The sequence below is a fragment of the Aliiglaciecola sp. NS0011-25 genome (assembly GCF_040370605.1).
GTDB classification, from domain to species: Bacteria; Pseudomonadota; Gammaproteobacteria; order Enterobacterales; family Alteromonadaceae; genus Aliiglaciecola; species Aliiglaciecola lipolytica_A.
Genome location: NZ_BAABWR010000001.1, coordinates 173014 through 230684, shown reverse-complemented (window position 1 = coordinate 230684; position 57671 = coordinate 173014). Strand labels below are relative to the sequence as shown.

Here is a 57671-nt window from a genome sequence, read left to right as displayed (position 1 = left end):
TAGGGCTTTAGTATTGATAGCGTCATGTAATACATCTGCAATTAGAATACTCCCTAGTTTACCAAGCCTTTCTCCGTTTTGAGTGGTAGCGGCTTCTTGCAGGATATATGTCCAAAGTGGTAAGTTCTGGATATTGAGCTTTTCAATGCCATCAAATTGCGGTGACAATTTTTCCAGAGGAGTCATTTGAAAAATGTCGTTTAGCTCGGCTTGAGCATTGATTTTTTTAACAATGTTGTATCCAGATGGAATTTGTTTGTTTAGCCCAGCCAATATATTTTTAAAGATAATACGGATCATTTCTGAATTGTCAGAAGGAAAACGTATTTTTGACATGGCATCTGATAAAGACAGATCAATTTTATTGGCTTTTTGATTGTCTCCAAAAAAACGACGCCATTGAATTACGTGTTTATCTTGTACTTTTTGTGAAGATGCAAACAACGAGGTCAACGGTACTTCAGGTTGAAAGCGCCTTAGTGCGTAACTATTTCTCACCATACTGTGACCAAAACGAAATGCACTATTGTGAAAATAATCTAAGCGCTGCTCGGTTTTGAAGGGTAATTCAGGCTTTGCCTGTTGATTAAAATACACCTCAAAAATGTGCGGATCTAAAAGATTTTTTAGATAATATTCAATGGTCACAAACTGAAAGGTTAGTATGGTGTGGCATTTAGCATTTTCAAAATCGAAATGATATGGCGCTTCTATTAATTGGTTGTGAAAATTCTGCCAGAATGCATGTAGCTGACAAATAATATCGTTGATGTCATTGCGGTGTTCGGGAATTCGCGCTTTACCATTGTCGTCTCTTGCAACGTCGAAACCTTTTACCCCTTGCCATTGTATTGGGCGCAACTCAAATCTGTCATTCACAATACTATTGTTTTGACCATATAGACTTTCCAGTAACAATTCATTGCTTACCGTTCTGACTGGGTGATCTGGTGGGGTGGTATGTGGTGCAATATCGTGAGCAATCATTTGCCCAAAATAAGTCATTCCCGCATCAAGATTACTTGATGGTACTGTATTGTTATTTTCCAATAATTTTTCTGCAATTTGCAGTAATACAGGATCACTCAAATAATCGGGATTCCACATCTTTTTAAGTTTGTGGGTAAAACTAAAATCCAACATAACTAATCTCTTACTGCTACTACCAACGATTTCTTATTTCTATTGTTTGATTCATCAAGGGAATATTGAATTTCTATCAAACCAACTTGCAACATCTCTTTATCTACCGATATGACTACTTCCCCTTCGGTGTTAGGGGTGTAGGACGCGGTATAGATTGGACTCGATGAGGAGTTAATAAACATGTTGATTTGATATGTTTTAGTAACATCAAACTCGTCTTGAAGGACTAGAGAAACAGATGATGAGACATCATTAAGAGAAAATGTCTGATCAACATTGGAGGTGTTGCCTCTTGCTGAAGACACGTAAACCATGGAAGGCGAAGAGAACGTACTATTCGACGTGACCAAATGTTCAAAATTGACAACTAACGAAAACAGCAGAGCACCGGCACAAAGAGTACCTATGCTAGCGCGCGCAGGTGTCGCAAACAACAATTGCCAAAACGTTGGTTTTTGTTTCGGGCTTTGAGCTAAAAACGGTAACGCTTTAATAAACATCGAGTCGAGCTGCAATTGGTCTACAACGTCAGGATTTTCCATTAGGTAAATTTCAAATTCTTCACATTCTTCTGCACAGAGCTTGCCTTGCATATAGCGATTGGCGATATCACGTCTTTCGATATATGCTTGATCCATTGGTGTCATTAGAACCTCTTATTTTCTCCAGCCAACAAACCATAATTATATAGTTTTCCCAAATGGCCGTTCTATTCTTCCGTGTCGGTGTTAATAACCAAGTGTTGCGGGATTTGGATTTCTCTCACCTGATTGTGAAAAAAATTATCAATTGAAGAAGACTGGGCAGAAACTGAAACTTGACAGGCTAAGGCAAGGCTCAAAAGTGATGTTAATGTTGTTTTATTTAGATCTATACCTAATTTAAGTTGAATGACATCTTTAAGTCTTTCGCGCGCTCTGTATAACACTCTGTCGAAGTGCGCTGGGCTCAATTCAAACTCGTCGCAAATTAGTTGTTTGGATTGGCCATAGACAAAATAACGATACAATAAATCTCGATCTCGTTGGGCAGGTAATTCATCAATAACCTGTTGTACAATTTGTACTAATTTTTCAGAATTGAGTGAATTAAAAATGGATTTCGACGTGTCTGGGTATTCCAAGTCGATTGAATCTGAATATTCGGTTTTACGCCGCGACTCCTTGCGGAAATGGGCTATCAACAAATTAAGCCCGGTCCGACGAATATAGGCGCCGACTGCTGAGCTATTTTCAATTTTACCATTGCGAATGTTGTCGATAACTATGAGGAAAGTATCTTGGGCTATGTCATTGGCTAATTCGTCATCGTCAGCCTGTTTTTTCAAAATAAAAAATAGACTTTTCCAATATTTATTAACCAATTGTTGCTCAGCTTGAGTCTCGCCAGAGGCAATTCTGTCCACCAGATACTCCGACGTAATCATCTCCAACGTTCACTCCTACTGCATAAAGAACAATCGAATTATTGATCTACTATCGATTGATTCACTGAGCAGACCTGAATGCTAAAACTTAGTGGAATTTTAAACATGATGCAACCGCTAGAGGACTGATATTTCAATTTATTCGGCTGTATTCAAAAGGTTTAATGAGTTTTGATTAATTAATAGGCTTCTATATTGTGGGTAATTCATTTTCCCTTTGATTTAACCCAAGCCGCTTTTTAGAAATCAAAAACAAGCACCTAGTTGTTATATCAGCACGACGCATTGCTTTATTACTTCTTTCCTATTCATTTTTAACAATTGTCAGAAGCATTCACCTTGGTCCGATGTATTGTGAGTAAAATCTGCTCTATCGTTAATTTGTCTTGGTAATGAGGGGGTTAGGTTCTTGAAATTGTTAATTATTTATCAGACATTAGTTTGTTCTTTCGGCTATTTATCAGCTCCTTATTGAGGACGATTAAAGACATTTCAAAATGGAGAAAAATCAAAGGAATTTAATCTATTTTTTGATATCATCAGAAAGTCGAAATTTTTGTTGTAACTCCGTCCTTTCATGACTCTGATGGCTAGCTGAATAATCGTCTACCGATTGATTGGTGGAAAAGTAATTTTTACTTTTTTTATGCCAGTAAATGAGTCCGAAAGAAGACGAAAAAAAGCAAAAAATAAACCTTCATAAATAACTAAAAAGGTAAAAGTAGTTGGTTGGGAAACATTATGTACAGCAAGGTACCTTGCAAGAGGCTCTTGTTTTAATTGTCGATGATGAACCCATCAATGCTATGGTTATCGCTGACTTATTGGCGAACTTGTATAAAACCAAAATTGTCTATTCTGGCGAAGAGGCGTTAGAGTTTTGCCAGCACCAGACACCGGATTTGATTCTATTGGATGTAGTGATGCCTGGGATTTCGGGGTTAGAAACATGTCGGACAATTAAGAATAATCAAAATCTACAACACATCCCAGTTATTTTTATCACCTCGGTTAAAAGTCAAAACGATGAAAATAAATGTTGGGAGGCTGGAGGAGTCGATTTTGTTTCCAAGCCGGTTAATGGTATTACACTGTTAAACCGCGTGAAAGCTCACCTTACTTTAAAAGCACAATCTGACTTTCTGCGAAAAATGTCATTTACCGACGGTTTAACCGGGCTATACAACCGACATTTACTCGAAGATGTATTGAATAAGTATATGCTTCAGTCTAGTCGCACCGAGTCTCCATTATCACTCCTTATGCTGGATATCGACTGGTTTAAACGCTTTAACGACAGTTATGGGCATATTAGTGGAGACAAATGCCTAATTTCGGTCAGTAATGTTTTAAAAGACGTTTTACATCGTCCAAATGACATGTCATTTCGCTATGGCGGAGAAGAGTTTCTATGCCTTTTGCCCGATACCGATAGGGCTGGAGCTGAGCATATCGCGAAAACTATTTTACAAAAAATAGCGGATTTAAAGGTGCCTCACGAAGCGTCACCATTTGGAATCGTTACCGCAAGTATTGGTTTGTATAGCACAAGCAATAATGAATCTTACAAAGTCAATGAAATTATCCGAAATGCCGATAAAGCACTTTATTTAGCAAAACAAAAAGGTCGGAATCAATTCACCGGTTAACTTGCGTTGTTTTTAGCGAACTACTAAAGTTTAAAGTCATTTACGCATAATCTTTTATATCATTAGTTACTATCTGGTTAACTTTCAATTTATTGAAAAGCACAGAGGGTTTTGGGTGCAGTTTTTTCTACGGAGTATTTAATGTCAATAAAGCCACGTTTGCCCAAGATAAAATCTTGGTATGGCGGGAAAAACTTATTTATACCTACCTTTTTTCTATTTGTATCAATAATTTCTATCGCTATTATCATTTTCGAAACTCAACTTAATACTACTATTATGGCTTTAGTTGAAGAGAATCAGCGGGTAACAAATAGTCGAATTGACACTCAGGTACAACAATCCCTTTCCAAATATCGAAATGACTTACGCTTTTTGTTTGGTACACCTCCTATTGAAGGTTTTGCCAATACTATGGTGCAAGATTCTGAAGTAGATGGTTCTACTCATGAACAATGGAAACAAAGGTTAGAAACTATCTTTGTAGCTTTTGTTGAAAATAATTCCGAGTACGAACAAATGCGCTTTATCGGCATTGGCAATGAAGGCAAAGAGTTAGTGCGCGTTGAACGAAGTGGCGGTGGCATAAAAGTGGTAGGCGATGCTCACTTGCAAAAAAAGAGCGATAGAGACTACTACCAGCAAAGTATAAAACTGTCTGCGGGACAAATTTATCTGTCCGAAATTTCACTAAATCGTGAGTTTGGCGAAATAGAATTTCCTTATCGTCCTATGCTCAGATTATCCATACCAGTATTCAACAATCAAGTCGAACGTTTAGGTTTCTTAATCCTAAATATCAATGCCAGTGAACTGCTGAATTCGATTCAAGGCCTTGTTGATAAACCGAACCAACTAATTTTAACCGATAGCAAAGGCTTTTTTCTGGTGCATCCTAATCCAGAACTAATGTACAGCAAGGACCTAAACCCAGAAGCAAATTGGGATCGTTATTACAATCAGAAACTAGACTTGGGCAGTCAAATCGATATTACTAGAGTGAAACACTACCCAACAGGAGAGTTCTATTCTTCTGCTAAAAAATTAATTATCAGTGGTGATTTTAATGATGGTTTTCTGCTCTCTCATATTCTAACCCCAGAGGCAGTAATAAGTGATTTAGCGATGCAAAGACGAACCAATGTCTATGCCATTTTATTTGTTGTATTTATTGTAATAGTAATCGTTTTGGCGGTTTTTCAGAGAGGGTTGCGTAGAAGTCAGGAATTAGCTGAAGCAAGGGCGGAATCCGAGGCGATCGTTAACGGCTCGCAAGATGCTATTTTCGGGTTAACAACCGATGGGCGAATATCAAGCTGGAATCGCGCCGCAAAGGCGTTATTTGGTTTAGATTTCGAGCAAGTAGAAGGTCGGCGTGTTGTGGAGCTATCGTTATTTCCTGAGGTCAATTTTGATGAACTTATTCATAAATTGGCAAGTGGCTCGAGTCAGCAGTCTTTAGAAACCTGTTTACAGCAGAATCAAAACATTAAGCTGTTGGTTTCACTGTCTGCAATTCTTCAAGATGGCGTTACTTTCAGTGGAGTTGCGGTGATTACACGGGATATTACTAGCTTAAAAAAGGCCGATGAAAAAATCCGCAAAATAAACGCTGAGTTAGAGGTGAAAGTCGCTCGGCGTACCGCCCAATTGGAAAAAGCGAGCGATGTTAAAAGCGCGTTTATTTCTAACATTAGCCATGAAATGCGTACCCCGCTAAACGGTATAATTGGCACTTTAAATCTCATTAAAAAAGAACCACTTAGTGAACAACAGTTACAGTACCTTGATATGACGGAAGTGAGTGTTAACTCGCTCTCGGTGTTGATTAACGACATTTTAGATTTATCAAAAATAGAAGCGGGTAAATTAGACCTGGATTACAAAGCATTTAAACCTGGTAAATTAATTGAAAGCTTGTGCGGAAGTATGGCAGTCAAAGCGCAAGAGAAAGGCCTAGAATTTATACTTGATAGCATTGATATAAAGTGTGAATCAATCATCAGTGATCCGCATCGCTATTCACAGATTCTTACTAACATTTTAAATAATGCAATTAAATTTACCAATCAGGGACATATTTTAGTCAACGCCTATTCAGAACAACTCGATGATAATCATTGCAGTCTGCATTTCGCGGTGACAGACACAGGAATAGGCATCGCAGAAGAAAATCAGAAACGATTATTCAGTGCATTTTCCCAAGAAGACAGTGCTATCGCTGCTAAGTACGGTGGAACAGGCCTTGGACTATCGATATGCAAACAATTGAGTAAATTACTCAATGGCCAAGTGACCTTCAAATCAGAAAAAGGCAAAGGCAGTACGTTTCATTTCCAAGTACATATCCCCAATGTTAACGTGACGTTCAAACGTCCAGAGAAACATCTCAGTGGCAAACTCGTTTCCATCTTAGTCGCGAATCAACAACTCCATCAAAGTCTATGTAATATGGTCGTCAAACTCGGCGCTAAGGTCATGCCAGATAATGAGATTACCGGCTATTTAGAATCAAATACTGAACTGCCGGCAAAATTGCCTGACATTTTTATTGTTGATCAGCTTGATCCTCGGGCCCAGTTACTTGAACATTGCTGGGACGCTATAGAATATGCCAACAACAGCTCTGCGAAAGTGGTCATGTTGTATAATACCCGCGATGCAAAAACCATGTTTAAACGTCTTAAGCCTATCTATATTTCCAAACCCGTGTCTATTTCAGAGTTTTTATTGAAATATACCGACAAAAAGCAAACGTTAGCCGACGCCAATTCAGAGCAGAAAAAGCCTAAAATAGCTGAAGTGGATCTTCCCGTAGACAGTAAATTAACCGGTGCTAGAGTATTGGTTGTGGATGACAATGATATAAATGTCGAGGTGGCAATAGGCATTTTAAAACCTACTTCAGTAGAAACAGTGAGAGCTGCCAACGGACAACAAGCAATCGATAAATTGCTCGCATCTGCTGCCAGTGGGGAAATTATTCACTGTGTACTAATGGATTGCCAGATGCCAATTTTGAATGGTTATGAAGCAACTGCGCAAATACGTAACGGTGAAGCTGGTCAGTTATATATTGATGTTCCAATCATAGCTATGACCGCAAATGCTATGCTGGGAGAAAGGCAAAAATGCTTAGAGGCTGGCATGAATGATTATGTCACTAAGCCAATTTCTGCTGAAAAATTGATAACTAAACTGACTAAGTGGGTGTTATCTGTGTTTAAACCCAAGGTTAAAATTATTAATGACAGTGGAGATACGGAACAATCTATTGCCCAAGCTATTACCTCTTGCGTGGTTTGGGATAAACAGGGAGCACTTACCCGGTTGATGAATAATCAAAACCTGTTGAACAAAATATGTAATATATTTTTGCAAAGCACTGGAGAAAAAATTGCAAAGTTGCGAGGCAGCGTCCAGAGTCAATCTTTAGAAGAAATTTGCCAATTGAGTCATTCACTTAAAGGTGTTTGTGGAGATATTGGTGCAATGCAGCTACATGAAACCTTTGGTAATATAGAGATTGAAGCTCATAAACCGAATATTGCCGCGATTGAAAGTTTGCTTGTGACCATGGAACAGCAATATGACACTCTAGTTAACCTGCTTGAAAAACATATCGAAGCTGCAGATTAGATTATTAGCCCAAGGTATTGGCTTAGTAAACCCCTCTAGTTTCGACTGTATTGACAGCCAAAACTAGGGAGAAACGGTTCGCTTTGTTAGTCGGCTAGGGTCACATAGTGACGTATTCTTCTCCAGAAGTAGGATGAATGGCTACGCAAGCATCAAAATCAGCTTTAGTGGCGCCCATCTTCATAGCCACGCCAAATCCTTGCAGAATCTCGTCCATACCGGCACCTATGCCATGTAAGCCGACGACTTTTTCTTCCTCACCTGCACAAACTAGTTTCATTCGAGTCATTTGACGATGTTTCGTCACTGCTGTGTACATAGCCGCGAAGCTAGAGCTATATACTTTAACGTTGTCAGCACCGTATTCTTTGATCGCCTCATCTTCACTTAAACCTATAGTGCCGATTGGAGGATGACTAAATACCACTGTTGGGATAAGAGAATAATCCATGTGTGCATTAGTCTGACCGTTAAACAAACGCTCAGACAATAAACGTCCTGATTTAACCGCAACAGGTGTGAGTTCAACATAACCAATGTTATCGCCTACCGCATAGATCCCATCTACGTTGGTATTTTGGAATTTGTCGACTTTGATGTATCCACGTTCATTGAGTTCAACGCCAGTATTTTCGATGCCAATTTTATCATTAGCGGGTTCACGTCCTATGGCCCAAACAACACAGTCTGTTTCAATACTGGTACCGTTTTCAAATTCAATGGTTAACGAACCATCTGTATTTTTAATTACCTGTGTGGGGGTAGCATGGGTGTGCAGAGTCGGGCCATCTTGAGCCATAAGCTCTACTAAGGTTTCGGATAGCATAGTATCAAAACTTCTTAATGGCGCGTGTTTACGCACGACTAAATCGGTTTTTGTACCTAAAGCGTGCATTACACCTGCTAGCTCTACCGCGATATATCCGGCACCAACCACAACCGCACGTTTAGGTTGTTGGTTTAATTCAAAAAAGCCGTTAGAGTCGATTCCCAATTCTGCACCTGGGATCTTTGGTATGGTAGGGCGACCGCCAGTAGCAATAAGAATGTGCTCTGCGGTATATTGTTTGCCATTCACTTCAACGGTATTTTTGTCTACAAAAGTAGCAAAACCTGAAATTAAAGTAACGCCATTTTTCTCAAAGCCGCTGCTGTAGCTACCATGAATGCGCTTGATATAGGCTTCTCTGCTTGCAACCAAGGTTTTCCAATCGAATTTATTGATTGTGACATCGAATCCGTAGTCTGGTGCATATAGGTTTATGGCTTCAGCGACATGGGCGCCGAACCACATCACTTTTTTAGGAACACAGCCCACATTTACACAAGTGCCGCCAACCGCTGTTGCCTCAATTATTGCCACCTTTTTGCCATACTTTGCTGCGCGGTTTGCTGAAGCAATTCCACCACTGCCCCCGCCGATACATATGTAATCAAAATCTGCCATGTTTTATCCTGAAGTTAGTTGTATTAATTAGGTTATTGTAGATGAATAAGAAGCACAAATCCTGTGGATTCAATTTTCAGACAAAAAGTTCATGAAGGTAATAAATATATTTGCCTATCTCTTGTAATTGCCTTTATAAGGCCTCACGTACAAAGTTCCAACCCTTAAAATATTAATGGATACATTTATGAATCAAGTCGCCACTCATCATTCTCAATCAGATATCAAGTCTTTGCCTCAGTTTACGCAAATCAAAATTAGCGAAATAAAAGACTCAATAGAAGAGGCGATTTCGAACTGTAAAAACACTATTAATAGGGTGTTAGAGCAAGAGACCGTGAATTGGGACACTATCATTCAACCAATTGACGAAATAGATGATATTTTGGGTAAGCTGTGGTCACCAGTATCACATATGAACTCTGTTGTGAGTAATGACGAGTTACGTGAAGCCCACGATGCATGTCTACCACTATTATCTTCCTATGGCACTTGGGTTGGGCAGCACAAAGGTCTTTATGATGCTTATACTCAGATTAAGCACTCTGAAGAATTTTCCACACTCTCGGTTGCGCAGCAGAAAGTTATTGATAATGGTATCCGCGACTTTACCTTGTCTGGGGTTGCGTTGGAAGATAGTAAAAAGCAACGTTATGGTGAGATTAAAAGTCGGCTGTCAGATTTATCCTCTACATTTAGCAATAATGTGATGGATGCGACATTGGCTTGGCAAAAACATATTACTGACAAATCTGAATTGGCCGGGTTACCAGATTCTGCCTTAGAAGCAGCTAAGCAATTGGCTGAAAGCAAAGATCTAGAGGGCTGGTTGTTCACCTTAGATATTCCAAGTTATTTGCCCGTTATGACCTATGCCGACAACCGTTCGTTGCGAGAAGAAATGTATCGCGCTTACACCACCCGTGCTTCAGAGCTAGGTCCTAATGCAGGCGAGTTCGACAATACCCAGATTATTGAAGAAACCTTAGCTTTGCGTCATGAGTTAGCCAATCTTATGGGGTTTGCAAGTTACGCTGAACGCTCGCTAGCAACTAAAATGGCCGAGTCTACTGAGCAGGTTACTGGATTCCTAGAAGACTTAGCAAAACGCTCAAAACCGCAAGCTTTAAAAGATCTTCAAGAAGTCACCCAATTCGCCAAGGCTGAACATCAGGTAACAGAATTACAAGCATGGGATTTAGCCTACTACAGTGAAAAACTAAAGCAGCAACAATATTCCATTTCAGACGAACAATTGCGCCGCTATTTCCCAGAAAAGCAGGTGGTCTCTGGCTTATTTGAAGTGGTTAAACGTTTATACAAAGTTAATATTGTGCAGCGTCAAAACGTTGATGTGTGGCATAAAGATGTTAAGTTTTACGATATTATCGACAATGACGGTGAATTGCGTGGTAGTTTCTATTTAGATTTGTATGCTCGGCCTCGCAAGCGTGGTGGAGCGTGGATGGACGAATGTCAGGTTCGTAGAACGCGAATCGACGGGCAATTACAATATCCTGTGGCTTACTTAACATGCAACTTTAATGGACCCGTGGGCGACAAACCTGCGCTGTTTACCCATGACGAAGTCATTACTTTGTTCCATGAGTTTGGACATGGTATTCATCATATGCTAACTAAGGTAGATGTGGCCGGCGTTTCAGGAATCAATGGTGTGCCATGGGATGCAGTGGAGTTACCTAGTCAGTTTTTAGAAAATTGGTGTTGGCAACCCGAAGCGCTAGCATTCATATCGGGGCACTATGAAACAGGCGAAGCCTTGCCCAAAGACCTGTTAGACAAGATGTTAGCAGCGCGTAATTTCCAATCGGCGATGCAAATGATGCGACAATTAGAATTCAGTTTGTTCGACTTCACCTTACATGAACAATACCAGCAAGAAAATCCGGTTAATGTGCAAGAATTTATTCAAAAAGTGCGTGAAAAAGTGTCGGTACTTAAAGCTCCAGAATTTAATCGTTTTCAAAATAGCTTTGGGCATATTTTCGCCGGCGGTTACGCGGCTGGTTATTACAGCTATAAATGGGCAGAAGTATTAAGTTCTGACGCCTTTAGTCGGTTTGAAGAAGAAGGGATTTTCAATCCGCAAGTGGGTTCAGACTTTTTACACAATGTTCTGGAAATGGGCGGCAGTAAAGAGCCGATGACGTTATTTGTGGCATTCCGCGGAAGAGAGCCCAGCGTTGATGCATTATTACGCCATTCGGGTATTGCCGCTTAATCAAATTAAAAAAGGATAGTGTGCTTTTGGCAACTTTAGAAACATTTGAACACCTTTACCAACGAGCCTGTGAGCGTAAAGGAGGTCCTAAAAAATTAGCTTTATTGTTGTCGAAGCCACTGACACCTAAGAAGATAGAAGCTATTGGTGATGATCGTTTTTTAGCAGAATTCAGTAAAAAGGTTTTCCAATCAGGTTTTGTTTGGAGAGTAGTGCGGGATAAGTGGCCTAATTTCGAGCGAGCATTTTTCAATTTTGATATTGAAAAGGTCGTTTTAATGCCAGATGAGATGCTCGAAAAAAAAGCCCAAGATCCCAGTATTATTCGTAATTACAACAAAGTAAAAACCATTCGTGAAAACGCATTAATGATTCAAACCGTTAAACAGGACAAAGGTAGCTTTGCCAAGTTTGTGGCCCAATGGCCCACTCACGATATTATTGGGTTATGGGCATATCTGAAAAAATATGGCGCACGTTTAGGTGGCAATACCGGACCTTACGCATTGCGCGCCTTGGGTAAAGATACGTTTATTCTTAGCCAAGATGTGGTGAGCTATTTTGCCAAAAGAGATGTAATCAGCGGCTCTGCTTCATCTAAACGCAGTTTAACGGCTATGCAAAACGCATTTAACGATTTTCATCAGCAGAGCAATCTTTCACTGCAAGAAATCAGTCAAATTATTTCTTATAGTGTAGGTGATAACCATATACAAGCTGAATAACTTAGTTGTAAACAACCTTGTTATTCAGCACAGACTAATAATGTTTAGGCGTTTTTTGTCTATCAACACTATTAAGATTCATACGCTAGTTTTGATGATAATCTAAGGTTTGTGATGAGTTTCATACTCGGTTATACGTGCACGGCATCTAACTTTGTTTTTTTTCGATCAGAAGTAAGTACGAACATCGATAATATAACAAACCCAGACACGACAAGGCCGATAATCTTGTAGGCTTCAGCGAAGCCAATTTCATCATATAACATACCAACTAAAACCGATAAGCCGCTTGCCGCCACCTGTCCCATAAATTGGAAACCAACAATATAAATAGTAGCTGAAAGCCGTGCATCAAATGTTGCAGCAATATATTTAAAAATTGCAATAAGCATAATAGGAAGTTCTGCAGCATGTAGCAGTTTCATTGCTGAAATTGAAAGCGGATCAGCCGCATAACCGGAACCAATGATCCGCAAGGCCATAATTGCGCCGCTCAACAGTAACCCGTTCTTCGCTCCGATTTTATTCACAATGAAGGGCGCAACAAACATGCCCCCTGCTTCTAGAAAAACTTGGAATGAATTTAAATATCCATACATAGCATTTCCTTCGGCTGGTGTTGCAAACTGGGCGGAAAAATACACCGCGAATTGTTGGTCGTACACCCCATAAACACATGAAACACCAATTACCCATATCGCAAAGGCCCAAAACTTGCGCTGACCAAACAAAGCAATTGCATCTTGTAAGCTCAAGGCATGTGCTTTTTTGTCTATTTCCATCTGCTTCGCAGACTGTTCGTTAATTTTTACAAAGAATAGACTCGATAAGAATATCAATGCGCATAAGCTCGCTAAAATGAAATTAAGTGAGACGGACACATTGAAAATTTGACCGGTGAAAAATGTAGCTATTGCCCAACCTACTGAACCCCACATGCGCGCTTTACCAAATTCAAAACCTGTCGTGCGGCCGACACGTTCAATATATGTCTCTACAGCGCCAACACCGGCAAAAAACGTGGCGGAACAAAAAAAACCGCCAACTAATGCGCCAAGATAGATGGAGTGCATGAGTAAGGGAGTGTATACATATATGAAGAATGGGCCGCTTAAAAAAAGCATTAACCCAACAAACCACAGTAAATTTTTTCGAAGTCCTAATTTATCTTGTAAAAAACCATAACAAGGCATTATAAATAACGCGGTTATGGCATTAATGCTAAACACAACACCTGTCTCAGACCCATCAAGTCCAATAGCTTGGTTCAACCAAATAGGGTAAATCGAAAAACAAAACGACCACGTTAAGAAAAAGCTTAGTATGCAGGCGCTAAGTAACCAGTAATTTCGTTTTGCTATGCTATCGGTCATAAAATTGTCACCATATTATGTTTTTGCGAAAGAGTGTGAACCTCTTAATTGCAGTTGGCCGCTGATTTCTTGGATTTTGGTATTAGATTGAAGTTCTTTGTTGATTGCGATTTTGGCAGCAATTTGTCCCATATCGAAATAAGGCAAACTTACCGTAGTCAGTTTTGGTAGTAAGTTTTCAGCGATAAGTTTGTAGTTGTCGTAGCCAACAATTGAAATTGTTTCGGGGATCTTGTATCCCATTTGGCGAATCAACATAAAAACACGCATCGCCATTTTGTCGTTACCGCAACAAATCGCTGTAGGTCTTTCTGACCGAGACATGATGTCTTTAAGGACTTGTGGGAGTTCGGCAAATTCATCGTCTTTATTATCACAAACACCCTCTCTAATTGCTGCTTCATCAACCATTAAACCTGCTTTGGCATGCGCATCTTGAAACCCTTTTATCCTGAGGGGGGTCGCTGCCATATTATTGAAAAGTGTTAAATACGCAATGTGCTTATGTCCATGCTTAATAAGCTCTTCTGTCAATTGAAGCGCACCTAAATAATCATCAGGTAGGATAGTCGGGTGCCTTAGGCTTTTTTCATAACAATTCACTAAAATTAAAGGACATTTGTTAAAAGATTCTTTTATTTTGACTTCTTTGTGAGACACGGTCGCAAATATGATAGCCTCAGCTCTCTGCCTTCTGAAATCATCGACCAAGCGAGAGAAACTGTCAGCGCTGCCCCCGGACTCCCCAATCATGAGCAGCTTTTTGTTTTTCTCGCATTCATGTTGAATGCCCGCAATGATGTCGAAAGAATCAGGAGTTGTAGTAAGGTTTTCAGTAATTAAACAAACGACTCCCTTTTCTTGTCCTCTTAGTGCTTGAGCGGCAGCAGAGGGGTAGAATTCGAGTTCCTCCATCGCTTTTTTCACTCTTTGACGTGTTTTTTCGCTCACGCCCTCAAAACCTCCAAGTATTCTGGAAACAGTTTTGACTGACACATTAGCCTTTATCGCGACATCTTTAATTGAAGACATAAATTCTCGTTTATTGAGTTAGAAATGATGTCGTATTGTTACACACTAAGTACATTTTGTTGACATTTAGTTAAATTATATGAGTATAATGACCATCGTTAGACATTTTATCAAGTAAAATCTTTTAGTTTTATTTACAGAGGCGCAGATGCAACATCAAATACAAGCGAATATTTCAAGTCCGCGTAAGACTTGGAAACCTAAGTACCATTTTTTTAAAGAGGGTCATTGGCTTAATGATCCTAATGGCTTGTTTTTCGCGGATAACAAATACCATCTGTTTTTCCAAATGAATCCCGATGACACTATTTGGGGAAATATGCATTGGGGACACGCAATATCAGAAGATTTTATTAGTTGGCAGCACTTACCAACGGCAATCCATGCAGAGCCTGATGGACTTGGCTATATCTTTTCTGGTGGAGCAATCGTAGATCATCAAAACTCTTCGGGGTTTGGAGATGAAAACCATGCGCCTATTGTTGCCACATTTACGCAGCATTCAAAATCTGAGGAACAAGTGCAAAGCATTGCTTATTCATTAGATGGTGGTGAGAGTTTCAACATGTTTGAACACAATCCCGTAATACCAAACCCAGGTATTAAAGATTTTAGAGATCCTAAGGTGGTTTGGTTCGAAGCTGAGGAGGTATGGATTAAATCTGTTGTTGCTGGCCAATGCGTGCACTTTTATCGATCTGATAATCTCCTAAGCTGGACTAAGCTTTCTGAATTTGGAGAGGATTATGGTGCGCACGGTGGGGTATGGGAATGTCCCGATCTCTTTCCGCTGGTCTGTGAAGAATCCGGTAAAGAAATCTGGGTACTGCTGATTAGTATTAATCCTGGGGGGCCTAACGGTGGATCTGCAACCCAATATTTTTTGGGTGATTTTGATGGCAGAAACTTTAAGCCATTCGATAAACAAATAAGATGGTTAGATTATGGAACAGACTGCTATGCAGGTATTACTTGGGACAATACCCCTAATATTAAACATGAACGCATTTTAATTGCTTGGATGAGTAATTGGCTATATGCCAATGATACGCCCGACAATTCATGGCGTGGTGCTATGACCCTTCCCCGTAAACTCAGTTTACTGAAAACTGACGAGAAATTCGTATTGCGTTGCTTTCCTGCCGTGTCTTTTACTTCAAAGCTTAAAAATGAAGTCAATATTTCAGATTTGAAAAAGCCTATCTCGGTGCCAGAAGCTTACTCTATTCATTTTACTCTTGGAAAAAATAAAGACGTTAGCACGCTAACTTGGACGAACGACTTAAATGAACAATTTACGTTGACGTTAGATCTTGCGTCTAACCAAATTTTAGCTGATAGGACGAAAGCTGGCTTTATTGAAAAAGGCTTTGCGTCTGTCGCAGCAATGCCGCTTGAATTAATTGAGGGTGAAAATGTAAAGATCGATATATTTGTCGATACCTGCTCTGTTGAACTATTCGTTAATAATGGCGCAAGTTGTTTGACTATGCTTTTGTTCCCAAGTCTTGATTTCAACCGTTTAACTGTTAATGGCTCAGTGAGCAATTCTAATTCTAATATTGATGGCTTGAATCTCAGAATAATCGATTAATCTCAATAGGTTAATTTTAAAGTTGAAGTAAATAAAAAGTTCAAAGGTTAATAATTTATTAATTATTCATTAAAAAATTGTTGACAGGTGATATTTTGATCATTAATGTCTATCGATAGACATTAATTGTCGAGAATATTGCACAACAGCACACACACATAAGGATGATATCCATGTTTAAAAAATCGATAGTCGCTGCTTCAATTACCGCGGCATTTGCACTGCAAGCACCCTCTTTGTATGCACAAGATGCGTCAGATACGGTAGAAACTGATAAATCTGACGTTGAAACTATAATTGTCACAGGTGTAACTCGAAACACAGCAAAGATGGAAGCCACCTTTTCCATCAATACTATTTCCGAAGCGGAGATGAAAGTGCTTGCCCCACATGGCGCAGCAGAACTACTGGGTAATATCCCAGGGTTCTTTCCTGAGGGCGGAACTGCAGGAGAGACGCACAACAACGTGTTAGTGCGCGGGTTGCCTCAAGCGGGTGGCTATCGGTATGTTCCTAACCTAATTGACGGCTTACCTGCTTATGAAGAACCAGAAGCCCCGTTTATGAATAACGATGTTTTTATTAAACCAGACTTAATGACTACTCAAGTAGAGGCCGTTAAAGGCGGCCCAGGTGGTGTTTTGTATTCAAATGCGCTTGGAGCGGCTGTAAACTACATTACGCGCACGGGTACTCAAGAATTTGAAGGGGCATATAAAGTTGAAGTGGGTGACTGGGGGCACGTTAGGAATGACTTTTTCGTCGCTGGCCCTATTAACGACAACCTAACTTACGCAATAGGTGGTTATTATCGAGTTGCTGACGGTATACGTGATCCGGGTTATACCGGTAATAGCGGTGGCCAACTTCGTGGAAACTTGTTGTATATTAGTGACGATGGCTCAACTGAGATTAAGCTTCAAGCTCATGTAATAGACGATAAAACAAACTTTTATCAAAATATCCCTTATTCCATTACCAACAACCGAGGTGTTGGTACGCCTGACAACCCGTTTGAAATCGATCCTTCTAGTGTTAACAATTTAGGTGTCGATTTTGGTGATGGCAACACGGTTTCTCCGCAAACTAGCTATTACACATTATACAATCCTGATGGTAGTGATCTGACATTGGATATTAGTGATGGTATCGCGCCAAAATTCAATATTTTTACATTAAATGTAATCAAGGATTTTGAAAATGAATGGCGTTTGAATGCAGCTATGCGTTCAACAACGGGTAGTAATGGTTTTAATGCATTATTTAACGACCCTTTGCTTGAGCGCTCGCGACTGGAAGCTGAGCAATTTACGCGCATACAAAGTTTCGATGGCGCAATTGGTGAATCCTATGCCGACGCAGTTGGTGTGAAGGCCTTTTTTACAGAGTCGGTTACAGGTACAGACTTAAGTGATGCGGAAAGAGCGCCAGATATTGTTGCTAACAACACGCCAGTATACGGTAAAGTAGATGCATCTAGCTTTGTCAGCGATATTCGATTAAGCCGTTATTTTGACTTCAGTGATCAGTCACACGAATTAACATTCGGCGTATACACAAGTCATTATACTTACAATGTGCAATCGGTTTTTGCGACCTCGCTTAGTGATGTTAGCGAAAATGCCAGACTAATAGATCTTTATGCCGTTGATGAGAACGACAATCAAGTCGGTCCTTCCATCACTGATGGCGGCGTTCTTCAACCTGCAATTTTTGGTTTAGGCGCGGATGCGACAATGCGTACCAACGCAATATATATGCTTGATCATATTTCTTTACTGGACGGCGATTTGCAAATTGATGTAGGTGGGCGCTATCAAGAACTTGAGGTTGATCGAGTAACAACCAATTCATTTGATCCAGGAAATACTTCTAATGATTTCACTCCAAGTGATGTAGTAGTCGGCTCAACGGACGATACATTAGCTGACAATTTTGTGAATGTTCCAGACGGTACTCCTAACTTTGCATCAGAAGAGTATGATGCTTTTGGATGGACATTGGGTGCAAATTATCGAGTTACTGAGAGAATCACTGCATATGCAAGTTATGCCGATTCGTTTAGATTGCCGGGTTTCGAGGACTACATATTTGGTGGGCCTGCAACTAATCCTTCCACTGGCGAAATTGCACGCGGTGACTTAGTTGAAGACATAAAACAGTACGAAGGCGGTGTGCGTTTTAGTGACCGTAATTATGAAGTTAATTTAAGTGCTTTTTTTATTGATTTTGCTGCAAAAGAGACTTTAGGCGCTACCCTTGATGATTTATCGGCAACAGGTGCTAATGGCGTTGCTTGTGATAGTGTTCCTGCTCCTGCCAACTGTCCGAAAATTCGTGATAGTTTCCGTACGAGCTTAGAAACGAAAGGCTTGGAGTTCGAGGGTAGCTATCGTCCTGAGTGGTTAGAAGGCTTAACTTTACAAGGTAGTATTGTTTGGCAGGATCCTAAGCAAGGACAAGACAATCCTATTCGCAGTTCCATCTTAGAATCCGATACAAATGGAGACGGAGTTAATGATTTACGTCAATACGATGTGACCAGCGGAGCAGATAGACGTCCACGTCGTCAATCTCAATGGTTAATCAATTTCCGTCCTTCATATACGTTTGATGAAACACCATTGACGATATATGGACAAGTATTGCATTACAGCGAGCGTTTTGCTGCCGATGGCGATACAAATGTCACTATTTATCCTGGATATACACAGTTAAATGCAGGTTTCCTTTATGCGTTTGCCGACAATATGGAATTCCAATTTCACGTAAGTAATCTCAATGATGCAGATTCGTTCACCGAAGGTAGCTCGGTAACTGAAGGATTACGATTCTCAAACGGTGACTACACAGGTGTTGCGCGTCCCTTACTCGGGCGCACTATAAAAGCATCCTTGAGAATTGATTTCTAGTGTGCCCAAAACCAATTTTTAAATGCATTTATTGCGGTTAAAGATTTGTTTATAGGGAGCTTCGGCTCCCTTTTTTATTAAAGTGTAAAGCTAGTAATTATGTAAAAACTTTTAAATTAATACCAAGCGACAAATTAAAGGAAGAACTAATGAGTAGAATTCTATTCTGGGCGTGTGTGGTAGCAGTGGCAGGATTTTTGTTTGGCTTTGATACTGCTGTCATATCTGGTGCCGATAAACCAATACAAGCTTTATGGCAAACAAGTCCAATCTTTCATGGTGTATTTGTTATGTCTTCAGCGCTGTGGGGGACAGTTCTAGGTGCATTATTTGGAAATATACCAACCGATAGATTAGGTCGGAAGTTTACTTTGGTTATAATCGGCTTCCTTTATTTATTTTCAGCGCTTGGTTCAGCACTAGCGCAAGATCCATACACTTTCGCCATAATGCGATTTATTGGCGGTATAGGTGTCGGAATATCATCTATAGCTGCACCTGCTTATATCGCTGAAATTGCACCGGCTAAATATCGTGGGAGGTTAGTTGCGCTTTATCAATTTCAAATTGTATTTGGGATCTTGGTAGCTTTTTTTTCGAACTATCTGATATCTGGTATTTCCAATGACGATTGGCGCTGGATGCTAGGGATTGAGGTTCTACCAGCAATCGCATTTATCTCGCTGATCTTGATTGCCCCTGAGAGTCCTCGTTGGTTGGTTTTACACGGCCAGCAGAATGAAAAAGCCCTTTCCGTATTTGAAAGCTTGGGGCATACCAAAGCGCAAGCATTAAAATTAGTTACACAAATTGTTGAACATTCCACACACTCAGACCGACTGTTATCAAAAAAACATTTGCCTTTAGTCATGCTGGTATTTTTAATCGCAATGTTTAATCAACTTTCCGGTATTAATTTCATTATTTACTATGCTCCACGTGTATTTGAACTTGCAGGACTGGATACTAGCGCCTCTTTACTCTCTACAGCAGGGATTGGAATCACCAATCTCATTTTTACTATGCTGGGGATGTATTTAATTGATAAAGCGGGCCGTAAAAAACTGCTATATATAGGCTCTGTTGGCTATATTATTTCACTTGTCATGGTCGCTTTAGGTTTTAATGGCAGCATTGATAATGAATTTATTGTTGTCTTTGTTTTTTCATTTATTGCCTCACATGCTGTAGGTCAAGGTGCCGTTATTTGGGTATTTATTGCAGAAATATTTCCCAACGCTATACGTTCTAAAGGTCAATCAATTGGATCGGGCACTCATTGGGTTTTTGCCGCTATTATTACCTTAGTAATGCCTTATTTTTTAAGTAATTTTCTGCCAGCGCAAATTTTTACATTTTTTGCAGTCGCAATGTTTTTTCAATTGTTGTTTGTTTATTTTCTCATGCCTGAAACAAAAGGGAGAACTCTTGAACAAACAATGCCCTCAGTTTTTAGCAAGGATTAGGCAAGGATTAAGCAAATGAAGCAATTATTACATGTTTTTTTTATTCTTCTTCTGGTCACTGCTTGTAGTACGCAAAATAACGGCTACAACGAGCAATTTAGGCCGCAGTTCCATTACTCGCCTATGCAAAATTGGCTTAATGACCCCAATGGGATGTTTTTTTATGAAGATGAATATCATCTATTCTATCAATACCATCCTAACAACACAGTGTGGGGGCCAATGCATTGGGGGCACGCAGTGAGTAAAGATTTAGTGACTTGGGAAGAACTTCCAATTGCTTTATATCCGGACGAAAAAGGCATGATATTCTCTGGAAGTGCAGTTGTAGACTGGAATAACTCTTCTGGATTTGGTTCAAATCAAAATCCACCAATAGTGGCTATGTTTACTTATCATGATCAATCTTTAGCAAATAAGAACGTTATTACTCATCAATCTCAGGCAATTGCTTACAGTTTAGATAAAGGACGAACATGGACTAAATATGACGGAAATCCTGTTATTGAAAATCCTGGTCTAGTTGATTTTAGAGATCCAAAGGTGGTGTGGGATGAAGAAAATAACCAGTGGGTGATGGTGCTTGCTCAGCAGGATCATATTGGTTTTTACGTTTCTGACAACCTAAAGGATTGGCAACATGTTAGTAATTTTGGCAAACATCATGGAGCGCATGGTGGAGTTTGGGAATGCCCCGACCTGATAAAGGTGAAAGTGAGTGGTTCGGATGAGTATCGATATGTTTTGTTAGTAAGTATTAATCCAGGTGGACCTAACGGAGGCTCTGCCACGCAATATTTCGTTGGAGACTGGGATGGTCAACATTTTAGATTGGACCCTCAGCAAGCTGAAACGCTTAAAGTGAAGGCTGCTATATTTCCAGACGGTAAAATCATCGATGGGTTTGAAAATGGATTTGAAATATGGTCGATTAGCGGCGATGGTTTTACAGATCAACCTACTAAAGGAAGCCATGTCGGCCAGTGGCCAATTAATGGTTTTGTCGGTGATTTTTTAGCAAATAGTTTCAGTGATGGTGACAGAGCTCAAGGCGTGTTGTTATCCGCGCCATTTGAAATTGTTCATGACTATATAAATTTTTATGTAGCGGGAGGCTATGAGCCAGGACGAGTGTCAGTCCAATTACTTGTTGATGGAAACGTAATTATGGAGGCAGGGGGAAAGCAAACTAATAATTTTGTGTTGAAAAGTTGGTCTGTATCTAATTTAGTTGGTAGGGAAGCTCAGATAAAGATCATAGACAACAGCTCAGACCCTTGGGGTTTTATTATGGTTGATCAAATTATGCAGTCCGATTTTCCCGCCAATAATGCGGAAGAACAGGCATTATGGTTAGATTGGGGCACTGACAACTATGCTGGCGTTACGTTTGCTAATACACAAGAAGTATCGCAACACCCTATTTTTATTGGCTGGATGAATAACTGGGATTACGCGAGATCGATTCCAACCAGTTCATGGCGAGGGGCGATGACGCTGCCTAGAGATTTACGTATTATCAGAAATAAGCAAGGCTTTAGGGTGACTTCTCTTCCAACTAGTACTATCGAAAAACTGCTGCGGCCTGAAAGTTTGAATTTGATTAAGTCATCGGCAGTAAAAACACTCGCTCTTCCTAGTAAGGGGACTGCCAAAATAAAATTAACATTCGACCCTAAACAGATTACCGCTTTTCAATTGTTATTTAATAACGACTTTGATGAAATTTCGTTGGATATTGATCTAACCAAAAAACGTATATTGCTTGAGCGTGGCTTAACAAGTAGCAGTGAATTTCATCCTCTATTTAATAACAAAGTTGAAATGCCATTAGAAAGTAAAATCACCCAGGGAGTTGTAGAAATTTGGATTGATACATCATCTATTGAGGTGTTTTTAGCAGACGGAGAGTATGTGCTTACTTCTCGAATATTCCCGAACGAGCCCTTTACACAGTTACGAGTCGTTAATTTGGAAAACGACTCACCGTTATCGTTATCAATCCAAGAAGTCGATTCAATTTGGGCTAACTAATCATGTAAAAATACGTTTATAGTGGAAAGGTGAAAACAGCATGCGTGAGGCTAGTTGTGAGATATCTAATTTCTTTCACAGTTGTTTACTACATTGTCGTTCGTAGAAACTTGGCATATAGAGCTTAGTCATCATAAATGCATTTATGCCCTACCAACGAAACATGATGATAAACTTATATTGAATCTGCATGACAATTTTATAAGTGCGCGATAGCGCGGTTGGAAATAATATTGCTCAGGGTATTAGTCATAGATAAAGATTTTCGGTAAACTGATGAGATTAGTTTAAAAGGAAATACCATGAGCAATAGTCACGTCCCTGAGTCTGAAATTGAGACAAACGAAGTGGATCAAGTAAGTCTTGTGTCGACTGCTGAAGATTCGCCAGTCACTCGAGAAGAAGACTCGCAAACTCACTTTGGTTTTAAACAAGTGGATAAAACCGAAAAAGCGTCCATGGTGGCCGATGTATTTCATTCGGTGGCGGCCAAATATGACATTATGAACGACATGATGTCTATGGGGATTCATCGTTTATGGAAACGCTTCACCATCGATTGTAGTGGTGTTAGAGCTGGACATAAGGTCTTAGATCTAGCTGGTGGAACCGGTGATTTAGCCGCAAAGTTTTCTAAAATCGTTGGCGAAACTGGGCAGGTGGTATTAGCCGATATTAACAACGCCATGTTGAAAGTAGGCCGCGATAAACTGCGAAACAAAGGGGTCGTTGGCAATTTAGATTATGTTCAAGCTAATGCCGAAATGTTGCCGTTTCCAGATAACTATTTTGACGTCATTACCATTGCTTTTGGACTGCGTAATGTCACCGACAAAGACAAAGCCTTGGCTTCTATGTACCGTGTATTAAAGCCCGGTGGTCGTTTGTTGGTACTGGAGTTCTCAAAACCGCAAAGTGACATGTTAAGCAAAGCTTATGATCTGTATTCGTTCCACTTATTGCCTAAAATGGGAAAGTTAGTGGCCAATGATAGTGAAAGTTATCAGTACTTGGCAGAGTCAATTCGAATGCATCCTGACCAAGAGACCTTAAAAGGTATGATGGAAGCTGTGGGTTTTGAGCAAACCACATTTCACAATCTAACCGGTGGCATAGTGGCGCTGCACAGAGGGTTCAAATTTTAATGCCTGCAGCCCAATTAGTGTCTTCTGGCATTGAACGTATTTTTAATCATCTACTGAAACTTGATCCTAGTTCCGTTTTTGCACTCAAAAAAATGGCAGGAAAACAGCTCAGCGTTGATATTCATGAATTACCTTGGACGTTAACCTTTAGTTTTTCTGATCAAGTAGATGTATTAGTTGCTATGCCTGATGAAGAGATTAATACTGATTGCCACTTAGCATTGTCGTTGTCCACTTTACAGAAGTTAAAGGACACCAGCCAAATAACCCGTTTGATTCAAAACGGTGAACTTGTGCTAGAAGGTGATGTGGCAATTGCTCAACAGTTTAGTCAGTTAATGACTGAGTTAGATATTGATTGGGAAGAACAGCTATCAAAATATACAGGTGATATGCTAGCGCATAAAACCTTTAGAGCAGGCAAAAAACTCATTCAAACTGCAAAAAGTCAGGCTAATCGGTTAGCCGTTACCTTGGCAGATGCGGCAATTGAAGAAAAGCGCATCGCTGCGCCAGCTATTTTAGTGGTAGATTTTTGTGACCAGGTGAATGAACTGCGCAGTGCTACCGACAGGCTTGCAGCAAAGTTAAGTCGCTTAGAAAACCAATCCAGCACCTCATCAAACAAGCAGAGCAGTTAAACCAATGCGGACTCTTCGCCTATATAAGATTAACAAAGTTCTATTGCAACATGGATTAGATGAATTAATTCCTGAACACTGGCTACCTTGGTATGCCAAGCTGGGCAGGTCTTGTCAATTTTGGTTACGTAACCAGCATCCAGATAAACCGCTAGGGGTGAGAATAAGACTGGCGTTGCAAACCCTAGGTCCGGTATTTATTAAGTTTGGGCAGATGCTGTCGACTCGTCGGGATTTACTGCCTGCTGAAATTGCTGATGAATTGGCTATCTTGCAAGATAAAGTGCAACCTTTTGATAGTGCCGTGGCCGTTGAAATCATTAAACGTGCTTTAAATATCTCTGAATTGAATGAGTTATTTTCAGAGTTTGAAATCACTCCTTTAGCCTCTGCATCCATTGCACAAGTTCATAGCGCAGTATTAAAAAGTAACAACAAAGAAGTGATCGTAAAGGTTATTCGACCAGATATTGCTGGCACTATTCATGCTGATATTGAATTAATGCATTCACTGGCATTTGCAGTACAAAAATTATTGCCCGATGGTAAGCGGTTAAGACCGGTTGAAGTAGTAGATGAATATAGAAAAACCATTGTTGAAGAATTGGATCTAGCAAGAGAAGCGGCAAACGGTATTCAATTGAAACGCAATTTTGATGGCGCTGATTCGTTATATATACCAGAGATATACAGTGATTATTGCTCAACCAATGTGATGGTAATGGAGCGCATTTATGGTATTCCCATTTCCAATATTGAAGCATTGGAAGCTCAGAATACCAATATGAAGCTTTTAGCTGAACGGGGTGTCGAAGTTTTCTTTACCCAAGTGTTTCGCGATAGTTTCTTTCATGCAGATATGCATCCGGGAAACATTTTTGTTTCAAAAATGCACCCAGAAAACCCACAATATATCGCTATTGATTTTGGTATCGTGGGTACGTTAAATAGAGACGATAAGCGCTATTTAGCTGAGAATTTTATTGCGTTTTTCAATCGTGATTATCGTAAAGTTGCAGAATTGCACGTGGATTCTGGCTGGGTCCCTGCAGATACCGATATTGAAGCCTTTGAGGTGTCTATTCGCACTGTATGTGAGCCAATTTTTCAGAAACCTTTGGCTGAGATTTCTTTTAGTAATGTGTTGTTGCAGCTGTTTAACACTGCTCGGCGGTTCAATATGGTAGTGCAGCCGCAATTGGTGTTACTGCAAAAAACCTTACTTTATGTGGAAGGTTTAGGACGCTTGCTTTATCCCCAGTTAGACCTTTGGCAGACCGCAAAGCCCTTTTTGGAGCAGTGGATGAAAGACCAGATTGGCTTTGTGGCTATGTTTAAAAAAATTAACGCTAACCTACCATTTTGGTCAGAAAAGCTACCTGAAATTCCTGATCTGATCTATGACAGTTTAAAACAAGTTAAACAACTTCCAGCGCTACAACAAAAACATTTTGAACAGCAGCAATTACAGCAACGTCGGGCTCAAAAAAACTTATTTTATGTGCTCACTGGCTCTACACTGATTATTTTGTCCGGTCTCTTGCCGCTTTACATAAATAGCTTTATTCCCAGTGTTTTAATGGCGGGAAGTGGTTTGGGTGCTTGGATTTATGCGTGGTTTAGGCACTAGTATCGGCTCGATATTAACTCCTTATTTTTAATTAGATCGCCTTATTTAAAACTATTTTTGCATTTTACTAGACGGTCGGTCTATTATATGCCTATGAACACCTCAAAAATACCAATTCCCAAGCGCGGAAGACCACCTAAGGTGGCACGTGAAAATCAGGATACGCGAGCTGAATTAATCCGCAGTGGCGTAGAGCTTTTAACTGAGCAAGGCTTTTTCGCCTCGGGTATTGATAAAATACTAAAAAAAGTAGGCGTACCTAAAGGTTCTTTTTATCATTATTTTGCTAGTAAAGAAGTGTTTGGGCGTGCAGTTATAGAAAGTTATGCAAGTTACTTTGCCAAGAAGTTAGACAGCCACCTGTTAAATAGCGATATCGATCCTATTCAACGAATATCCAATTTTGTTGAAGACGCTAAATCAGGTATGCAAAAACATCAGTACAAACGGGGTTGTTTAGTCGGAAATCTTGGACAAGAAGTCGATGTTTTGCCAGAAAGCTATCGACAATTGTTACTCAATATCTTTACTGACTGGCAAGCTCGCATAGAAGCTTGTTTATTAGAAGCCCAGCAGCAAAAATTGATTTCTGCTAAGGCAAATTGTCAGCTTCAAGCCGAGTTTTTTTGGGTGGGTTGGGAAGGTGCCGTGAGTCGGGCTAGATTAGTACAAGATGCCGAACCCCTTAACAACTTTTTATCACAATTTATTGCGGGATTACCTAGATAGTATTTAGGTATTCGTTTTAACTATTTATAGACGATTGGTCTATATTCGGAGGCTATATGTTTCAAGGTATATTAATTAACAAAGACGACAACGGATATCAGGTTGAATTGAAAGAGCTTGATGACAGCATTCTGCCGGAAGGTGACGTTACTATTAAAGTGACTCATAGCACCTTGAACTATAAAGATGGTTTGGCCATAACGGGCAAAAGTCCAGTTGTTCGTAAGTTTCCTATGGTACCAGGAATTGATTTGGCAGGCACGGTTGAGCACTCTGAGACCGATAAATTTAAAGTTGGCGATAAAGTATTGTTAAACGGTTTCGGAGTCGGGGAAGTGCATTGTGGCGGTCTAGCGCAAAAAGCACGACTTAAAAGTGAATGGCTAATCCCTTTGCCTGAGGCGTTTACTGCCAGCCAAGCTATGGCTATAGGTACTGCTGGTTACACGGCGATGCTTTGTGTTATTGCTCTTGAAAAAAATGGTGTGACGCCAGACAAAGGCGATATTTTGGTCACCGGTGCTAATGGTGGGGTGGGAAGTTTTGCAATCACTTTGCTAGCGAAATTGGGCTATCAGGTGGTCGCTTCAACAGGCCGCCCTGAACAGGCAGATTATTTGAAAAAGCTCGGAGCCAGTGAGATCATCGACCGAGCATCTTTATCTGAAGCAGGCCGTCCCCTTGGAAAAGAAAGATGGGCTGGGGCCGTTGATTCAGTGGGAAGCCATACCCTAGCAAATATCTGTGCCGGTCTTAAGTATGGTGGAACCGTGGCTGCGTGTGGTTTAGCCCAAGGTATGGATTTTCCAGCATCAGTCGCACCATTTATCTTACGCGGGATTACCCTTGCGGGGATTGATAGTGTAATGCGTCCGTTAGAAGATCGTATTGAAGCATGGCAACGCCTAGGTGAATTACTCGATCCAACGACATTAGATGATATTGCGAACAATATAACCTTAAGTGACGTAATAGAGACCGCGAAAGAACTGCTGAATGGCAAGGTTCGTGGAAGAGTGGTAGTAACTCTTTAGGTTTGATTGCGAGAATAGCGCTGAGTTTAAATAGCGGCGCTATTCTCTTATTCCCTGTAAACAACTTTGTAATTTGCTCAATTTCCTTGAGTTCTGATGTTGCATGTAATTGACTTACACTAACAAATCACGATTGTGAGGTTTGTTTAGTTCCATTATCGGACCCGCGGGAATAATCTGGGTTGGATTATACTGGGTGTGGCTAAAATAATAATGTCGTTTAATATGCACAAAATTGACTGTGTCTGCTACTTGAGGGTATTGGTATAACTCACGCAAATAGCCTGAAAGATTTGGATAATCAGCTATGCGGCGGATATTACATTTGAAATGCCCAACATAAACGGGATCAAATCTAATTAAAGTAGTAAACAAGCGCCAATCAGCCTCTGTAATTTGCTGACCTACTAAATATCGTTGTTTAGATAGTCGTTTATCGAGCCAATCTAAGGTTTCAAATAATGGAATAACGGCGTCTTCATAGGCCATTTGATTAGTGGCAAAGCCAGCTTTGTAAACACCATTGTTTACAGTGTTGTATACCCTTTCGTTTACTTCATCAATTTCAACGCGCAAATTCTCAGGGTAAAAATCAATCTGGTTATTTGTCAGTGAATTAAACTGAGAATTGAAAATTCGAATTATTTCAGCAGATTCGTTATTAACAATTGAATTGGTTTTTTTATCCCACAACACCGGAATTGTCACCCGACTGGTGATATCAGCTTGGGCTTTGGTATATACCTGATGCATAAAATCAAAATTAAATAATTTATCCCCTGTAGCATCTGGAAAGTCAGAAAATTCCCAACCATTTTCTAACATGTCTGGGGCCACCACTGATACATCAATATGAGGCTCTAAGCCCTTTAATTTTCGGAAAATAAGTGTTCTGTGTGCCCATGGACAAGCTAATGCAACGTATAAGTGGTAACGACCGGACTCAGGTTTAAACTTTGCGTCTGCTTTGGTTGAAATCTGGTTTCTGAATTTAGATGCTTGCCTTTCGAATTTGCCGCCACTTGACTCAGTGTCGTACCACTGGTCGACCCACTTTCCATCCACTAACAATCCCATGTATCCCCCTTTTATATATGCTGAACGGTTTCATCAATCATATTAGGTATGATTTATTTAAAAAAGTAGCCCACTTTTGTTGCGGAATCAGGGTTAACGTTCGCCAAAATACCCTTCAATTCGCAAAGCGATGCCATAGGATGCTGAAAACTGTTCATCTCTACGCCACAGCACAAAAGGTTCAACTTCGTAAAATAACCAACTTCTATCGGTTTGTTTACGTAATTTAACACTGACCAAATATTCCTCTAATCGATAATTTGGCCGAGTTATACCTTCGATGTAATAACCGTAGATGACAGCACTCGTATCATCAAGTTGTTTGAAACCCTGCCAACTATGCTGCCATAACCAATCATTAGTTTTGTCTCTATATTCAAAGCGATTGTGATATCTAAGTAGTAAGTTTTTTGAATAGTCGTAGTTGAAGGTAAGACTGAAGGAGGTACCTAATTTATCTCGGTTGTAATAGTAGATTGATGCGTCGTAGCGCATTTCCACTGAATCACTCAGACCTATGGCATCTCGGTATCTAGACTTCGCGTAGTATTGAAATCTGCGACCAAAACCGATTCGATGGGAAAGTCCGCTATCAGGTGACACCTTGTAACGTAGCGCTAAGTTAAAACTATCTTCACGAGCAAATTCACCACTTCCGCTGCTGGCGACTCGGTCGTCTTGCTCTTCGTCAAAATCAGTAAGTATCAAATCAACGCGATTTTTTAGGTTAGGTAGCTTTACTCTGACCTTCAAACGCGCCTCAAATTCCTCTAAATTTCGAGACCGAGGCTCTATTCCGAGTCGAAGACGCACTTCGCCAAGTGCTTTTTGGTCTTCTTGAAGGTTTTCATTTGCAAAAAAATTATCAAACCATTGTGCCGTGTCTAATACCGACTCGGAAATATTTTTATGCATAGAATCAAGCCACACGTCCTGCTCTTCTTGGGCTACAGCGGCATTGCTAAAATGTAAAATTAGAAAGAATAATGCAACAATTCTTAAATTAGGCAAACTTATTGCTCCAAATTGGGTCTATAAATCATGCTCTTTTTTTATCTATGTATCAAATCCAGTGACGTTTCAATTTAGCTACGTATAATAGCCTTACTAAATTTATAGGAGTTTTCAAATGGGTAATATTGGTTGGGCGCAATTGTTGATTGTTTTGGTTATCGTTTTATTGTTGTTCGGAACCAAAAAATTACGTTCTTTAGGTGGTGATTTGGGTTCTGCTGTTAAAGGTTTCAAGAAAGCAATATCAGATAAAGATGCTGATTTCGAAGAAGACACAGCGAAAAAAACTGAAGAAAAGATTGAATCCAAAGAACAAAATGTCCAGCAACAAAATGAAGCTGAAAAGCAACCGCAAAAAACTGAATAGTCGAAAAGAAAAGCTAGCTTATGTTTGATATCGGGTTCTTAGAAATACTGGTTGTGGGTGTGCTCGCTTTATTAGTGCTTGGCCCTGAACGGCTGCCTGGAGCAATGCGCAGTGTGGCGAAAACATTTCGCAGTGTGCGCTCCATGGCTTCGGGTTTTAAACAGGAAGTAGAAGAGCAGTTACGGGTTCATGAATTGCATGAAAACCTCAAAAAAGCAGAGCAGCAAGGTCTAGAAAATTTATCTCCGGATCTGCAAAAAACAGTTGATGAACTGAAAGCATCCGCAGCATCTGTCAATAAGCCTTACGATAAAGATAAATCTTAAATGTCTGATCCTAATAGTTTTATTTCTCATTTAATTGAATTGCGAAGCCGCTTGCTCAAAGCGGTTTTGAGCATACTAGTGGTATTCGTACCTTTAGCGTTTTTTGCTCAAGATTTGTATCATTTGTTGGCCACGCCGTTGTTGAACGCAATGCCTGATAATTCCCAAATGATTGCAACTGATGTTGGGGCGCCATTTTTTGCGCCTTTTAAACTGACGTTAGTATTGTCATTTTTTCTAGCAATACCCTTTGTGCTTTATCAAATTTGGGGATTTATTGCACCAGGGCTTTATCGCAACGAGAAAAAATTGATCGCGCCTCTTTTGCTTTCAAGCACACTGCTTTTTTACGCTGGAATTGCCTTTGCCTATTTTGTGGTCTTCCCGGTCATATTTGCGTTTTTCGCAGGTATAGAAATTAACGGTGTTGCATTCACAACGGACATTAGTAGTTATCTTACCTTTGTATTGAAGTTGTTTTTTGCCTTTGGACTCGCCTTCGAAATTCCGGTAGCGGTGATTCTGATGTGTTGGGCTGGAATTACCGATGCAGCCTCGCTAAGGGCGAAAAGGCCGTATGTCATAGTGGGTGTGTTTGTTGTGGGGATGTTGTTGACACCGCCCGACATAATCTCGCAATCGTTATTAGCTGTTCCCATGTGGATACTATTTGAAATAGGAATTATTATTGGGGCGTTATATACACCAAAAGCAGATGACGAAGACGAACAACAAGAAAAAGAAAAAAATCAGGAAGTATCATGAAGAAATTAATTATATTGTTTTTGTCAGTTTGTGTTTATGTCACTACTGTGTCAGCACAAGCTGAAACCGTTGGTGAGGCTCTTAAAAACTGTGGACAAGTTCAAAATAGTTTAAAGCGCCTAGTTTGTTATGACAAAATCGTCAATCAATTAAACCGTTACGGCGGGTTGCAGGACTTGATGCAAGTGCCGGCACCTTTACCTGCAAATAATCAGTTAGCAGCGCAAAATTCTGAGCAAAATATTGTACTAGAAGCTAAGCCTGAAAACGCAACGAAAAGTCAGCGTAATGCTGAATTTGGTAGGCAAGCAAAGCTGCCTGAAGATACCGATGATAAAATCTATGCAACTGTGGTTGAAGTCACTAAAGATGGCCTTAAACGGGCTGTTTTCAAATTAGACAATGGACATATTTGGCGTGAACAGGAAGCCACTAATTTTAAAGTGAAGGTCAATGAAGTAATTTATATAGAACGCGGTGCACTAGGTTCCTATCATTTAGGAAAAGATAGTCAAAATCGCCGTATTAGAGTGAAGCGTATTAACTAACCTCACAGCGAAGCAAGTTACCCTGAGGTTATGCACACTAGGGTAAATCCTTGTGATACATTAATGGGCTATAGTATTTAAATTATAAAATTGTGCCTAGCCCATGAATTATGGGGATAAACAAGATGTTTCAAGGAGTGTTCTCTTAATGAGCAGTATAGAAAGACCGATCAAGGTTGTTGGTTGCATAATGCTGAGTCAGGCCTACTAGTTTGACCCACTGGTTTGATATAGGCATAAACTTACCGGATAAGCGTTTAGTGTTTCCGGATGCTATTGAGCATGCCCTTAATAATGACGTAACTGGTATATTACTCATTGGTACTGATATCCAGCAAAGCCAAGAAGCGCTTTCGATAGCCCAACAATTTCCAAACAATTTGGTTACCAGTGCGGGTATTCACCCGCACTATGCAAAAGATGCCGCCCCCGACTTTATCGAACAACTCAAAAACCTAGCGACTAACCAAAAGGTTGTTGCTATTGGCGAATGTGGATTGGATTTCAATCGTAATTTCTCGCCAGCACAGACACAATTGCGGGTATTTGAGCAACAGTTGGAATTAGCTTGCGAATTACAGTTGCCGGTTTATTTGCACGAACGAGACGCATTTGCTGAACAAATCGCCCTGTTAAAAGCCTATTCCCCCAAATTATCGGGGGCTGTGGTCCATTGTTTTACTGGCAGCCTTGCTCAAATGGAAGCCTATTTAGAGTTAGGTTTCTACATTGGTGTTACAGGCTGGGTTTGTGACCCTAAGCGTGGTGAATCTTTGCGTGAAGCCGTATTAAAATTACCATCACAACGAATGCTTTTGGAAACAGACTCTCCTTATTTATTTCCTAAAACGCTAAAGGCAAAGTCCCGTAACAATCAACCCGCTCATATTCCGCACATTGCTGAATTTATTGCAAATTTACGTAATCAGGAGCTACAGGACTTGAAGCAAAACTGTTGGCAAAATACTATGGATTTATTTGCAGTAGGCGCAAGTTTTGAACATTAATAAAAATTCTGTGGGCGTCCACAAAACTTGGTTTATTGGCCTAATTATACTGTTTGGATTAATCAGTATTTTGTCCATCTCAAAACTAGGTTCTACAAACAACTATTTACTCGATATAAATCAAGGCACCCTTTATCTTGAGGACCCCATGAACTCTCTTACTATAGAGAAGTTGCGAAAATATCAAAATTCACAGTGGAATCAAGAAAGCTCAGACTTTTTAGTGTATGGAATGAGCAAAACGCCGTATTGGTTTAAGTTTTTTCTGCCCAACAACCTTAGTGAAAATCCAAAATTAATTGAAATCGACTACGTCATGCTCGACAAAGTCGATATATGGTTTTTTAGTAATGGAAAATTGATTTCGGAATACCACGAAGGTGACAGTTATCCGTTTAATTCCCGTCAGATAAAAAATGAAAAGTTACTCTTTCCTGTACCAAATTCGGAGAAACGAATTTCAGCCATTGTCAAAGTGCAGACAAGTGGCACTGTGAAATTGCCGCTGCGTGTTTGGGAAGAAAAAGAGTATTTGATTTACAATGGTGAGCAAAATTTACTATTGGGATTGTTTTTCGGTTTTATGCTGGCAATGGCCCTGAGTAATTTATTCTTTTATGTTTCAACCAAAAAGCCCAGCTTCCTAAGTTATAGTTTATACGTGGTATCGATCGCACTAACTCTTGCTACGTTGCACGGTATTGGATTTAAATATATATGGCCAGATTGGGTATGGCTACAAAGTCGCAGCGTGGGCATTTTCGCCACCCTCACCATTTTATTCGCATGCATATGTACACGACAGTTACTGGAAGTTTACAAACATAGTAGAACCTTAGATCAATTATTGAAATATTCAGTGTGGTGGCTTCTGTTATCCGTTTTTGCGAGCTTAAGCATTCCTTACTATTACTACATCATGTATTTCCTTGTGATCTTATGTTTCGCATCTATTTTGGTGTTTGTGGTTTCACTATTAATGATGTTACGAGGAGTTAAACTCGCACGTTTGTATCTGCTTGCTTGGTCGGTTTTACTTGTTTCTGGCGTTTTAGCAGGACTAGAAAGCGCAAATTTACTCGAGATAGATTTGCCAGCACAATATTTTGTTATGTTAGGTGCGGCCATTGAAACCTTTATGTTGGCTTTTGTTTTAGTTATTTCGTACTCCATTCAGCGCGAGGAGCAATATCAGAGTCAGGAACTCGCTTTGCTTGAAGAACGTATGGCCCGAGAAGCGCAAGAGGAAGCACTTAAACTAAAAGAGCAAGCCCAGCAGAGTTTAGAATATAACGTTCAGGAGCGTACCTTAGAGCTCGAAATAGCACTGCGGGAGTTGTCTGAAACAAACAATGAGCTAGAACAGCAAACCCGTACCGATAGTCTGACCGGTATTCGCAACCGTAAACACTTTGATAAAAAATTCCAAGCAGAGGCTCGACGCTGTCGCCGCGAGCGCTCTGATCTATCCTTAATCATGCTGGACATAGATCATTTTAAGAATATTAATGACACTTATGGTCATGTTGCCGGTGACGAAGTAATTAAAAATGTGGCTAACATTTTAAAACAGAATTTAAAACGCACAACTGATGATGCCTGTCGCTACGGTGGAGAGGAGTTCGCTCTTATATTGCCGAATACTGATTTTGAAGGTGCTAAAGCATTGGCACAAAGACTCCGAGAAATCATTGAAAACACCGTTACCGAAGTTGATGAATTACAACTCAAAGTCACCATTAGTGCTGGCGTTGCTTCTACTATCGTGAGTGGTGTAGAGGATGAAAAAAATCTTTTAGAGAGTGCCGATAAGGCTTTGTATCAGGCGAAACGAGATGGCCGAAACCGGGTGAGAAGTATACATTTACACGCCCGCGATATTGTATAAATAACTAAAGAGGTAAATATTTCTATGTTCGATCAAAAGTTTCCTGCCAACCGTATGAGAAGAATGCGCAAACACAGTTTCACCCGGGAGATGATGGCAGAAAATACCCTAACTGCGAAGGATTTGATTTACCCCATGTTTGTTGTTGAAGGCACACAGCAACGAGTTGCGGTCCCCTCTATGCCAGGTGTAGAGCGCCTATCTATTGATTTATTGGTGGAAGAAGCTAAAGAGTTGGTCGACCTAGGAATACCCGCTATCGCTATTTTTCCCGTGACTCCCCTCGATATTAAATCGGATTGTGCGAGCGAGGCATTTAACCCTGAAGGTTTAGCACAGCGAGCGGTAAGAGCAATAAAACAGAATGTTGCTGATATTGCGGTGATTACCGATGTCGCACTCGACCCTTTTACCTCTCACGGACAAGATGGTTTGATTGATGAGTCAGGTTATGTCTTAAATGATGAAACCTGTGAAGTATTGATGAAACAGGCTTTATCACACGCGGAAGCTGGCGCAGATATCGTTGCTCCTTCAGATATGATGGATGGACGTATTGGAATGATTAGGCAAGCCCTAGAACAGCATGGCTATATTAATACTTGTATCATGGCTTATTCCGCTAAATACGCGTCAAACTACTATGGCCCTTTTCGTGATGCAGTCGGTTCAGCTGGCAATATTAAAGGGGGAAATAAGCATAGTTATCAGATGGATCCTGCTAATTCCGATGAAGCGCTTCACGAGATCGCACTTGATTTAAAAGAAGGTGCAGATATGGTGATGGTTAAACCAGGTATGCCGTATTTAGATATAGTTCGGCGTTGCAAAGATACCTTTCAAGTTCCCACTTTTGTTTATCAAGTTAGTGGTGAGTACGCGATGCACAAAGCTGCATTTGAAAATGGGTGGTTAAATGAAGAAGCCGTAATCATGGAATCTTTGGTGGCATTCAAACGTGCTGGAGCAAACGGCATTTTGACCTACTTTGCAAAGCAAGCCGCGCAAATACTGGCAAGGTAATTATTCGCCGGTTTGCTAATCGCGCCATATTCCAGATACGGCAAGGTTTGCATCTAATATCGAAGTTACATAGCCAAGCATAGTTAACCTTAATTGTGCTTGGCTTAAACTCTTCCCCCTCTTTGGGCAATGACGCTCACACTTTAATATGAAACTAAGATTAGTTCGGATAGCGAGCCGTTTATGCAGCGAAATACTTCGTTGACTAGTGCTCACCGCTATCAATTAAATACTGCTTTGACCTATGGCAAAAGAACTAAGCATGACAGCCAACCTAAATTTAAGCGTTTATAGTCAAGCAATATCAGCTCAACCAAGCAAATACAGAACAATCACATTGTAGATGTGAAAAAGTTTCTAGATTCAGTGTACTTTTTGCAAAGAAAACTTAGCGTTGAAGGTATTGGGATTATTTGGAGTTGTTATTTTTATTTATATATCAATAACATACTCTGTTGTTCGATGTTGGCACGTAATGCGCATTAAGAATATCGAACACAAACAAAAGGAGAATATCATGTTGAGCTGGGCACTAACATTTTTGGTTATCGCAATTATTGCAGCTGTATTTGGTTTTGGTGGAATTGCAGGTACTGCAGCTGGTATCGCTAAAATCATCTTTTTTGTTTTCGTAGTTTTACTGGTGATTTCACTCGTAGCCAATGCCGTACGCGGTAAAGGTCCGAAAGTATAGAGAACTCGATCATCACGCTAAATGAACTTTATAAAAATTCATAATTAATGGAGATACACATGAAAAATTTTAAACATACTTTACAAATCTTACTAATCGCTGGTTCAGTATTCGCTCTAGCTGCTTGTGAGCAAGGTCCTGCAGAGGACGCTGGTGAGAAAGTTGATGAAATGGTAACAGACGCAGGTAATGCGCTAGAAGATGCTTGCGAAGACGTTAAAGAAGGCGTTAAAGCAGAAGACAAAGACTGTTAATAAATGTCAACCCGAAGCGCTTTCACGCAGAATAAAAGGGCTCAATGAGCCCTTTTTTATTTTCAAATGAGGTGATTTATGGACTTTAAAATAATTATTATCGCAATTGTCATCAGTGTAGGATTTTTTGTGACATCTACCGGACTAGCAGGTGGCAGTCCAATCTACACATTCTTGGCTTCCTTTGGTCTATTTATGATTATACTGGTAGTTAGCATGCTACTTTTTGCCAAGAAAAGATCGAAAAAATAAATTGATTTAGTAACCTCACTCGATGTACCAAAGTGAGGTTACTTCATGTTTGCTTGGCGGTGGCGGTTACAATAAGGATGTATGAATGAAAAACCTAGCCAGATTAGATAAACTGTTTGACTCAATAAAGACTAGTTTCTGGTTTGTCCCGCTACTTATGGTTGTGACATCGATTACTTCAGCTTGGTTCATGGTATGGATTGATCATGCTCAAGCTTGGGGGGCTTTAGATTGGTTACCTTTCCTCTATCAAACCGATCAGAGCACGCTTCTTTCATTACTTAATACCATTGCCGCTTCAATGATAACGGTAACTAGTATCGCGTTTTCAATAACAATTGTTACCTTAACCTTAGCATCTTCTCAGTTTGGTCCGCGCTTGATTCGTAATTTTATGGACGACAGAGGAACCCAAGTCGTACTAGGAACTTTCATTTCAATCTTCTCATACTGCGTAGTACTAATTTACTCCATGAGTCTGGATTCAAATCAAGGCATCAAAATGGGCTTGGCTATTATTTGGTGTCTACTGGCCACATTATTTAGTGTCATTGTTCTCATTTATTTTATTCATCATGTAGCCCGTTCAATTCAAGCAGATAACGTCATTAATGAATTGTGTGAGGAAATAAACCACGCAATAGAACCGTTATTTTGTAATGAGCAAACCTCTGTTTTACAGAATAAGACGGACAGCAGCTTTTCTTATACCTTGTCAGTGAAAGCGAAGCAAAGTGGCTATTTGCAACTTTTAAGTAATGATAAGTTACTTGATGTCGCCACTGAGCATGATGTTTTAATCGAGTTGAATTGGCGACCCGGCGATCTGATTAACCAAAGCACGGAACTGGCTAGCGTGAAGAGTCTGACGCCCATTACAAGTGACTTAAATAACGCGGTAAATGAATGTTGTGTCATCGGCAGTAATAGAACACCGATTCAAGATCCTGAATATGCCATACACCAAATGGTAGAAATCGCGGTACGCGCGCTATCTCCAGGGGTTAATGATCCCTATACGGCGATAACCTGCATTGATAAATTGTGTTTAGTGCTATGTAACTTATCCAATCAAAAGTTGCACGCCGGACAATATTTTGATCAAAGTGGCCGATTAAGATTATCTCGCAAACCTTATGATTTTGTGGGGTTAGCGAACTCTGCATTTGATCAGATTCGTCAATATGCTGTCGGCTCTGTGGCGGTGACAATTCGGCTACTTGAGAGTCTAGAACGTATTGCATTGGTATCAGATAAGATCGACGTGCATAGGGTGATTCAACGTCAACTGCATGCTATTGAGCAAGGCAAAGAAAGCGCACAATACACTGAAAAAGACACAAAGGATTTTGTCAAAATAGCACAAAATGTTAAAACTCTTCTAACTGTTGAGACTTTGAATTAGATCTTGTAAAGCAACTAGAATAAACCATTTAGTGAAATGCTTAGGTGATGATCTGTATCACTGCTCTACACGGTCACTGTCGTTAAATCTGCTACCTACTAATAACCTACAGCTTCCATAAACTTCAGCGCTAAGTAGCGCTGAAGTTTATTTTGCAAGCCTGCAAATACCGCCCCGCAAAATCTCTAATTGCCAATATCGAATACTTCTAATCAGTGAAAAAGTTGCTTGCGCTTAAAGCTGTAGAAATTACATTTGAGTATTTCGAAAATACATACTCCTTTTACGCTATGAGCATGGGAATTATTTAATTTATATAAAAAACAATGAGTTATAAGTTGGCATCGAATTGGCATTAGCTAAAGTGTCTAAACAAAAAGGAGAGACTGATATGAAACGTACTACTTGTTCACTAATTATAGCCGCTGCTTTAACAACTGCTTCAATGAGTGCTAACGCAGAAAACGAATGGTCAGATAAAGCAAAAGATGCATGGATTGACGGTAAAGCTGAAACAACTTTATTATTCAATGGCAACCTAGATTCTTTCGACATTAATACTGACGTAAATGATGGCGTGATTGTGCTAACCGGTAAAGTTGATACCGATGTGGATAAAGCGTTAGCAGAAGAGTTAATGTTGTCACTTGAAGGTGTAGAAGAGGTTGATAATCAATTAACCGTTATCAAAGATGAAGATGATTCTGACACCGCCCAAATAATGCAAACCCTGAAAGATTCAAAAGTGGAGTCTGTGGTTAAAACCCGTTTACTATTCGAATCTGAAGTCAGTGGTACTGACATTGAAGTTGAAGTTGAAAACGGTGTGGTGACCCTATCAGGTACGCTAGACTCAAACGCTGAACGTGATTTAGCGGTCACTATTGCCGAGAATACAGACGACGTGAAAAACGTTGTTTCTAATCTTACAATTGGCAAATAGTATTCACTAAAGTCTACAATTTGATTATTTCAAAGCGCCTTCGGGCGCTTTTTTACGTTGTATGTAAGCGTTTTATATAAAATTCTTTGTATCGATAAAAGGGGATAACTTTAAGTAACTCTTCAATTGGGATCATCGCAAATGCCCAAAAAATTGACACCTCGAAGTATAGAATCAGTAAAGCACAAATTGGCAAAGCAATAGCCCATTGGGTGATAAAGTGAATTTTCAGGACAAGATTACTGTTTCCCAGTGCGCGCAAGATGTTTCCTGCAACCGTATTGTAGGCTCTTATAATCGGCAGCACGATATATAAAGGAGCTATTACCAGCAACGCAGTTTGTACCTCTGCTTCAATATCTGGGTAAATAAAATGAATATTTTGGCTGAGTAGTAAAAATATGGCAGCGATAAAAAGCGATATGATCATTCCCACTTTGGTACATTTAGAGATAAAGGTTTTGTGCTCTTTGCTACCCCTTTGTCCTAGTGCCTGACTTATACTGATTGCCGAAGCTTGCGCCCAAGCATTAGGAAATTGGGTGCCTGCCCGGACCCAGGGGAAGATCAAAGTGATTGCAACGAATGCAAATAAATCTAATTGAGCAAATAACAGTTGATAAACGGTGGCGCCAACATAAAGCACAAAAAAATTCGCGGCGATAGGATAAATTTCGGCAAATTGCGGGCCAATTTCTGTTAGAAATGGCCTATTTTTGGGATAAGTGAGGTCGACTTTGTTATCCAGTTTCAGGGCTAAATAAAGGAAGCTAGCCCTTAAAAATATCGATATTAAACTTCCCCAAGCGGCGCCTTCTACACCTAGACCTTTATAATCAGCAAATCCATTAATCAACACATAACTCAATAGTGCGTTGACGGGCAACTCAATCATAAAGCCTTTAAGCGGTACCATAGTATTGCCAATGCCATTACAAAATGCAGTACACACTTGAGTGTATGCGGTCAGCAAAACAATATACTTAGTAATTGAAATATAAGATTCGGTCAGTTCTGCAAGTTCGGGGTTGTCGGTAATTCCAGCCACTATATCGGAACTGAAAAAGGTCAAAATAAATATAAAAATCAATGATGTAGATATATTTATAACTAAGCCTGACCAATAGGCAATGGCTAATTCTGCTTGGCTTTTTGAACCAAATGCTCTGCCAACCAGCAGCTGTATGCCATTACCAATAGCTATTTCTATGCCCAACACAAACGCCACTATGGTCGTTGCAATGCCCATAGCGGCCACGGGCAATTCGCCCAAGGGAGCAACGAGCAGGGTATCAATCATCAACATGGATTGAACGAGCAAGGCATTAAAAGCTAAGGGCCACGCAAGTGCAAAGTTTCTTTTAATTTGCGAATTGGAATTTATCAATGGATTATCTTTATTAAAAACGCGCCACAATAATTAAAGGTTGTGGACTCATTTGACTCGAGTGAAATGTAAATCGAGCCATTTTTGATGGATACAGCGATATTACGAATAACATTATTCTACATAGCAAACTATTATGTAACAAAGGAATTTACAAGGGAATAACTAAGGCGAGCGCGATTCATAACGGAATCATTGCTAAGGCTAGCCTGAAAGTACCTGTTTTATGTTTAATTCGACTGAAATAGGTGGCTCTTTACGGCTTCAGAATATCAAATATTGAATAGCGAAAAATAGCTTAATGTTTATACTATTGTAATTAACAGGAGGGAATCTTATGGCGACTACAAAAAAACAAGCAGTAGTACTGGTTCATGGTATTGGTGAGCAAAGGCCAATGGAAACGGTCAGAGAATTTGTAAAATCGGTTTGGGTGAAAGACAGCAACATTGAAAATACTCGGTTTTGGAATAAACCTAGTGAGGTGTCAGGTTCTTTTGAACATCGCCGGCTTACTACAGACTATGCCACTATAAAAAATAATGCCGAGAAAAAAACCACATCTAGAGTGGATTTCTACGAATATTATTGGGCGCATCATACCGTCGGCACTACGCTGGAACATTTACGTGGTTGGGTCTTTTCGATGCTAAGACGTAAACCAAGTGATTATCCCTCGGCGTTAAAACCCATGATTTATTTATTGTGGGGCTTAATCTTTACGATTTTATTAATTTTGATTTCCATTGGCTTTTTTGAACCCACAGAAAAAGGGCAGGGAGGAGCCAGTCTGCATGGAATCTATGAAAGTTATATTAGTCCTATTTTGCTTTTTGTGCTGAGTATTGCAGTGGCTAAAATTGTCAGTTATTTGGGCGACGTCGCACGATACATTACTGCTACGCCATCGAATATTAAGGTAAGAAAAGAGATCCGTGATGGCGGTGTTAAATTGCTGGAAAGTATCGCTCAAACTGGGAAATACGATCGTATCGTTTTAGTGGGTCATAGCTTAGGTTCCATCATTGCATATGATGTTTTAAGCCAATACTGGGCTCGCAAAAACAAGTTTAAAAATGCCGCGGGTGAGTCTCTTCCATTATCTGAAAACGCCTTAAAACTCATTCATGCCATGGAAGAAATGGATCATCAGCCTAAAGTTGAAGAGTACCGCAAACTCCAGTACCAGCTGTTTGAGCAACTAAAGCTAGACAGCGAAGCCCATGGTGAAGCATCTGGGATATCGCAGTGGCTGGTGTCCGACTTGGTAACCTTGGGCAGTCCCTTAACCTATGCAGATTTTTTATTGTTCGATAATAAAATGGACTTTGTTGATAGGAAGTTAGATCGTGAATACCCAACTTCTCCGCCGGTGAAGGAAAATGAGCATTACTACTATCAAACTACAGACGCCAAGTTTTTGCATCATGGTGCCGTGTTTAGTTTGGTTCGATGGACTAATATTTATTCAAAGCCTTTCAACATTTTCTGTGGTGACCTTATATCAGGCCCAGTGAGTAGAGCTTTTTCAAATCCGCAAATTTCCAAAGATTTGGTGTCTGAAGAACAACCGGCTTCGCCTATTTTAGATATTGACGTGGAGGCTGCGTATCCTAAGCGAAATCCACGGTTATTTACGCACACAAATTATTGGCGATGGCACGACAATTTCGACCGCGATGGAGCACCAGACCACATCTTAAAACTCCGTGAAAGCCTGGGATTGGTGGATTGGTAGTGATACGGGAATAAGCAGGCAGTCGTTGTTGCTATTGCCTAATTGAGCACATGGGCTAAATGTGACTTAACGTTGAGCATGATTTAGGATTAAAATCATGCTCATTTGTCAGCATTGTAATAATGGACTTTATTGCGGCCTTGGGTTTTAGCTCGATACATTGCTTGATCAGCATTCCTGAATAATGCCTCAATACTTTGTGCGTCAGTAGGAAATAACGCAATCCCAATACTGGCAGTACAATAAACATCTTTGCCTTGAATATTGTATGCTTCAGCCAGTGCGCTAGATAGCTTTTTACCCGCACTTTCGATGTCTTTAGGTGCAGAAGTACCAATAAATACCACAATAAACTCATCGCCACCTAAGCGAGCCGCTATATCATTGTTTCTTATGCATTTTGTTATCCGTTTTGAACATTCTCTCAACACTGTATCGCCAGCTTCATGGCCCAATGTATCGTTAACATTTTTAAAGTTATCTAGATCCAACATCGCAATAGCTAATTGTTTTTTATCACGTTGCGCGTTGGCAATAGCGCTGCTTAAATGTTCATGCAATAAATTGCGATTAGGTAAGTTTGTTAAGCTGTCATAATGTGCCTGCTGCCATATGATTTTATCTGCTTTTTGTCGTTCAATTGCAATACGTGCGAGATTAACAAATTGCTCTATGAGTTTGAATTCATCGGCTGTAGGAGTGGATATTTCACGAAAATAAATGGAAAAAGTGCCTAGTACGTTTCCTTGGTTACCAATTATAGGTTCAGACCAACAAGCCGCCAGCCCTGCTTTTTGTGCAATGTCTGCCCAAGCTTTCCAATTGGGATGGGTTGCGATATCAGAAACGACAACACGTTTACCTGTAAAAGCAGCTTCTCCGCATGATCCGACTCCTGGAGCATTAGCTAGACCGTCAATGGCTTCATTGAAAAAATCTGGCAATCTAGGCGCTGCACCTAGAGTCAGTTTTTTGCCTTCTTTGTCGAGTAATAAAATACTGCATACGGCATGTGGAATTTCATTCTCAATAGCTTGTGTAATTGCTGGTAATACTTTAGATAATTTATTGGATTTGACGATCAACTCGAGAATATTATTGTGAAGTTGGTTTATTTTGTCTTTTGCTGATAATTGACGATTTTTATTTTGCATAAAAACGGAGAATGTTAACGAAAAAATATTCGTTACTATAAACGCACCGATAATACGTGGCAGGGTAAAACTGTCAAATTGCTGATAGGTTAGTAAGCACGCAACCGTTACTAAAAGGAAATTAAATAAGCTAGCGGTTATGGTTGGTAATAAATAGAAACTGGCTATGATGATTGGGAAAATCCAATATATTAATCCAGCCCCTTTAAAATAAATGCCCAACAAAATGGTAACTTGAGCAACAACCGCGAATAACCCCCTGAATAACTTAATTCTACTGGTAAACCATACGCCAAGAAAAATAGTAAAGATACCGCCAACCGCGACCAGATCCACCAGAATATGAGCGCGATCGTCAGCCAAAAGACTAATCATCAGGAAAGGGAATAATATTAGGGTTGCGGAGGCCGTAATAGCTAACAGGATTTTATCTTCTAAAGTCCGATCTTCGATTTTTAATGCCATGCTAGATTAATATCCTATTCATGAAATCACCTCTTTGCGATATTTTACAGATAAAAGATAAAAATGAACGAGTATTTAACACGATAGTGAATAACGTTAGCATAAATTCAATAGGTAGATGCTTTGAAGAATACTTTGATGGTTAAAAGCCAGCTAATTTTACTTAGCTGGCGGTAGGTCGATTTATCGATTAATCCACTGCAAAATTACATCAATCGGACTTTTAATCTTGCCCAATAATTATTCTGAATCCGGATTTGAATCCTCGGCTGACTGAGAAGCCGACTCTGAGCCTTGTTCAGGATTTTCGTTACTGTCTTTTCTGTGCCGATCGCTCAGCATTGTATTCAGTTTCTCGCCACCTTTGGCGCCAAAATCCAGAGTTCTGATTGGAAACGGGATTAAAATATCTGAGGCTTCTAAAGCTTTTTTAATTTCCACAACCGCTTTGTGTCTGGCTTGCATAAATCCCGTTTCTCCTGGATATCTAATCCAAAACCAAACCAGTAGATCAACACTACTTGCACCAAAACCCTTAGCGAACACGTCTGTTTCTTCCTTATTTATCACAAAATCACACTGATTAATTACCTCGACTATTGCCTTAACTGCTTGTTCGGGATCATCGGCGTAGGATATGCCAACAGGAACTTCTATTCGCCGTCTTCCTGTAGCTGAATAATTAGTGAGTATGTTTCGAAACAGAATTTTGTTAGGAATGACTTCGATTTGACCGAAAAAGGTCTCAACTAAGGTGTTTCGCAGATTTATGGTTTGCACAGTACCAAATACTTTATCTGCTTCTATCACATCACCAATTTGGAACGGTTTTCTTATCCCCATGGCAATACCTGCAATTAGGTTTTCTGCCATATCTTGGAACGCAAAACCTAGCGCCAAACCTACGATTCCAGCCCCTGCCAACAATGACGTCACTGTGCCGGTCAATCCAAGGAAGTCTAAAGCTATAAAGAGTCCTGCAATTAGCACCATTACTTTAATAATGGATGCTAGTAAGTCAGCTATCTGTCTTGACTCTAAGGTTCTTCGCAGTACATTTCGAACCGCTCTACCCACAAACTTAGCGATAAGGCCAAAAACAATGGCGAGTAGTATGGCCACTACAAAATTAGGTAAATGTTTGATTCCAGATTCCAGCCACCCTTCAAGCTTGTCGTGAATTAATGTCCAAAATTTATCTATTTCAATAAGTTCCATATTCAATACTTCCCATTTTCTATGAGGTTTGGTTATCTGAAATTGAATGTGTTAGATCCGTTAACTTTTGGTAAGTCACGATTATTTGCGCGACTACTTTTGAAATAGCGCCTTTAACATCAAGTTCACTTGTTGCGTCGATCGCGTTATTTAATTCTGCTAAATGCTGTTCTTCAACTTCAATCAAATGCTTAAGTAGGTCTGGGGGATTTAATTTGACCTGCTTGCTCAAAATATTATGGTAATAGTCTTCTATGGAAGTAGAAGTCATGGTTTCTTGTTCGGATAATTGATAGCGGTCTTGGGCAATTTCGACAAGTTCAGGTATCTGTTTGAAATAGCTTTTCGCCATGTCAAAACAGACTTGTTTAATGGCATAGTGTTTAATGTTTTGACCTATAAGGTTATAAAAATCACCACCTAATCGGCACATTTGAATTACCGCTTTGAGAAGCGTCCGGTTGGCTTCTAATCTATCTTCTTTATTATTGTTAACCACTGACATTCTGAGCTCCTTAGTGAATCTTTATCTTAAATTTAGGTGCGCATGTGTTCTTTGTTTACGCTATGTGAAAAGTATTGCTACTTACCAATCTTGTTTAATCGCTATGCTTTACTTGTTATTCAATATTTACGCCATAGTTTAACTTACTGATTTATATGTATTTATTGGTAATTCTTGATTGGTGATATATTGAGCTTGAGTAAATATTACTTACTTATGTTCGAGGGAGTTGTAAGTTTGCCGAATTCAATCAAGCAGTAAATACCTACTGCTTGATTGAAAATCGTATCGCTTGCATGGCATCCAGCCTAGTTTTTGGGTTGAGAAAAGACCTTCAAGGACTGCGGGTTCTGGGTTACTTGAATGCTATCAGCTTCTCTGTTTTCCCCATCTACTACATACTTTAGTTTGCCTTCGGATTTGACTGTTATGCGTTTAGCTGTGGTGTGCTGAATAGTTTCGTCGTCGCCACTATCAAACATGGTTCGCAGCGCTAGTTGCGCTAATTTTAAGTAATTTTCACTGGCGCTTGAGGTATTAGTAAGCCAAGTAACATCTAACAAACCGTCAGTAAAATCTGGTAGTCCTCCACCTTGTGCTAATACAGTGGTGGCTGGCGCCGCATTGGCAATGACTAAACTTCCAGTATGAATCGATTGCGGATCATTGTCGTCAATTTGGATATTTAAGTTGGCGCTGTTATTGACTTCTATGGCATCGTACAATGCCCCTAAATAAGCGAATTGACCGCTATTGTTCTTTTCATCACGATTAGCCTTTTCTATCATTTTCTGTTCAAAGCCAATGCCTACCACTAAAAGTACAAGTTCATCATTGCAAGTTGCAGTATCAATTTGCATAACATTACCGGCAATAATAGCATCGCAGGCAACTGGTACAGGCGTTACTTTCGAAGAAGGGCCATAGAGTGCGTGACCAAGCGCGTTAGCGGTTCCCATAGGCATTATGCCCAACGTTAAATCTGTGTTGACCAATTGAGTCGCAACTTCTGTCAAGGTGCCATCACCGCCGCATGCAATAATGCATTTTGCACCTTCTTTTATGGCTTGTTGAGCCATTTCTTTGCCATCTTGTTCTGGCGTTGTTTGGTATATTTGCAAATCAAAGTGAGATGACAGGCGTTGAATAATTTCCTCTTTGCTGTCTTGCCATTTACCGCCGCCAGCAACAGGGTTGGCAACTATAGCGAGTCGATTTTTTTGAGTAAATACGCCTTGGCTGTGCAAGTCTTTTAGCTTTTTTAACTGATGTTTATTCAACCTTGCGGTGGCGCGGGTTTGATTGATTTCTTTGATGGCTTCTTCTACTGACAATTCTGGACTTTTACTTAACAAGTAAGCGGCCATAACCAATACTGAGCGACCTCTACCTAGCGCACAATGGACAACGACGGCTTTGTCGGTTTTAATATGATTGTCTATCCAGCTAATGGCTTGCATCAAATCATCTTTCGAAGGAGTTTGATGATCTAATACGGGAACATTCAGATAGTCCATATTTTCACCATGGGCAGAAACATCTAGCCCATCGAATTCAGCCGTCACATCGAGTACCGCTTTGACTTCTAAATGATTTAGCTCTGGCATATCGGAAGGAAATAAGCGGCAGGCAAGAAATAGCTTGTCACGAATTTTTTGGATTGGCGGGACGCTGTCGTTTTTACGAGCCCAAGCGTTATACAACTGCACACCAACAAAAAAGGGCACAAAAACCCACTTCACATAGAATGGGATTGAACCATCAATTTTTTTTCTAAAAATTTTAGGTGATTGGACTGAATAGGCAAAGGTGACCAAAATAAGCGAAAGGCCAATCCAGATAAACAATACTTTGAACAAAAAGCTATCAATCAGCAAGGCAAGAGCTAATGATAAAATCCCGCCCAGTCCATAGTATTTTATAATAAACATACTTCACCCTATTTCGAAAATTGAATCTACTCGACAAAGTAAAGCGAACTACGTGCCAACCTTAATGTTTTCTATCTTATTGATATATAATTAAAAATTATAGTCCTATGTGTTTAAAGGTTAAATGGGCGCAATAAATACAGGCGCTTTCGCATTTTTTACACATTACAAATATTTGAGTTGAATTCCTATACCGTAACGTTGTTGGTGACGGTTGTAGTCAATCAAAGAGTCACCATAACCGTTAAAATATTGGAATACGACATCGTACCTTTTGTTTAAAGGATAGGTGATATTCAATTCTATGCTGCCTTTATTATCTGATTTTAAATTATTTCTGACTAAAGTCAGAAAATTGAAGTTGCCGACCTTTTTTGCATATCCGATCTCAAAATGCCCGAGATAATCGGTAATGTCTGGGTTGTCATCCCCTTCTGGGCTATTTACTGTTTCTTTTTCATCTTCTGGGATCCGATACCAGGCTTTAAGGTAATACACTGAGTCTTTGTCACTAAACAATGCAGACGCATATAAACGGTTCCAGCTCCTAGATTTTAACCCGCTTTGGCCATTGGAATTATGATTTAAGCCCAAGTGAACTTGATCAAATTTTATGCCTAGGAATCGATAATGGGTTTTCCAAAAATAGAATATTTCCGGTTCATAATTAGTTTCACGAAATGGTTTTGATGCCTCATCGTTATACACCTGCCAAAAAGATGTCACACTGAAACCGGCGTATATCCCAGATAAGTTGTCATCGTTAATGTGAATTGGCAGCTTCACACTGATTTGATATTTTGCTTCTAGATTATCGACGTTTTCTGAATCCAGCTCAGTTACGCCAATAGTGTTAGGATCTTTTACGTAAGTAACTGGCAAAATATAATTGGTTTTATATTGGGTTATTGCAAAGGGAATTTTTAATGCTAAGTCATCTGAGGCGTCGCGTTTTTCCGTTAAGGTTTCTTCAACCTTACTTGATTCTTCTTCCAGATCTGAATCGGTAATTACTTGCGCCACGGCAAATTGGCTAACAGTTAAACTTATCAGACTGACAAGAATCACTATCCTTTGTTTTAAACGTTCCATGGGGTTGCTGCTCGATGAAGATAAAGTAAACAGATCTTTTCATTAATTACTGACTTTTAAAAGCACAAAAGGCAACTTTTCTTTAAATATTCAGAATTCGTTAAACCAGTATTTTCGTTTTATGACAATGCTTAGTTGTTTAGCTTACTGCGGGGCTGAGAGGTTGCGGACATTAAATAGTAAATTGTTTATAATCTAATCTCCGTTTTTTATTCACAATAAGAAAAACACGATTATGCCAATCATATTCACCGTTTTGCTGATGTTCATCCCTTTAACTGCCATATCAGCTGAAAACACAATTGTTACTGCAAACTTATCAACTAATCGTTCTGTCGACTTCAAACCTGATGCTGCAGCGCAGGGGGGAAGTCATAAAGGGAGTATCAACGTGCTATCTTGGAATGTGTCAGGAGATGCGTTTGTGAAGTCTCCTGAGGTACTAAAAGCACTTGTCGCTAGAGGCAAGTCGAATATTTTATTATTAGACGAAGTTTCCCCTTTAACCAATAAATCGCACTTATATAACGCTTTACCTAAAGATAGTTTGGCACAAAACACGGATTGGCATATCAATTTTGGCAGCAGTGGGGGACGGCAACGAAATGTTGTGATTAGCCGTTTTCCTCACGAAGTCTTGCCGGAATTCTCAAACATAATCCCCTATCCAAAGTCTGAAAAAAAGCGCATACACCAGCGTATGATTAATGCAGGTGATGTGAAGTACGCCAATACCTTAGATGACGGAATAGCAGTTAACGGAGTGATATTACTCGAGGGTGGAAATAGATTGTTGGTGGTTTCTGCTGATTTAGAATGTTGTGGTAGTGACCCGAGCAGTTGGGCTGAAGATAAAAGAAGAATTGAGGCAAGGGAAATACGCCGATTAATTGGAAAAGTAATTGAACGCACCCATGTGGATGGAATAATTTTAGCGGGAGATTTCAATCTGGTTAGTACAGTAATGCCTTTGCTAATACTTTCAGGGCCTTACTCTAAACCCCATTTTGGTTTGATCGCCGCAGAGTTGAAGCATTTGGATGGGAAACAAACTTGGACTTGGGATGGTCGAGGTACAAAGTTTCCCTCTAGAGTGATGGATTTAGTAATTTACAGTCCGAATAGACTTCAGTTGGTCGGCGGTTACATATTTGATCCCGATGACATTACCGCAACGGAGAAAAAAAGTATGGGGATTCAATCACTTACTTTTTCTAAGCTATCTGAACATCTACCAGTGATAACTCACTTTGAATGGCGATAACATTTACTAACGCATCTAAACAATAAAAAAAACCACTGCCTCCAGTAGTGTTGAAGACAGTGGCTTGCTCTAGAACTTAATCAGAGCAACAGGACCCTAAGTAGGGGAGAGGAGCTAAATCGTTAATGAGGTTTTTGCATTTCCACCTGATATTTATCAGCCAGTTGGTCTTTTTGATTGGCTGACAATACCTTTCCAGCTTGCTGGAAAAATTCGTGTTCTTCTTCTTCCAAGTGATGCTCAACTAAGTGTTTAAGTTTTTTCATAGTAGCTAACCAGCCTGGTGAACTCATTTCAGTTTCGTCTAGCTTTTCAATTAGCTCATCAATTTCGTGATGCTCTGCAATTGCGTGTCTCGATTGTTCAATGGTTTGGTCAGACTTCATCAGTGGCGAATAAAAATAACGTTCTTCAGCAATTGCGTGATCTACTAGTGCTTGTTTAAGTTCGCCATAGAACTCACGACGGCTCTGTGTGTCACCAGAGGTTTCTACAAGTATTTTCATCAGTAGACGTTGTTTTTCATGGTCTCTACGAATAGCTTCAAAAATTTCCATTGGATTCTCCCTAAAGAATGTAATTTCGTTTAATTTGCGTTTCTGTGTTAGCTATTGCGAACTTGATGCCATAACGTCAAGTTCTATCTAAGTTTTTGATTTTAAATGATTAAAATATTATTTTTAGCGCGTGAAATTAAACTGAATATGGGTTGATACGGAAATTATTACAGGACAAATGTATCTTTTTCAGACTTGCGGGGTATAAAGAGTTGATGTTCAAATTCAGTAAATAGCAGGGAGTACAATATGAAATCGTTTTTGGTCGCTTATTTAGGGGTGGCAGTTTGCTATCTGATTTTAGACGGTATATGGCTAGGACTCATTGCTAAAAATACGTATCTGGAGGCGATGCAAGGTATGTTGCGGGAGTCTTACCCGTTAATGCCTTGGATAACATTTTATCTATTGTATTGCGCTGCGGCTGTGTATTTAGTGGTTCTAAAGAACCAACATGCGCAGTGGTGGCAAGTATTCCTCGATGGTGCTGTGTTAGGGGCTGCGGCTTATGGCGCTTATAACCTCACTAATTACGCAATATTAGAAGGATGGCCTTTGGGAATCACACTAAAAGATTGGGCTTGGGGAACCTTTGTAACTGCGGCTAGCTGTTTATCAGGATGGTTACTACTTTCTCAGTTTAGTCAGGACGCGCCTTGAGTCAAAAAAATGCGAAAGCTGACGGGCAGCTTTCGCATTGTATTGGCTGTCTAAGACTTTTTTAAGCCCGAATTTGACCGTTGCCGTTAACTAAGTACTTTTCGGTGGTTAAAGACTCTAAGCCCATAGGTCCGTAAGCATGCAATTTAGTTGTTGCTATACCAATCTCAGCGCCTAAGCCCAATTGACTGCCATCTGAAAACCGTGAAGAGGCGTTTACCATAACCACTGAGGCATCTACGCTGCGTTGGAAACGTTTTGCTGATACTTCGTTTTGTGTACAAATAACTTCAGTGTGATTACTGCCAAATCTTGCAATGTGATCCAGAGCATCATCCATGCTATCCACTGTTTTTATCGCAATTTCCAAATCTAAATACTCTTCTCCAAAGTCCTCATCTTGAATTACGTTACAGCGGGCTATGTGTTCAGCAGAACGTTCACAGGCATTAATTGTAACTGAGTGGCGAATCAGCACATCGCTAACGATGGGTAATATCTGTTCAGCAATGTCTTTATGAACAACCAAACCTTCAATTGCGTTACACACACCAGTACGTTGTGTTTTACCATTGATCAACAACTGAATAGCGGTTTCAAAGTCGGCGTCAGCATCAAAATACAAATGACAGACACCTTTGAAATGCTGAATGACTGGTATTTTACTGTTTTCAGTTACGTAATTTATCAGGCCTTCACCACCGCGAGGGATAACAACATCAATAAACTCACGCTGTTCTAGTAGTTCCTGCATCAATTTACGATCAGGATTAGGTACAACCGTAATGAGTTCTGCTGGTAAATCATGCTCAACCAGTACGTTTTGTAGAATTTCGGAAATCGCTTTGCTTGAGGCTAGAGCTTCCTTACCGCCGCGTAAAATAACCGCATTGCCAGATTTGAAGCACAAGGCTCCTGCATCGGCTGTTACATTCGGTCTGGCTTCGTAAATCATGCATACAACACCCAAAGGCACGCGCATTTTACTAATTTCTAAACCATTGGGACGTTGGCCCAATTCACGTTGGATACCCACAGGGTCAGCAAGATTAACGATGGTTTCGATACCCACCGCCATATCTTCTACTCGCTGAGTATTCAAAGTGAGTCGGTCCATCATGGCATCAGATAACTGGGCCTGCTTGGCATTATCCAAATCCACTTGATTTGCTTTCAATATGTGTTGCTCACCATTTCTAAGTGCTTTTGCCATGTCTCGTAATACACGGTCTTTCTTCTCGGTATCCAATACCGCTAGTTTTCTGGCTGCCTTTGCAGCCTGTAGAGATAGGTCTCTAATTAAACTCATTGTTTCTCCAATAGTGCTATATTTTTGTCTGATATAATCGGACCCGTCTGGCGCTGAAATTCGTTGGCGAAATCCTGGTCCGTTTGTTCAGCAATAAATGTCAAAAGACAACTGCTGTAGTTTGACCGAGCTTTTGCTAACCTTGTACCGTCGCCTTTGCGTACAAGAACGGTATCACCAACTGAAAAGCTACCTTTAATTTCGATGATTTCATCACTGGTTAGAGCATCATCATCGTCCAATGAAGTAATGTCGACGTCGTTCCCAACCACTACCACACCTTGCTCTTTGGATGTGTGTTTCATCCAATGCTCATGTTCTTTCATGGGTGTTTCGTGTGGCTGAAAATGAGTTCCTGGATTTTTACCTTCTAACAGCATGTTGAAGGTGATTTCGGTAAACCCGTTAACAATAAAAGTATCGATGCCGTGAGAAACTGCTTTTTCTGCCGCTTCGATTTTAGTGCGCATTCCGCCTGTGCCTGTTGCACTAGTCGTCCCACCAGCCATTTTGTAAATGTCTTCGTCAATCTTTGAAACCCAAGATAAGAGTTTTGCATCGTCATGAGTATGAGGGTTTTTGTCATAAAGACCGTCGATATCAGAACAGATGATGAGAGAATCAGCATCGGCTGCACCTGCAACCATGGCAGCAAGGTTATCGTTGTCACCTACGCGCAAATTGTCGGTTGTCACAGTGTCATTCTCGTTGATGATAGGAATGATGCCGTTTTGCAATAATGAAAAAATTGTTTCGCGTATGCTCACGTAGCGTTCCCTATCTCGTAGGTCGCCGTGAGTTAGTAATATCTGTGCTGAAGGAAAGTCAAATAAACGGTCCCAAGTGGCCATCATTTCAGTTTGCCCTGCGGCAGCCATAGCTTTTTTGATGGCGATACTTTCTGTTTCACCTTGGAATAGGTGACGGCCAGCCGCTACTGAACCAGACGAAACCAATACTACTTCGATTCCTTTAGCGCGACATTTAACAATAAATTGTGCGATTCCCAATAAAAAGTGTGAGCTACACCCCTGATTTTTAGGTGCAATAAGTGCGCTTCCTACTTTAATTACGATTCGTTTCCAATTAAACGTATTCATTTTTCCTGCTTTTTAACTATTAATAATTTGATTTGAGCTAATTAATTGTATTGAATTAATTAGTGTACGAACGATATTATGCCTTTTTTTGCTCAAATAAGCAACGACGGGGGCTCTGAGCGAGTTGTTATAGATGTTAATATAAAGATCTGTCTGGATAGCTATTTACCCTAATCAACCCTATGTGAATATGTATGCATTTAATGTGAATAACTAATCATTGTGAATAATATAATTAATTGTAAATTATTATATTAAAACGCTTTTTTATTGCGCTATTTCCTTTATTTGGTAGAGTTCAATGCAAATTAATAGGTAGTTACCACTATGAAAAAATACGAATCGCTTTTGGTTTCTTTGCGTAAGGTCATCCGCGCGATTGACTTGTACTCAAAAAAATTAAGTAAAGAAACAGGCTTAACTTCGCCGCAACTTATTGTCTTACAGCATATTTCGTTTAGCGATGGCGTGATGGTGAAGGATATTGCTAACAGCATAAATTTAAGCTCTGCTACTGTAACCAGTATTCTTGATCGTTTAGAGAGTAGGGGCTTTGTGATCCGTGAAAGGTCTTCTATTGATAAGCGTAAGGTAGAAATTCACCTTACCGAAGAGGGAAAAGACGCAATTAAAGAGTCTCCAACCTTGTTGCAGCAGCATTTTATTGCACGATTTGAAGCCATGGAAGAATGGGAACAATCGCAAATGCTGGCGACAATGGAGAGAATGGCTATGATGATGAATGCTGAAGATATTGATGCAGCGCCACTATTGCAAGTGGGCGGAATTCAAGCTCCTGAGTAGTTTAAAAGAGCACTTTTTACAGTGCGGCCAGTCTCTAAATTGTTTAGTGTTCTAATTGATTTTTGTGGCTCTATTTTAACCACCACACTTGATGACCCATACCCAGCTAGATTAGAACAATCGTATGCCCGTTATCAAAATCTCAGGTTGTCATTATTCGTCATCAGAAATTGATTTCCCTCCTACGCTAAATTGATAATAAACATCCAAAGCTTGCTCTATTCCGCTTGTTGCTTCTAAAAACAATTTAGGTAATATCTGATAACGCAAGGCTACCTCAGTTGAAGAGTCAAACACATTTACGCCATAACGTAACTGCACTCCCGGTGCTATATTTCCTGATAATGAAATTTGCGTACCATCGTCGTCACTGTTGGCGCCTAAGGCTAAATCCTCGATACCTAATTTGCGGCCTAATTGGTCGACCTTATTTTCGCTTCCTTTAAGTCCTTGGCTTAGCAGTGCTGCAGCGAGAACTTGATCATTGGACGTTTGACTTTCGCTAGACATGCTTTTACCCAATAGTAAGTATGATAACGCCTCACTTTGGATCATCGTAGGAGTCGAGAATACCTCGACTGATGGTTGCTCCGCAGCACCTGATACTCGGACACCGGCAATAACATCGTCTTCGGTTTTGCTTTCGTCACGAATGGCTTCTATATCTAAGCGCGGATTGTCCAATGGACCTGAAAATAAAATATTACCTTTTTGAATGACTAAATCTTGACCGAAGGCCTTATAAGTCCCATTAACTAAATTAAGACTGCCGTTACCAGTTAACCTCTGGTTTGACTGTTTTAGCTCTAAGGAACCGCGAAGGTCGGTCTTTAAGCCGAATGCTTCCAATTTTACATCGTCAGTTTTTTTCGGATCAATGTTGACGTTAAAAACCATATTTAGGTCACGAGTTACGGTTTTTTCCTCAACAGGTTGATTGACTATAATGGTATCGTCAGAGGGTGATTGCGCATTGGCCGGTAAGTCTTTAACTTTAATGCGGGCATAAAAGACATCTGTACTGCCGGACACATTGATTGCCTCTTTCGTCATTTCTACCTGTAAGTTGGGAGAAAAGCGGGTTCTGACTAAATCGCGATACTCCAATTCAAATGTATCTCCTTTAAGGCTGAAATCACCGATTAACTCTTCCGTCCAATCTAATGTCCCAGCACTGCTACCTTTGCCATTACCAAACATAAAGTCACCTTTGAGTTTGGCACTCTGGCCGGCAAATTCCATATCTTGGTTCCAGTCTGAAACCCGCCCAGGTATTTCTTCTCCAGCAAAGTTGAAGTTTTTGAGTTGTAATTTGCCGTCTAGAAGTGGGGTTTTTAAATCGCCAGATAGTGCTAAGTTGCCATTCACAGTTCCTGATAGTTCTGTTAATTGGGGGATCAGTTCTTGATATGGCTTGGCTAAAATATCTTTTAGTTTTAACTCCCCCTGTAAGTTGCGCTTTTGTTCGAGGTCGGTGATGGTTAAATCTAAATCAATTGCGCCAGAGCTCTGTGTTTGAAAGTCAAAATGGGAAATGACTTGTTGCCCATCCACAGACATATCAAACGCGAGTTTTTGCATATCTACAGGCTTTTTTAAGCCCTTTATTTTTACAGACGTCGGTGAAAAATGTCCTGCAACTTTGGCAACAGGTAGGGAATCTGCCTGCCATTTACCTTTTGCGGTGAAAAAGAATTGAGTATCAGTGGATATGTTCTGTAACTGTGGAACAAATTGACTGACTATTTGTAATAGTTCCAGTTGATTGCCATGTATATCGAATTCTGCAATTTGGTTTTTAAAGGAGGCTTGATTAACACATAGTTCGGCCTGTTGGTCATTCCAACAATGTGCATCTATTTGGTAGTGCTGGTTCTGCCAATCAGCTAAAAGTTGGGTGTTTTGCTGATCTAGAGAATATGCACCCCATTGGCTGGTGAAGTTACCAGTTATCCACTGGCCAACCCATTTTGTTTCTTCAAGATGACCTTCGATTGTGGAATCTATCTGAAATGCTTGGCTATCGACTTTGGTAATCAGTTTATGTTGCTTTGCGTCACCGGCTAGTTCGAATTGAATCGTATTGATAGGTTCTTGATTAATCACCAGCTGTTCAAGGTTGGTGCGAATATCAAAGCGTTTATTTTCATCCCAATTTACACTTCCTTTTGAGCTTAAGCTGTGCAATGAAATTGTTTGATAGTTAACTTGCGATGCTGTTAATTCATATTCAACTTTCGGTTCAGTTAAAGTACCTGAAATATTGGCGCTTAGTCCTGTGCTTCCGTCCAAATCCGGATACAGTTGAGTTAACTCTTTGCCAATAAAGTCTAATTTTGCTGCAAGAGTATTTTGATTGTCGAGTTTTCCTTTGAAGGTGAGCGTGTTTTCACCATTGGCCAAACTTAAACTCGGAATGTCTAACCCCGAGTTTTTATCATAGGAAGCGTTACCAGCTGCTTTGAGCGGATAACCTAACCAATTCCCATCAGCACTAAGCTTGTCTATTTTGGCTTGCAATACGTCTGAACCGTACACACCACTATGCATAAGGCTTGCGTTAATATTGCCCTCTAAATCCGACCAGAATAACCCAGGTTGAATCTGTTCAACTAGAGCTTTACCTTGCCAGCGGGCTACATCGGTTAACACAACTACGCCGGAGGTGTGAATATTTCCCCCAAGAGTATTGATTTGAGCCTTAGTCAGTTGAATTTTTTGGTTGTTACCACTTGCTGCAACCTGCACCTGACTGGTGGGAATTCCGGTAGCAGATAGGCTAGTTTGCAAATCGAGCTGATAGTTCTCCATATCGCCCACTAAACTAAGATTTCCTGACGAAATATGTATCGGTTGTTGTGCGGGCAAGGTCACTGGTTGCCAGTTTATTTTAAGATTTATTGGTAGCTTCGGTGAGTCTAATGTAGCGCTTCCTTGTGCTGTAGCATTGATGTCCCCAGTTATTTGGGTGTCGAATTCTAAGGCTTTTAAATCACCATTGGCGTTAGCCTGGAGCACCAATTGATTCTGGTTGTTGTCGGTGGTTTGCGCCTTACTAGA

At 40.1% G+C, this 57671-nt stretch carries 46 protein-coding genes (2 of these 46 only partly in view); 28 read left to right on the top strand and 18 right to left on the bottom strand.

Annotation, left to right across the window (positions count from 1 at the left end; all coding sequences use genetic code 11):
• The 3 genes from ABWV72_RS01040 to ABWV72_RS01030 form a co-directional block, all read right to left on the bottom strand.
• Window positions 1-1143 carry the 5' portion of a peroxidase family protein gene (locus ABWV72_RS01040; protein ID WP_216049130.1) on the bottom strand. It extends 123 nt beyond the left edge of the window, so the window shows 1143 of its 1266 coding nt (coding positions 1-1143); the start codon lies at window positions 1141-1143; the stop codon falls past the left edge of the window.
• A gap of 2 nt (window positions 1144-1145) precedes the next feature.
• Window positions 1146-1793 (bottom strand): hypothetical protein, encoded by a 648-nt coding sequence (locus ABWV72_RS01035; protein WP_216049129.1) that lies wholly within the window; start codon window positions 1791-1793, stop codon window positions 1146-1148.
• Between the two features lie 62 nt (window positions 1794-1855).
• A complete protein-coding gene (locus ABWV72_RS01030) occupies window positions 1856-2551 on the bottom strand; it encodes an RNA polymerase sigma factor (RefSeq protein WP_216049128.1) in 696 nt (231 codons plus the stop codon).
• Window positions 2552-3297: 746 nt separating this feature from the next.
• On the opposite strand from ABWV72_RS01030, the gene ABWV72_RS01025 reads away from it, so the two are divergent.
• A complete protein-coding gene (locus ABWV72_RS01025) occupies window positions 3298-4221 on the top strand; it encodes a GGDEF domain-containing response regulator (RefSeq protein ID WP_353368363.1) in 924 nt (307 codons plus the stop codon).
• Between the two features lie 141 nt (window positions 4222-4362).
• Window positions 4363-7860 carry an ATP-binding protein gene (locus ABWV72_RS01020; RefSeq protein ID WP_353368362.1) on the top strand — a complete coding sequence of 1166 codons (3498 nt, stop codon included), beginning with the start codon at window positions 4363-4365 and terminating at the stop codon, window positions 7858-7860.
• A gap of 100 nt (window positions 7861-7960) precedes the next feature.
• Here ABWV72_RS01020 and gorA read toward each other — a convergent pair whose 3' ends face one another.
• Entirely contained in the window at window positions 7961-9307 is a 1347-nt protein-coding gene (gorA, locus tag ABWV72_RS01015; protein WP_216049125.1) for a glutathione-disulfide reductase, read from the bottom strand.
• A 187-nt stretch (window positions 9308-9494) separates the two neighbouring features.
• Between gorA and prlC the strand changes: the two genes are divergently transcribed.
• Window positions 9495-11549 (top strand): oligopeptidase A, encoded by a 2055-nt coding sequence (gene prlC / locus ABWV72_RS01010; RefSeq protein WP_353368361.1) that lies wholly within the window; start codon window positions 9495-9497, stop codon window positions 11547-11549.
• Between the two features lie 26 nt (window positions 11550-11575).
• Window positions 11576-12274 (top strand): DNA-3-methyladenine glycosylase I, encoded by a 699-nt coding sequence (locus ABWV72_RS01005; protein WP_353368360.1) that lies wholly within the window; start codon window positions 11576-11578, stop codon window positions 12272-12274.
• Window positions 12275-12405: 131 nt separating this feature from the next.
• On the opposite strand, the gene ABWV72_RS01000 is transcribed toward ABWV72_RS01005, so the two are convergent.
• Both ABWV72_RS01000 and ABWV72_RS00995 read right to left on the bottom strand, forming a co-directional pair.
• Entirely contained in the window at window positions 12406-13647 is a 1242-nt protein-coding gene (locus ABWV72_RS01000; protein ID WP_353368359.1) for an MFS transporter, read from the bottom strand.
• 15 nt (window positions 13648-13662) lie between these two features.
• The gene (locus tag ABWV72_RS00995; protein WP_353368358.1) at window positions 13663-14679 is read right to left on the bottom strand and encodes a LacI family DNA-binding transcriptional regulator; all 1017 of its coding nucleotides are present in this window, start codon (window positions 14677-14679) and stop codon (window positions 13663-13665) included.
• 148 nt (window positions 14680-14827) lie between these two features.
• Here ABWV72_RS00995 and ABWV72_RS00990 point away from each other — a divergent pair, with 148 nt between their 5' ends.
• From ABWV72_RS00990 to acuI, 9 genes are all read left to right on the top strand, one after another.
• Window positions 14828-16273, top strand: coding sequence for a glycoside hydrolase family 32 protein (locus tag ABWV72_RS00990; protein WP_353368357.1), 1446 nt, complete (start codon window positions 14828-14830; stop codon window positions 16271-16273).
• A gap of 173 nt (window positions 16274-16446) precedes the next feature.
• Entirely contained in the window at window positions 16447-19185 is a 2739-nt protein-coding gene (locus ABWV72_RS00985; RefSeq protein ID WP_353368356.1) for a TonB-dependent receptor domain-containing protein, read from the top strand.
• A 149-nt stretch (window positions 19186-19334) separates the two neighbouring features.
• Window positions 19335-20651 (top strand): sugar porter family MFS transporter, encoded by a 1317-nt coding sequence (locus ABWV72_RS00980; RefSeq protein ID WP_353368355.1) that lies wholly within the window; start codon window positions 19335-19337, stop codon window positions 20649-20651.
• A 15-nt stretch (window positions 20652-20666) separates the two neighbouring features.
• Window positions 20667-22685 carry a glycoside hydrolase family 32 protein gene (locus tag ABWV72_RS00975; RefSeq protein WP_353368354.1) on the top strand — a complete coding sequence of 673 codons (2019 nt, stop codon included), beginning with the start codon at window positions 20667-20669 and terminating at the stop codon, window positions 22683-22685.
• A gap of 302 nt (window positions 22686-22987) precedes the next feature.
• On the top strand, window positions 22988-23830 hold the full coding sequence (gene ubiE / locus ABWV72_RS00970; RefSeq protein WP_353368353.1) for a bifunctional demethylmenaquinone methyltransferase/2-methoxy-6-polyprenyl-1,4-benzoquinol methylase UbiE: 843 nt from the start codon (window positions 22988-22990) through the stop codon (window positions 23828-23830).
• A complete protein-coding gene (locus tag ABWV72_RS00965) occupies window positions 23830-24471 on the top strand; it encodes a ubiquinone biosynthesis accessory factor UbiJ (protein WP_353368352.1) in 642 nt (213 codons plus the stop codon). Before ubiE ends, ABWV72_RS00965 begins: the two co-directional genes overlap by 1 nt.
• A gap of 4 nt (window positions 24472-24475) precedes the next feature.
• Window positions 24476-26101, top strand: coding sequence for a ubiquinone biosynthesis regulatory protein kinase UbiB (gene ubiB, locus ABWV72_RS00960; protein WP_216049120.1), 1626 nt, complete (start codon window positions 24476-24478; stop codon window positions 26099-26101).
• A gap of 87 nt (window positions 26102-26188) precedes the next feature.
• Window positions 26189-26830, top strand: a complete 642-nt coding sequence (gene acuR / locus ABWV72_RS00955; RefSeq protein ID WP_342805397.1) for an acrylate utilization transcriptional regulator AcuR — start codon at window positions 26189-26191, stop codon at window positions 26828-26830.
• A gap of 56 nt (window positions 26831-26886) precedes the next feature.
• Window positions 26887-27864 (top strand): acrylyl-CoA reductase (NADPH), encoded by a 978-nt coding sequence (gene acuI / locus ABWV72_RS00950; RefSeq protein WP_216049118.1) that lies wholly within the window; start codon window positions 26887-26889, stop codon window positions 27862-27864.
• A gap of 114 nt (window positions 27865-27978) precedes the next feature.
• Here acuI and ABWV72_RS00945 read toward each other — a convergent pair whose 3' ends face one another.
• Both ABWV72_RS00945 and ABWV72_RS00940 read right to left on the bottom strand, forming a co-directional pair.
• Window positions 27979-28941, bottom strand: coding sequence for a glutathione S-transferase family protein (locus tag ABWV72_RS00945; protein ID WP_342805395.1), 963 nt, complete (start codon window positions 28939-28941; stop codon window positions 27979-27981).
• 93 nt (window positions 28942-29034) lie between these two features.
• Window positions 29035-29952: a hypothetical protein gene (locus tag ABWV72_RS00940; protein WP_342805393.1), complete on the bottom strand. Its 918-nt coding sequence runs from the start codon at window positions 29950-29952 to the stop codon at window positions 29035-29037.
• Between the two features lie 118 nt (window positions 29953-30070).
• Here ABWV72_RS00940 and tatA point away from each other — a divergent pair, with 118 nt between their 5' ends.
• The 11 genes from tatA (at window position 30071) to ABWV72_RS00885 (ending at window position 39427) form a co-directional block, all read left to right on the top strand.
• On the top strand, window positions 30071-30322 hold the full coding sequence (gene tatA / locus ABWV72_RS00935; RefSeq protein ID WP_216049116.1) for a twin-arginine translocase TatA/TatE family subunit: 252 nt from the start codon (window positions 30071-30073) through the stop codon (window positions 30320-30322).
• A 20-nt stretch (window positions 30323-30342) separates the two neighbouring features.
• Complete coding sequence (tatB, locus tag ABWV72_RS00930; RefSeq protein WP_216049115.1) at window positions 30343-30648, top strand: Sec-independent protein translocase protein TatB; 306 nt, start codon at window positions 30343-30345, stop codon at window positions 30646-30648.
• Complete coding sequence (gene tatC, locus ABWV72_RS00925) at window positions 30649-31413, top strand: twin-arginine translocase subunit TatC (protein WP_216049114.1); 765 nt, start codon at window positions 30649-30651, stop codon at window positions 31411-31413. It begins immediately after the preceding gene.
• A complete protein-coding gene (locus ABWV72_RS00920) occupies window positions 31410-31961 on the top strand; it encodes a hypothetical protein (RefSeq protein ID WP_216049113.1) in 552 nt (183 codons plus the stop codon). The genes tatC and ABWV72_RS00920 overlap by 4 nt, the downstream gene beginning before the upstream one ends.
• Before the next feature lie 212 nt (window positions 31962-32173).
• A complete protein-coding gene (locus ABWV72_RS00915; protein WP_353368351.1) occupies window positions 32174-32968 on the top strand; it encodes a TatD family hydrolase in 795 nt (264 codons plus the stop codon).
• Window positions 32958-34856 (top strand): sensor domain-containing diguanylate cyclase, encoded by a 1899-nt coding sequence (locus tag ABWV72_RS00910; RefSeq protein ID WP_353368350.1) that lies wholly within the window; start codon window positions 32958-32960, stop codon window positions 34854-34856. The genes ABWV72_RS00915 and ABWV72_RS00910 overlap by 11 nt, the downstream gene beginning before the upstream one ends.
• Window positions 34857-34880: 24 nt before the next feature.
• Entirely contained in the window at window positions 34881-35879 is a 999-nt protein-coding gene (hemB, locus tag ABWV72_RS00905) for a porphobilinogen synthase (protein ID WP_216049110.1), read from the top strand.
• A 517-nt stretch (window positions 35880-36396) separates the two neighbouring features.
• Entirely contained in the window at window positions 36397-36573 is a 177-nt protein-coding gene (locus ABWV72_RS00900) for a DUF1328 domain-containing protein (RefSeq protein WP_216049109.1), read from the top strand.
• Window positions 36574-36632: 59 nt separating this feature from the next.
• Window positions 36633-36827 (top strand): hypothetical protein, encoded by a 195-nt coding sequence (locus ABWV72_RS00895; protein ID WP_216049108.1) that lies wholly within the window; start codon window positions 36633-36635, stop codon window positions 36825-36827.
• Window positions 36828-37164: 337 nt separating this feature from the next.
• Window positions 37165-38484 carry a DUF2254 domain-containing protein gene (locus ABWV72_RS00890; RefSeq protein WP_353368349.1) on the top strand — a complete coding sequence of 440 codons (1320 nt, stop codon included), beginning with the start codon at window positions 37165-37167 and terminating at the stop codon, window positions 38482-38484.
• Between the two features lie 391 nt (window positions 38485-38875).
• Complete coding sequence (locus ABWV72_RS00885; RefSeq protein WP_353368348.1) at window positions 38876-39427, top strand: BON domain-containing protein; 552 nt, start codon at window positions 38876-38878, stop codon at window positions 39425-39427.
• A 52-nt stretch (window positions 39428-39479) separates the two neighbouring features.
• On the opposite strand, the gene ABWV72_RS00880 is transcribed toward ABWV72_RS00885, so the two are convergent.
• Window positions 39480-40814 (bottom strand): MATE family efflux transporter, encoded by a 1335-nt coding sequence (locus ABWV72_RS00880; protein WP_353368347.1) that lies wholly within the window; start codon window positions 40812-40814, stop codon window positions 39480-39482.
• 337 nt (window positions 40815-41151) lie between these two features.
• On the opposite strand from ABWV72_RS00880, the gene ABWV72_RS00875 reads away from it, so the two are divergent.
• Window positions 41152-42552 carry a hypothetical protein gene (locus tag ABWV72_RS00875; RefSeq protein WP_353368346.1) on the top strand — a complete coding sequence of 467 codons (1401 nt, stop codon included), beginning with the start codon at window positions 41152-41154 and terminating at the stop codon, window positions 42550-42552.
• Between the two features lie 101 nt (window positions 42553-42653).
• Here ABWV72_RS00875 and ABWV72_RS00870 read toward each other — a convergent pair whose 3' ends face one another.
• The 5 genes from ABWV72_RS00870 to ABWV72_RS00850 form a co-directional block, all read right to left on the bottom strand.
• Window positions 42654-44171, bottom strand: a complete 1518-nt coding sequence (locus tag ABWV72_RS00870; protein WP_353368345.1) for a diguanylate cyclase domain-containing protein — start codon at window positions 44169-44171, stop codon at window positions 42654-42656.
• Window positions 44172-44411: 240 nt separating this feature from the next.
• On the bottom strand, window positions 44412-45389 hold the full coding sequence (locus tag ABWV72_RS00865; protein WP_216049102.1) for a mechanosensitive ion channel family protein: 978 nt from the start codon (window positions 45387-45389) through the stop codon (window positions 44412-44414).
• A gap of 19 nt (window positions 45390-45408) precedes the next feature.
• On the bottom strand, window positions 45409-45894 hold the full coding sequence (locus tag ABWV72_RS00860) for a hypothetical protein (protein ID WP_303500432.1): 486 nt from the start codon (window positions 45892-45894) through the stop codon (window positions 45409-45411).
• A 308-nt stretch (window positions 45895-46202) separates the two neighbouring features.
• A complete protein-coding gene (locus ABWV72_RS00855; RefSeq protein WP_353368344.1) occupies window positions 46203-47825 on the bottom strand; it encodes a diacylglycerol kinase family protein in 1623 nt (540 codons plus the stop codon).
• Between the two features lie 165 nt (window positions 47826-47990).
• Complete coding sequence (locus ABWV72_RS00850; protein WP_353368343.1) at window positions 47991-48917, bottom strand: phospholipase A; 927 nt, start codon at window positions 48915-48917, stop codon at window positions 47991-47993.
• Between the two features lie 235 nt (window positions 48918-49152).
• On the opposite strand from ABWV72_RS00850, the gene ABWV72_RS00845 reads away from it, so the two are divergent.
• Window positions 49153-50181 carry an endonuclease/exonuclease/phosphatase family protein gene (locus ABWV72_RS00845; protein ID WP_342805379.1) on the top strand — a complete coding sequence of 343 codons (1029 nt, stop codon included), beginning with the start codon at window positions 49153-49155 and terminating at the stop codon, window positions 50179-50181.
• 122 nt (window positions 50182-50303) lie between these two features.
• Here the strand turns inward: ABWV72_RS00845 and ABWV72_RS00840 are convergent, their stop codons facing one another.
• The gene (locus tag ABWV72_RS00840; RefSeq protein WP_342805377.1) at window positions 50304-50738 is read right to left on the bottom strand and encodes a hemerythrin domain-containing protein; all 435 of its coding nucleotides are present in this window, start codon (window positions 50736-50738) and stop codon (window positions 50304-50306) included.
• Window positions 50739-50987: 249 nt separating this feature from the next.
• Between ABWV72_RS00840 and ABWV72_RS00835 the strand changes: the two genes are divergently transcribed.
• The gene (locus ABWV72_RS00835) at window positions 50988-51398 is read left to right on the top strand and encodes a DUF2177 family protein (protein WP_303500437.1); all 411 of its coding nucleotides are present in this window, start codon (window positions 50988-50990) and stop codon (window positions 51396-51398) included.
• 61 nt (window positions 51399-51459) lie between these two features.
• On the opposite strand, the gene ABWV72_RS00830 is transcribed toward ABWV72_RS00835, so the two are convergent.
• Window positions 51460-52707 carry a glutamate-5-semialdehyde dehydrogenase gene (locus tag ABWV72_RS00830; RefSeq protein WP_216049095.1) on the bottom strand — a complete coding sequence of 416 codons (1248 nt, stop codon included), beginning with the start codon at window positions 52705-52707 and terminating at the stop codon, window positions 51460-51462.
• Window positions 52704-53807: a glutamate 5-kinase gene (gene proB / locus ABWV72_RS00825; RefSeq protein ID WP_216049094.1), complete on the bottom strand. Its 1104-nt coding sequence runs from the start codon at window positions 53805-53807 to the stop codon at window positions 52704-52706. Before proB ends, ABWV72_RS00830 begins: the two co-directional genes overlap by 4 nt.
• A gap of 327 nt (window positions 53808-54134) precedes the next feature.
• Between proB and ABWV72_RS00820 the strand changes: the two genes are divergently transcribed.
• The gene (locus ABWV72_RS00820; RefSeq protein WP_216049093.1) at window positions 54135-54611 is read left to right on the top strand and encodes a MarR family winged helix-turn-helix transcriptional regulator; all 477 of its coding nucleotides are present in this window, start codon (window positions 54135-54137) and stop codon (window positions 54609-54611) included.
• A gap of 153 nt (window positions 54612-54764) precedes the next feature.
• On the opposite strand, the gene tamB is transcribed toward ABWV72_RS00820, so the two are convergent.
• A protein-coding gene (tamB, locus tag ABWV72_RS00815; RefSeq protein WP_353368342.1) for an autotransporter assembly complex protein TamB crosses the window boundary here: on the bottom strand, window positions 54765-57671 show its 3' portion. It continues 840 nt past the right edge of the window; only the last 2907 of its 3747 coding nucleotides appear in the window; its start codon lies off the right edge, out of view; it ends in the stop codon at window positions 54765-54767.

Coding starts and splice junctions, on each gene's coding strand:
- prlC (WP_353368361.1), top strand. CDS start 9,495: ATGAATCAAGTCGCCACTCATCATTCTCAATCAGATATCAAGTCTTTG.
- ubiE (WP_353368353.1), top strand. CDS start 22,988: ATGAGCAATAGTCACGTCCCTGAGTCTGAAATTGAGACAAACGAAGTG.
- ABWV72_RS00990 (WP_353368357.1), top strand. CDS start 14,828: ATGCAACATCAAATACAAGCGAATATTTCAAGTCCGCGTAAGACTTGG.
- ABWV72_RS00850 (WP_353368343.1), bottom strand. CDS start 48,917: ATGGAACGTTTAAAACAAAGGATAGTGATTCTTGTCAGTCTGATAAGT.
- ABWV72_RS00855 (WP_353368344.1), bottom strand. CDS start 47,825: ATGTTTATTATAAAATACTATGGACTGGGCGGGATTTTATCATTAGCT.
- ABWV72_RS00820 (WP_216049093.1), top strand. CDS start 54,135: ATGAAAAAATACGAATCGCTTTTGGTTTCTTTGCGTAAGGTCATCCGC.
- ABWV72_RS00865 (WP_216049102.1), bottom strand. CDS start 45,389: ATGGAACTTATTGAAATAGATAAATTTTGGACATTAATTCACGACAAG.
- ABWV72_RS00885 (WP_353368348.1), top strand. CDS start 38,876: ATGAAACGTACTACTTGTTCACTAATTATAGCCGCTGCTTTAACAACT.
- ABWV72_RS00835 (WP_303500437.1), top strand. CDS start 50,988: ATGAAATCGTTTTTGGTCGCTTATTTAGGGGTGGCAGTTTGCTATCTG.
- ABWV72_RS00890 (WP_353368349.1), top strand. CDS start 37,165: ATGAAAAACCTAGCCAGATTAGATAAACTGTTTGACTCAATAAAGACT.
- ABWV72_RS01020 (WP_353368362.1), top strand. CDS start 4,363: ATGTCAATAAAGCCACGTTTGCCCAAGATAAAATCTTGGTATGGCGGG.
- proB (WP_216049094.1), bottom strand. CDS start 53,807: ATGAATACGTTTAATTGGAAACGAATCGTAATTAAAGTAGGAAGCGCA.
- tatA (WP_216049116.1), top strand. CDS start 30,071: ATGGGTAATATTGGTTGGGCGCAATTGTTGATTGTTTTGGTTATCGTT.
- ABWV72_RS00985 (WP_353368356.1), top strand. CDS start 16,447: ATGTTTAAAAAATCGATAGTCGCTGCTTCAATTACCGCGGCATTTGCA.
- ABWV72_RS00920 (WP_216049113.1), top strand. CDS start 31,410: ATGAAGAAATTAATTATATTGTTTTTGTCAGTTTGTGTTTATGTCACT.
- ABWV72_RS00840 (WP_342805377.1), bottom strand. CDS start 50,738: ATGGAAATTTTTGAAGCTATTCGTAGAGACCATGAAAAACAACGTCTA.
- ABWV72_RS00900 (WP_216049109.1), top strand. CDS start 36,397: ATGTTGAGCTGGGCACTAACATTTTTGGTTATCGCAATTATTGCAGCT.
- hemB (WP_216049110.1), top strand. CDS start 34,881: ATGTTCGATCAAAAGTTTCCTGCCAACCGTATGAGAAGAATGCGCAAA.
- ABWV72_RS00965 (WP_353368352.1), top strand. CDS start 23,830: ATGCCTGCAGCCCAATTAGTGTCTTCTGGCATTGAACGTATTTTTAAT.
- ABWV72_RS00870 (WP_353368345.1), bottom strand. CDS start 44,171: ATGGCATTAAAAATCGAAGATCGGACTTTAGAAGATAAAATCCTGTTA.
- ABWV72_RS00860 (WP_303500432.1), bottom strand. CDS start 45,894: ATGTCAGTGGTTAACAATAATAAAGAAGATAGATTAGAAGCCAACCGG.
- ABWV72_RS00895 (WP_216049108.1), top strand. CDS start 36,633: ATGAAAAATTTTAAACATACTTTACAAATCTTACTAATCGCTGGTTCA.
- ABWV72_RS00845 (WP_342805379.1), top strand. CDS start 49,153: ATGCCAATCATATTCACCGTTTTGCTGATGTTCATCCCTTTAACTGCC.
- acuI (WP_216049118.1), top strand. CDS start 26,887: ATGTTTCAAGGTATATTAATTAACAAAGACGACAACGGATATCAGGTT.
- ABWV72_RS00875 (WP_353368346.1), top strand. CDS start 41,152: ATGGCGACTACAAAAAAACAAGCAGTAGTACTGGTTCATGGTATTGGT.
- acuR (WP_342805397.1), top strand. CDS start 26,189: ATGCCTATGAACACCTCAAAAATACCAATTCCCAAGCGCGGAAGACCA.
- gorA (WP_216049125.1), bottom strand. CDS start 9,307: ATGGCAGATTTTGATTACATATGTATCGGCGGGGGCAGTGGTGGAATT.
- ABWV72_RS00995 (WP_353368358.1), bottom strand. CDS start 14,679: ATGTCTTCAATTAAAGATGTCGCGATAAAGGCTAATGTGTCAGTCAAA.
- ABWV72_RS00830 (WP_216049095.1), bottom strand. CDS start 52,707: ATGAGTTTAATTAGAGACCTATCTCTACAGGCTGCAAAGGCAGCCAGA.
- ABWV72_RS00980 (WP_353368355.1), top strand. CDS start 19,335: ATGAGTAGAATTCTATTCTGGGCGTGTGTGGTAGCAGTGGCAGGATTT.
- ABWV72_RS01000 (WP_353368359.1), bottom strand. CDS start 13,647: ATGACCGATAGCATAGCAAAACGAAATTACTGGTTACTTAGCGCCTGC.
- ABWV72_RS00945 (WP_342805395.1), bottom strand. CDS start 28,941: ATGGGATTGTTAGTGGATGGAAAGTGGGTCGACCAGTGGTACGACACT.
- ABWV72_RS00975 (WP_353368354.1), top strand. CDS start 20,667: ATGAAGCAATTATTACATGTTTTTTTTATTCTTCTTCTGGTCACTGCT.
- ABWV72_RS01035 (WP_216049129.1), bottom strand. CDS start 1,793: ATGACACCAATGGATCAAGCATATATCGAAAGACGTGATATCGCCAAT.
- tatC (WP_216049114.1), top strand. CDS start 30,649: ATGTCTGATCCTAATAGTTTTATTTCTCATTTAATTGAATTGCGAAGC.
- ubiB (WP_216049120.1), top strand. CDS start 24,476: ATGCGGACTCTTCGCCTATATAAGATTAACAAAGTTCTATTGCAACAT.
- tatB (WP_216049115.1), top strand. CDS start 30,343: ATGTTTGATATCGGGTTCTTAGAAATACTGGTTGTGGGTGTGCTCGCT.